The 57,671-nt window shown below is 55.7% G+C and carries 50 protein-coding genes (1 of these 50 running past the window's edge); 24 read left to right on the forward strand and 26 right to left on the reverse strand.

Annotated elements, in window-relative coordinates; all coding sequences use genetic code 11:
• Positions 1-82: 82 nt before the first annotated feature.
• The gene (locus ACR0CE_RS17055) at positions 83-973 is read right to left on the reverse strand and encodes a LysR substrate-binding domain-containing protein (protein ID WP_480833286.1); all 891 of its coding nucleotides are present in this window, start codon (positions 971-973) and stop codon (positions 83-85) included.
• Positions 974-1,093: 120 nt separating this feature from the next.
• Between ACR0CE_RS17055 and ACR0CE_RS17060 the strand changes: the two genes are divergently transcribed.
• From ACR0CE_RS17060 to pbfA, 4 genes are all read left to right on the forward strand, one after another.
• Positions 1,094-2,281, forward strand: coding sequence for a 2-aminoethylphosphonate--pyruvate transaminase (locus ACR0CE_RS17060; RefSeq protein ID WP_480833287.1), 1,188 nt, complete (start codon positions 1,094-1,096; stop codon positions 2,279-2,281).
• An 18-nt stretch (positions 2,282-2,299) separates the two neighbouring features.
• Positions 2,300-3,544 carry a phosphonoacetate hydrolase gene (gene phnA, locus ACR0CE_RS17065; protein WP_480484613.1) on the forward strand — a complete coding sequence of 415 codons (1,245 nt, stop codon included), beginning with the start codon at positions 2,300-2,302 and terminating at the stop codon, positions 3,542-3,544.
• 3 nt (positions 3,545-3,547) lie between these two features.
• Positions 3,548-5,011 (forward strand): phosphonoacetaldehyde dehydrogenase, encoded by a 1,464-nt coding sequence (phnY, locus tag ACR0CE_RS17070; RefSeq protein WP_480477695.1) that lies wholly within the window; start codon positions 3,548-3,550, stop codon positions 5,009-5,011.
• Between the two features lie 106 nt (positions 5,012-5,117).
• On the forward strand, positions 5,118-6,470 hold the full coding sequence (gene pbfA / locus ACR0CE_RS17075) for a (R)-1-hydroxy-2-aminoethylphosphonate ammonia-lyase (RefSeq protein ID WP_480833288.1): 1,353 nt from the start codon (positions 5,118-5,120) through the stop codon (positions 6,468-6,470).
• A gap of 707 nt (positions 6,471-7,177) precedes the next feature.
• Here pbfA and ACR0CE_RS17080 read toward each other — a convergent pair.
• The 11 genes from ACR0CE_RS17080 to ACR0CE_RS17130 all read right to left on the reverse strand — a co-directional run bounded on the left by ACR0CE_RS17080 (position 7,178) and on the right by ACR0CE_RS17130 (position 22,836).
• Positions 7,178-9,157 (reverse strand): bifunctional 2',3'-cyclic-nucleotide 2'-phosphodiesterase/3'-nucleotidase, encoded by a 1,980-nt coding sequence (locus tag ACR0CE_RS17080; RefSeq protein ID WP_480833289.1) that lies wholly within the window; start codon positions 9,155-9,157, stop codon positions 7,178-7,180.
• Positions 9,158-9,433: 276 nt separating this feature from the next.
• Positions 9,434-10,537 carry a M24 family metallopeptidase gene (locus ACR0CE_RS17085; RefSeq protein ID WP_480484616.1) on the reverse strand — a complete coding sequence of 368 codons (1,104 nt, stop codon included), beginning with the start codon at positions 10,535-10,537 and terminating at the stop codon, positions 9,434-9,436.
• 173 nt (positions 10,538-10,710) lie between these two features.
• The gene (locus tag ACR0CE_RS17090) at positions 10,711-12,561 is read right to left on the reverse strand and encodes an aminopeptidase P family protein (protein WP_480833290.1); all 1,851 of its coding nucleotides are present in this window, start codon (positions 12,559-12,561) and stop codon (positions 10,711-10,713) included.
• The gene (locus tag ACR0CE_RS17095; protein WP_480484618.1) at positions 12,500-13,501 is read right to left on the reverse strand and encodes an ABC transporter ATP-binding protein; all 1,002 of its coding nucleotides are present in this window, start codon (positions 13,499-13,501) and stop codon (positions 12,500-12,502) included. Before ACR0CE_RS17095 ends, ACR0CE_RS17090 begins: the two co-directional genes overlap by 62 nt.
• Positions 13,498-14,493 carry an ABC transporter ATP-binding protein gene (locus tag ACR0CE_RS17100; RefSeq protein WP_480833291.1) on the reverse strand — a complete coding sequence of 332 codons (996 nt, stop codon included), beginning with the start codon at positions 14,491-14,493 and terminating at the stop codon, positions 13,498-13,500. The genes ACR0CE_RS17095 and ACR0CE_RS17100 overlap by 4 nt, the downstream gene beginning before the upstream one ends.
• A 10-nt stretch (positions 14,494-14,503) precedes the next feature.
• Positions 14,504-15,241, reverse strand: coding sequence for an ABC transporter permease (locus ACR0CE_RS17105; RefSeq protein WP_480833292.1), 738 nt, complete (start codon positions 15,239-15,241; stop codon positions 14,504-14,506).
• A gap of 125 nt (positions 15,242-15,366) precedes the next feature.
• Positions 15,367-16,308: an ABC transporter permease gene (locus ACR0CE_RS17110; RefSeq protein WP_480484621.1), complete on the reverse strand. Its 942-nt coding sequence runs from the start codon at positions 16,306-16,308 to the stop codon at positions 15,367-15,369.
• Between the two features lie 54 nt (positions 16,309-16,362).
• Positions 16,363-17,949 carry an ABC transporter substrate-binding protein gene (locus tag ACR0CE_RS17115; RefSeq protein ID WP_480484622.1) on the reverse strand — a complete coding sequence of 529 codons (1,587 nt, stop codon included), beginning with the start codon at positions 17,947-17,949 and terminating at the stop codon, positions 16,363-16,365.
• A 221-nt stretch (positions 17,950-18,170) separates the two neighbouring features.
• Positions 18,171-18,740: a helix-turn-helix domain-containing protein gene (locus ACR0CE_RS17120; protein WP_480477671.1), complete on the reverse strand. Its 570-nt coding sequence runs from the start codon at positions 18,738-18,740 to the stop codon at positions 18,171-18,173.
• Between the two features lie 724 nt (positions 18,741-19,464).
• Complete coding sequence (locus tag ACR0CE_RS17125) at positions 19,465-20,397, reverse strand: phosphotransferase (protein ID WP_480488789.1); 933 nt, start codon at positions 20,395-20,397, stop codon at positions 19,465-19,467.
• A gap of 15 nt (positions 20,398-20,412) precedes the next feature.
• Entirely contained in the window at positions 20,413-22,836 is a 2,424-nt protein-coding gene (locus ACR0CE_RS17130; RefSeq protein WP_480833293.1) for a GcvT family protein, read from the reverse strand.
• A 146-nt stretch (positions 22,837-22,982) separates the two neighbouring features.
• Between ACR0CE_RS17130 and ACR0CE_RS17135 the strand changes: the two genes are divergently transcribed.
• On the forward strand, positions 22,983-23,765 hold the full coding sequence (locus tag ACR0CE_RS17135) for a DeoR/GlpR family DNA-binding transcription regulator (protein WP_480488793.1): 783 nt from the start codon (positions 22,983-22,985) through the stop codon (positions 23,763-23,765).
• Positions 23,766-24,218: 453 nt separating this feature from the next.
• Here the strand turns inward: ACR0CE_RS17135 and ACR0CE_RS17140 are convergent, their stop codons facing one another.
• From ACR0CE_RS17140 to pobA, 7 genes are all read right to left on the reverse strand, one after another.
• Positions 24,219-25,280, reverse strand: a complete 1,062-nt coding sequence (locus tag ACR0CE_RS17140; RefSeq protein WP_480547480.1) for a 3-carboxy-cis,cis-muconate cycloisomerase — start codon at positions 25,278-25,280, stop codon at positions 24,219-24,221.
• Positions 25,281-25,346: 66 nt separating this feature from the next.
• Positions 25,347-26,168, reverse strand: coding sequence for a 3-oxoadipate:acetyl-CoA acetyltransferase (locus ACR0CE_RS17145; protein WP_480774349.1), 822 nt, complete (start codon positions 26,166-26,168; stop codon positions 25,347-25,349).
• Positions 26,169-26,216: 48 nt separating this feature from the next.
• A complete protein-coding gene (pcaG, locus tag ACR0CE_RS17150; RefSeq protein WP_480833294.1) occupies positions 26,217-26,834 on the reverse strand; it encodes a protocatechuate 3,4-dioxygenase subunit alpha in 618 nt (205 codons plus the stop codon).
• A 2-nt stretch (positions 26,835-26,836) separates the two neighbouring features.
• Positions 26,837-27,565 carry a protocatechuate 3,4-dioxygenase subunit beta gene (pcaH, locus tag ACR0CE_RS17155; RefSeq protein WP_480508246.1) on the reverse strand — a complete coding sequence of 243 codons (729 nt, stop codon included), beginning with the start codon at positions 27,563-27,565 and terminating at the stop codon, positions 26,837-26,839.
• A gap of 52 nt (positions 27,566-27,617) precedes the next feature.
• Complete coding sequence (gene pcaC / locus ACR0CE_RS17160) at positions 27,618-27,995, reverse strand: 4-carboxymuconolactone decarboxylase (protein WP_480508248.1); 378 nt, start codon at positions 27,993-27,995, stop codon at positions 27,618-27,620.
• A complete protein-coding gene (gene pcaD, locus ACR0CE_RS17165) occupies positions 27,988-28,776 on the reverse strand; it encodes a 3-oxoadipate enol-lactonase (protein WP_480833295.1) in 789 nt (262 codons plus the stop codon). The genes pcaC and pcaD overlap by 8 nt, the downstream gene beginning before the upstream one ends.
• Entirely contained in the window at positions 28,776-29,945 is a 1,170-nt protein-coding gene (gene pobA, locus ACR0CE_RS17170; protein WP_480833296.1) for a 4-hydroxybenzoate 3-monooxygenase, read from the reverse strand. The genes pcaD and pobA overlap by 1 nt, the downstream gene beginning before the upstream one ends.
• Before the next feature lie 97 nt (positions 29,946-30,042).
• Here pobA and pcaQ point away from each other — a divergent pair, with 97 nt between their 5' ends.
• The 9 genes from pcaQ to ACR0CE_RS17215 all read left to right on the forward strand — a co-directional run bounded on the left by pcaQ (position 30,043) and on the right by ACR0CE_RS17215 (position 39,454).
• On the forward strand, positions 30,043-30,984 hold the full coding sequence (gene pcaQ, locus ACR0CE_RS17175) for a pca operon transcription factor PcaQ (protein ID WP_480833297.1): 942 nt from the start codon (positions 30,043-30,045) through the stop codon (positions 30,982-30,984).
• Between the two features lie 43 nt (positions 30,985-31,027).
• A complete protein-coding gene (locus tag ACR0CE_RS17180; protein ID WP_480588719.1) occupies positions 31,028-31,684 on the forward strand; it encodes a class II aldolase/adducin family protein in 657 nt (218 codons plus the stop codon).
• A gap of 247 nt (positions 31,685-31,931) precedes the next feature.
• A complete protein-coding gene (locus ACR0CE_RS17185; protein ID WP_480833298.1) occupies positions 31,932-32,957 on the forward strand; it encodes a LacI family DNA-binding transcriptional regulator in 1,026 nt (341 codons plus the stop codon).
• Between the two features lie 93 nt (positions 32,958-33,050).
• Positions 33,051-34,352, forward strand: a complete 1,302-nt coding sequence (locus ACR0CE_RS17190) for an ABC transporter substrate-binding protein (RefSeq protein WP_480484636.1) — start codon at positions 33,051-33,053, stop codon at positions 34,350-34,352.
• 106 nt (positions 34,353-34,458) lie between these two features.
• Positions 34,459-35,325 carry a carbohydrate ABC transporter permease gene (locus ACR0CE_RS17195; RefSeq protein WP_480488815.1) on the forward strand — a complete coding sequence of 289 codons (867 nt, stop codon included), beginning with the start codon at positions 34,459-34,461 and terminating at the stop codon, positions 35,323-35,325.
• Positions 35,326-35,337: 12 nt separating this feature from the next.
• Complete coding sequence (locus ACR0CE_RS17200; protein WP_209506825.1) at positions 35,338-36,168, forward strand: carbohydrate ABC transporter permease; 831 nt, start codon at positions 35,338-35,340, stop codon at positions 36,166-36,168.
• Positions 36,169-36,180: 12 nt separating this feature from the next.
• Complete coding sequence (locus ACR0CE_RS17205; RefSeq protein WP_480833299.1) at positions 36,181-37,185, forward strand: ABC transporter ATP-binding protein; 1,005 nt, start codon at positions 36,181-36,183, stop codon at positions 37,183-37,185.
• The gene (locus tag ACR0CE_RS17210; RefSeq protein WP_480833300.1) at positions 37,182-37,955 is read left to right on the forward strand and encodes an L-iditol 2-dehydrogenase; all 774 of its coding nucleotides are present in this window, start codon (positions 37,182-37,184) and stop codon (positions 37,953-37,955) included. The genes ACR0CE_RS17205 and ACR0CE_RS17210 overlap by 4 nt, the downstream gene beginning before the upstream one ends.
• On the forward strand, positions 37,955-39,454 hold the full coding sequence (locus tag ACR0CE_RS17215; RefSeq protein ID WP_480833301.1) for a mannitol dehydrogenase family protein: 1,500 nt from the start codon (positions 37,955-37,957) through the stop codon (positions 39,452-39,454). Before ACR0CE_RS17210 ends, ACR0CE_RS17215 begins: the two co-directional genes overlap by 1 nt.
• 90 nt (positions 39,455-39,544) lie before the next feature.
• On the opposite strand, the gene ACR0CE_RS17220 is transcribed toward ACR0CE_RS17215, so the two are convergent.
• The 3 genes from ACR0CE_RS17220 to ACR0CE_RS17230 are packed head-to-tail and all read right to left on the reverse strand — an operon-like array spanning position 39,545 to position 42,772.
• On the reverse strand, positions 39,545-40,423 hold the full coding sequence (locus ACR0CE_RS17220; RefSeq protein ID WP_480833302.1) for a DMT family transporter: 879 nt from the start codon (positions 40,421-40,423) through the stop codon (positions 39,545-39,547).
• Between the two features lie 3 nt (positions 40,424-40,426).
• Entirely contained in the window at positions 40,427-41,584 is a 1,158-nt protein-coding gene (gene argE, locus ACR0CE_RS17225; protein WP_480488823.1) for an acetylornithine deacetylase, read from the reverse strand.
• Positions 41,585-41,587: 3 nt separating this feature from the next.
• The gene (locus ACR0CE_RS17230; protein ID WP_480833303.1) at positions 41,588-42,772 is read right to left on the reverse strand and encodes a M24 family metallopeptidase; all 1,185 of its coding nucleotides are present in this window, start codon (positions 42,770-42,772) and stop codon (positions 41,588-41,590) included.
• Between the two features lie 1,171 nt (positions 42,773-43,943).
• Between ACR0CE_RS17230 and ACR0CE_RS17235 the strand changes: the two genes are divergently transcribed.
• The 6 genes from ACR0CE_RS17235 to ACR0CE_RS17260 all read left to right on the forward strand — a co-directional run bounded on the left by ACR0CE_RS17235 (position 43,944) and on the right by ACR0CE_RS17260 (position 50,533).
• Positions 43,944-45,527 (forward strand): ABC transporter substrate-binding protein, encoded by a 1,584-nt coding sequence (locus tag ACR0CE_RS17235; protein WP_480833304.1) that lies wholly within the window; start codon positions 43,944-43,946, stop codon positions 45,525-45,527.
• 67 nt (positions 45,528-45,594) lie between these two features.
• The gene (locus ACR0CE_RS17240; protein ID WP_480833305.1) at positions 45,595-46,689 is read left to right on the forward strand and encodes a M24 family metallopeptidase; all 1,095 of its coding nucleotides are present in this window, start codon (positions 45,595-45,597) and stop codon (positions 46,687-46,689) included.
• Positions 46,689-47,696 carry an ABC transporter permease subunit gene (locus tag ACR0CE_RS17245; protein ID WP_480477613.1) on the forward strand — a complete coding sequence of 336 codons (1,008 nt, stop codon included), beginning with the start codon at positions 46,689-46,691 and terminating at the stop codon, positions 47,694-47,696. The genes ACR0CE_RS17240 and ACR0CE_RS17245 overlap by 1 nt, the downstream gene beginning before the upstream one ends.
• Positions 47,696-48,598 (forward strand): ABC transporter permease subunit, encoded by a 903-nt coding sequence (locus ACR0CE_RS17250; protein WP_480833306.1) that lies wholly within the window; start codon positions 47,696-47,698, stop codon positions 48,596-48,598. The genes ACR0CE_RS17245 and ACR0CE_RS17250 overlap by 1 nt, the downstream gene beginning before the upstream one ends.
• A 4-nt stretch (positions 48,599-48,602) precedes the next feature.
• Positions 48,603-49,580: an ABC transporter ATP-binding protein gene (locus ACR0CE_RS17255; protein WP_480833307.1), complete on the forward strand. Its 978-nt coding sequence runs from the start codon at positions 48,603-48,605 to the stop codon at positions 49,578-49,580.
• A complete protein-coding gene (locus ACR0CE_RS17260; RefSeq protein ID WP_480833308.1) occupies positions 49,577-50,533 on the forward strand; it encodes a dipeptide ABC transporter ATP-binding protein in 957 nt (318 codons plus the stop codon). The genes ACR0CE_RS17255 and ACR0CE_RS17260 overlap by 4 nt, the downstream gene beginning before the upstream one ends.
• A gap of 73 nt (positions 50,534-50,606) precedes the next feature.
• On the opposite strand, the gene ACR0CE_RS17265 is transcribed toward ACR0CE_RS17260, so the two are convergent.
• On the reverse strand, positions 50,607-51,377 hold the full coding sequence (locus ACR0CE_RS17265) for a transporter substrate-binding domain-containing protein (RefSeq protein WP_480833309.1): 771 nt from the start codon (positions 51,375-51,377) through the stop codon (positions 50,607-50,609).
• A 121-nt stretch (positions 51,378-51,498) separates the two neighbouring features.
• Between ACR0CE_RS17265 and ACR0CE_RS17270 the strand changes: the two genes are divergently transcribed.
• The 3 genes from ACR0CE_RS17270 to ACR0CE_RS17280 are packed head-to-tail and all read left to right on the forward strand — an operon-like array spanning position 51,499 to position 53,351.
• Positions 51,499-52,239 (forward strand): amino acid ABC transporter ATP-binding protein, encoded by a 741-nt coding sequence (locus ACR0CE_RS17270; RefSeq protein ID WP_480833310.1) that lies wholly within the window; start codon positions 51,499-51,501, stop codon positions 52,237-52,239.
• Positions 52,240-52,248: 9 nt separating this feature from the next.
• On the forward strand, positions 52,249-53,004 hold the full coding sequence (locus ACR0CE_RS17275) for an amino acid ABC transporter permease (protein ID WP_480833311.1): 756 nt from the start codon (positions 52,249-52,251) through the stop codon (positions 53,002-53,004).
• 11 nt (positions 53,005-53,015) lie between these two features.
• Positions 53,016-53,351, forward strand: coding sequence for a carboxymuconolactone decarboxylase family protein (locus ACR0CE_RS17280; protein WP_209599036.1), 336 nt, complete (start codon positions 53,016-53,018; stop codon positions 53,349-53,351).
• 31 nt (positions 53,352-53,382) lie between these two features.
• Here ACR0CE_RS17280 and ACR0CE_RS17285 read toward each other — a convergent pair whose 3' ends face one another.
• Positions 53,383-54,315 carry a hydrogen peroxide-inducible genes activator gene (locus ACR0CE_RS17285; RefSeq protein ID WP_480484653.1) on the reverse strand — a complete coding sequence of 311 codons (933 nt, stop codon included), beginning with the start codon at positions 54,313-54,315 and terminating at the stop codon, positions 53,383-53,385.
• A gap of 107 nt (positions 54,316-54,422) precedes the next feature.
• Between ACR0CE_RS17285 and katG the strand changes: the two genes are divergently transcribed.
• Positions 54,423-56,603, forward strand: coding sequence for a catalase/peroxidase HPI (gene katG / locus ACR0CE_RS17290; protein ID WP_480833312.1), 2,181 nt, complete (start codon positions 54,423-54,425; stop codon positions 56,601-56,603).
• Between the two features lie 69 nt (positions 56,604-56,672).
• Here katG and ACR0CE_RS17295 read toward each other — a convergent pair whose 3' ends face one another.
• Both ACR0CE_RS17295 and ACR0CE_RS17300 read right to left on the reverse strand, forming a co-directional pair.
• Positions 56,673-57,515 carry a fumarylacetoacetate hydrolase family protein gene (locus ACR0CE_RS17295; protein ID WP_480833313.1) on the reverse strand — a complete coding sequence of 281 codons (843 nt, stop codon included), beginning with the start codon at positions 57,513-57,515 and terminating at the stop codon, positions 56,673-56,675.
• An 18-nt stretch (positions 57,516-57,533) separates the two neighbouring features.
• Positions 57,534-57,671, reverse strand: partial view of an SDR family oxidoreductase gene (locus tag ACR0CE_RS17300; protein WP_480484656.1) — the final stretch only. 618 nt of this gene lie beyond the right edge of the window; only the last 138 of its 756 coding nucleotides appear in the window; its start codon lies off the right edge, out of view — the gene reads right to left on this strand; it ends in the stop codon at positions 57,534-57,536.

The following is a 57,671-nucleotide window of genomic DNA, read 5'->3' on the forward strand; positions in this document are numbered from 1 at the left end:
GATGGCATCAAAAGGCATCCTGGCCCGCACACAGGCCTGGCGCAGCAGGTAATCCACAAAAAAAACTCAATATCCCCGCAGATCACATATCCGCGGGGGTTTCCTTCTTCTTATGCACCCGCTCAGCAAAGTCCATAAACGCACGTATGATCTTGACGTCACGACGCTGGGAAAGGGAAATCATGCTCTCACCCATTTGCAGATTCACGCCCTTTAATTTGATTTGCCGCAATCGATCATCGTGCCCATATTCCGCCTGAGAAACAAAACCGATACCTGCACCCGAGGCAACAAGTTCGCGAACGGCCTCTCGGCCTTCAGCAACAATCGCCGGGTTTAACCTGATACCTTGTTTCTCGGCGGCTTCTTCCAGTTTCTCGCGTGTTTTTGACCCGTGCTCTCTGAAAATCAGGGGCAACTCGGCAAGCTCCTCCAAGGTCAGGGTGGGTTTGGATGCCAACAGCACGCCCCGGGCAGCAAAGGCCACAATTTCAGTGGATCCCAAATTCAATACGTCCATGTCCTTGCCAGGAGACAGGCTGCCAACAACACCGATTTCCGCATTGTAAGACCGAAGCTCTTCCAGGATTTCTTCGGTGTTGCCGGATCGCACAGTGATCGTGATTTTCGGATATTTCTTTTGGAACGAACCTAGAAAAGACGTCATGTGATGCGCTGAATCGGCAATAATCCTTAATTCACCATCGATCGCGGCTTTGGTTTCAGAGAGGTAATCCTCAATCTGATCTTCGATCTCGAAATATTGTTTTGTGAATCTGTAAAGCTGTTCGCCTTCGGGCGTCAGGTTCACGCGTTTTCGTTCACGCTGGAACAGCAGCAGGTCGTGATCCTGTTCCAGTTTTCGGACCTGCTCGGAAATCGCTGGCTGGGTCAGATACAAAGCCTCTGCCGCACGGGAAAATCCCCCATGTTTGGCCACGTAATGAAAGGCTTTCAACTGGCTGTGTCGCATGGCAGTTCCCTGTAGATGCGTTCATAGGTTGCGCTTATGATTAGATTGATAATTGCAATTTCACATATAGCAAGCGTTGCTGCAATTGTGTTCCTGAAAACGCTGTTCTGGAGCCTGGTAATGACGCCATCCAAACCAAAATTAGAGCAACCGCGCCTTGGTGAACCCTACCTTTTGACGCCCGGTCCTTTGACAACGTCCTACGCGGTCAAAGAGGCAATGTTACGTGACTGGGGTAGCTGGGACGATGATTTCCGCGCCATGACGCGGGAGGTGCGGTCAAGCCTGCTGAACCTGCTTGGCGAGGGCGCTGACGAATTTGATTGTGTGCCGATGCAGGGCAGCGGATCGTTTTCTGTCGAGGCGATGTTGGCATCCTTTATTCCGCGGGACGGAAAGGCGCTGGTGTTGGCCAATGGTGCTTATGGGCAGCGTTCGGCCCAGACGCTGCAGTATCTGGGTCGTGATCATGTCGTATTGGACAAGGGCGATTACCTGCCGCCAAGGGGTGACGAGGTGGCGCGCATTCTCGCGGATGACCCGGTCATCACGCATGTCGTCGCCATTCATTGCGAAACCAGCTCGGGCATCCTGAACCCGGTCGAGGAGATTTCAGAAGTCACATATGCCGCCGGGCGCAAGCTTTTGATCGACTCGATGTCCGCATTTGGAGCGATTGAGCTCAAACCCACTGAAATCCGTTACGAGGCCATGGTGTCTTCAGCGAACAAATGCATCGAAGGCGTTCCGGGTTTCGGGTTCATCGTGGCGCGCAAGACCGAGCTGGAAGCCGCAAAAGGCAACAGTCATTCGCTGTCTCTGGATGTGTATGCGCAGTGGGCGCATATGAACAAAACGGGACAGTGGCGGTTTACCCCGCCGACGCATGTGGTTGCGGCTTTCATCGAGGCACTTCGGGCGCACACTGCCGAAGGCGGTGTTGCAGGTCGCGGTGCCCGCTATACCCGCAACCGGGACGTCATGGTCGCGGGCATGCGGGAACTGGGTTTCGAGACGCTGCTGGATAATCGTTGGTTGAGCCCGATCATCGTCACCTTCTTCTGCCCGGCTGATGAGAATTTCGTTTTCGATCAGTTCTACAACCGGATGAAGGAAAAAGGGTTCATTATCTACCCGGGCAAACTGACTGTCGTCGACAGTTTCCGCGTCGGTTGCATCGGCCAGATGGACGAAGATGTCATGCGTAAAGTTGTGATCGCTGCAAAAGAATCTCTGGAAGAAATGGGCGTGACAAGCGCTGCGCCTCCTCTCCGGGCACTGGAAGAACGCGCCAAGTTGGCCGCATAAAAATCAAGGAAAACACAGATGACCATTCAAACCCCTGTCGAAGCAAATGAGCGCGTCTACCCGACGCCCAAAGTGCCCGCAATTGCCATCTGCCTTGATGGATGTGAACCAGAATACCTCGACGTGGCGATTGCGAAAGGGCTGATGCCCAACCTCAAACGGATGCGGGAGGAAGGTACAGACCGTCTGGCGCATTCTGTTATTCCGTCGTTCACCAACCCCAACAATCTTTCGATTGCCACCGGGCGTCCGCCGATCGTGCATGGAATCTGCGGCAACTACCTTATCGATCCCGACACCGGTGAAGAGGTGATGATGAACGATGTCCGCTTCCTGCGCGCGCCGACCATCTTCTCGCAGTTCTATGATGCAGGTTTCCGAGTGGCGATGGTAACCGCCAAGGACAAACTTCGCGCGCTGCTTGGTGCCGGGCTGAAGTTTGACGAGGGCAGGGCGGTTGCATTCTCTTCTGAGCGTTCGGGTGAAACGACGCTTGAGGAACATGGCATCGACAATGCCAGCAAGTGGCTGGGCATGGATGTGCCCGAGGTATACTCGGCCGAGCTGTCGGAATTCGTTTTTGCTGCTGGCGTCAAGCTGCTGAAAGAGTTCAAGCCCGACGTCATGTATTTGTCGACCACCGACTATATCCAGCACAAGTTTGCACCCGATCAAAAGGGCGCATTGGATTTTTACGCCATGTTTGACCGCTATCTGGGCGAGTTGGACGCATTGGGGGCCGCCATCGTGGTGACGGCTGATCATGGCATGAAGCCTAAGCACTTGGCAGATGGATCCCCTTCGGTCGTCTATGTGCAGGACCTGATGGACGAATGGCTGGGCAAGGATGCGGCACGGGTCATCCTTCCGATCACTGACCCCTATGTCGTGCATCATGGGGCACTGGGTTCGTTCGCGACCGCTTACCTGCCGGATGGCGCGGATCAGAGCGACATCATTGCCAAACTCAAGGCGACCGAAGGGATCACCCATGTGCTGACCAAGGCTCAGGCCATTGAACGGTTCGAATTGCCCGGTGATCGGATTGGCGACATTGTGATGGTTTCTGGCGAAAACATTTGCATCGGAACGTCCGAGCATCGCCACGATCTGGCAGCGCTCAAAGAGCCCCTGCGCAGCCATGGTGGTTTGACGGAACAAGAAGTTCCCTTCATCGTGAACCGTGTCATCGACCTGCCAAACCAACCCGTGCTGCGCAACTTTGATGCCTTTTTCTACGCAACTACAGCGGCGGCACAGTAAGCCATGAAAGACCAGACCATGTCGAAAATCGAAGTACGTAACGAAGGAATGCGGATCGGTGGCGAAATCGTCTTTACCGATGAAACCATTCCTGTTCTTTACCCGTACACCAACGAGGTCGTGGGCCATGTTCCCGCTGGCACCGCAGAACACGCACGCAGGGCATTCGAAATCGCGGCGAATTACAAACCTAAACTGACCCGGTACGAGCGCAGCCAGATTTTGCAGCGCGCAGGCGAGCTGATCGGCGAGAAACGCGATTACCTTGCGAAATGGCTGACGTTGGAGCTGGGCATCTGCCACCAGCATGCGATCTACGAAACCAAACGCGCACAGGATGTTTATCAGTTTGCGGCGGCTGAGGCGCTAAAGGACGATGGCGAGATCTTTTCCTGCGATCTGACCCACAATGGCAAAGCCCGCAAGATTTTCACCACCCGAGAGCCGGTGAAAGCAATCAGTGCGATCACTCCGTTCAATCACCCATTGAATATGGTTAGCCACAAAATCGCGCCATCGATTGCGACTAATAATTGCATGGTTTGCAAACCTACCGAACTGACGCCGCTGACCGCGCTGACATTGGCCGACATACTTTACGAGGCAGGCCTGCCGCACGAGATGTTCCAGGTGGTGACCGGCTGGCCGGCTGACATTGGCGATGAGATGATCACCAATGAACATATCGACATCATCACCTTCACCGGGGGTGTGCCGGTGGGCAAGTTGATCGCTGAAAAAGGCGTCTACAAGCGGCAGGCGCTGGAACTTGGGGGCAATGATCCTCTGATCGTTCTGAATGACCTCAGCGATGCGGATTTGGACAAAGCCGCAACAATCGCAGTGGCGGGGGCTACCGGAAACTCCGGTCAGCGGTGTACGGCTGTCAAGCGCATCCTCGTGCAGGAAAGTGTGGCCGACAAGTTTGTGCCGCTGGTTCTGGAGAAGGCCAAGAAGATCAAATTCGGCGATCCGCAAGACCCCGAAACCGAGCTGGGGTGCGTGATCCACGACAAAGCCGCGGAGATATTCGAGAACCGCGTTCTGCAGGCTGAGAAAGAGGGTGCAGAAATCCTGTATCACCCGGGCCGTCAGGGCGCATTGCTGCCGCCTATCGTCGTCGACAAGGTTCCCCATGACAGCGAGCTGGTGATGGAAGAAACTTTCGGTCCTATCGTGCCGATCGTGCGCGTGCCAGACAACGACGAAGAGGTGATGGCGATCTCGAATTCGACCGAGTTCGGCCTGTCTTCGGGGGTATGCACCAATGACCTGAACAGGGCCATCGCCTTTATCAACGGGTTGAATGTCGGCACCTGCAACATCTGGGAACAGCCGGGTTACCGCATTGAAATGTCACCCTTTGGCGGCATAAAGGACAGCGGAAACGGGGTGAAAGAGGGCGTTATCGAGGCGATGAAGTTCTTCACCAACGTCAAAACCTATTCGCTGCCCTGGCCCAACTAAACCTTGTGTCCTTTCCCCACAGACGGGAAGGACGCTTCAAATCCTCCCTGATACTGGCGGGCCTTTTGGGGCCCGCATCTTTTGATGACAGAAATGAGGAGCGGACATGCCACAGATTGTCCACACGGAAGGGGAATCAAACACATCCGAAGCGCGCAAGGCATGGTTGCGAAAGTCCATGGGGCCGAAGTCGGCACCTCTGCTCAAACGCGATGCGGATGTGTTCCTGCATCAATCTCTGTCATCACCCTGCGTCAGCACTATTGCAAAGGCCGAGGGGATCTGGATCGAGGATATGGAGGGTCGCCGGTACATGGATTTCCATGGCAACTCGGTGCACCACATAGGCTATGGGCACCCGCGTCTGATAGCCGCCATCAAAGCGCAACTTGATGATCTTCCTTTTGCACCCCGCCGCTTTACCAATGACCCGGCAGTGGATTTGGCAGAAAAACTGGCAGATATCGTGCCTGGCGATCTGGGGAAGATGCTCTTTACCACTGGCGGCTCTGACGCCAACGAGGTTGCCCTCAAAATCGCGCGTGCCGCGACCGGTCGGTTCAAAACAATCAGCTTCTGGGATGCCTTCCACGGTGCGGGCTTCGGCGCCGCAAGCGTCGGTGGCGAGGCGACGTTCCGCAGTCATATCGCGGGTCCCCTCTTGTCGGGCACTGAACATGTCGCGCCCTTCGCCTGCTACCGTTGCCCATACAATCACGCGGGACCGGAAACCTGCGGGTTGGCCTGCGCGAAAATGGTCGAATATGTTCTGGAGCGTGAAGGAGATGTGGCCGCAGTCATAGCCGAACCGATGCGCGCGGTGCCCTATGTACCACCGCCGGGGTTTTGGAAATCCGTGCGCGAGGCGTGCAATCGTCACGGCGCGCTTTTGATCATGGATGAAATCCCGACCGGCCTTGGCAAAACCGGCAGGATGTTCGCCTTTGAACATGACGAGATCATTCCCGACATTGTGACGCTTGGAAAAGCGCTTGGCGGTGGTATCCTGCCCATTGCCGCTTGTGTTGCCCGCAAACAATTGGATGTCTGCGGGGATTTTGCCATTGGTCATTACACACACGAAAAGAACCCGGTCACCGCGCAGGCCGCTTTGACAACACTTCAGATCATCGAAGATGAGGGGTTGGTTCATCGGTCGGCCATGCTGGGTGAGCACGCAATTGGTCGTCTGATGGACGAACTTCAGAACGTACCCACCGTCGGAGACATCCGGGGTAGGGGTTTGATGTTCGGGGTCGAAATCGTTGATGATCGCGTTGAAAAGATACCGGGCAATGCGCGTGCCGAACGGATTTACTACGCCTGTCTGGAGGCCGGTTTGAGCTATAAGATCAGTCAGGGATGCGTTCTGACACTGTCGCCGCCGCTGACCATCTCGCAATCGGATCTGGACCACGCAATCGACATTGTGGTTGCTGCGATCAAGGCCGAGAGTTGACGCGTCGGAACAGTCAGTCTCAGCTGTTGTGAAACGGGGCTAGCCGGGACAGCATCGAAGGTTCCAAAGTACGGTTTGCGAATACGAGTTCGATGGTGCTCGGCGTACAACGGATTTTGGGTTTGGCCGATGGCGTTGTAATATCCAAATGCACTCAGGCTTAAAACGCTGACGAAAGTAACGGGAAAGGCAAAATCTTCAATTCGGCCTCTGGTACAAATGAGACTGAACAAACTGACGGGATTACAGGAACTCAAAATCAACAGAGCGGAGTCTTTCATGGTATCGAATGTAGTTCAGAAGCTGAAAGACCTTTTGTTGCTGTGCTCTACAGATCGCAGTCCGTGGTCTTTGCAAAAAACTGAGAAACAAGATGCCGTTCAGCAGGCGACTACTTTTTACCTACCATAGGATATTCAATCTCCCTTTGCCGCGAGATCCTTGAATACAGATTTCACCAACTTGCCCCTGCCTTCACCCATTCAGCTTCTTTGACAGAACTGGGAGCGCAGAAGTTCAGTTGGCGATCAAACGGTTCGCTAAGTTCTATGACCTGCCGCCACGACGCTTGTCGGGAACGCGAATTGAAAATGTAGCATCTGACTCTGCAGGGGCAGTGCCTTCGAGCTGTACGGGTGTTCAGCGCAAACCCGCCACCGAGTTACCAAGGTGGCGGGTCAGGTTATCGTTGCGACATTTCTTTTGGATCAGAGCTTAATGCGGAAGGCTGCGAAACCGTCGGCGCCTTCCCCGGCGTCCTCGATTGCCACACCTTTGACGTCGCCCATATAGTCGCGGGCTTTTGGACCCGTCTCGAACAACACCGTGGTGTCCGCCAGCGGCGAAAACGACCAATTGGCATCCGCTTTGGGATCGATTGTGCCCTGTTCGACAATGTAGCGCACAATGACGTCGCGGTTGGTGTCCGGTGCTTCGAACACGATCGTGTCGCCCATTGCGCCCGGGAACGCGCCACCACCGGATGCACGGTAATTGTTGGTGGCAATGATGAACTCCATGTCATCCGTAACAGGCGCGCCATTGAAGGCAAGGTTCACGATCCGTGCTGCGTCGGGGTTCACCTCTTCGCCCTTTGGTCCAAAGCGCGACGGTTGCGACAGGTCGATCTGATAGGTCACACCGTCCATCACGTCGAAATTGTACGATGGGAACTCGGGGTTCAGAAGGATCGCATCCTTGGACCCAGCTTCGACCTGATTGAACATACCGGCCGAGCGTTCCAGCCAGCCACGCACCTGCGCCCCGTTCACGCGAACAGCGCGGACCGTGTTTGGATAGAGGTACAGATCGGCCACGTTCTTGATGGCAACGTCCCCGACCGGGACATCGGTGTAATACTCCGGACCCCCTCGGCCACCAGCCTTGAACGGTGCTGCCGCAGACAGGATTGGCAGCCCTTCATGCTCGGTGCCTTTCAGCATGTCTTCGACATACCATTTCTGCGCGATTGAGACGATCTGCACAGACGGATCATCCGCGACCAACGCAAAATAGCTGTGCAGCGGGGCCGAGGTCTTGCCGACCGCGCGCCGAACATAGGCCAGCGTTTCGTCATGAGCTTTCGCAACCGATTCCAGAACCTTCTGATCATCTTCGACCAGAGCGGTGATTGATCGATCTTCGTTACGTTTGGAAATCGGTCGCGCCTCGGAAGTTGTGGTAACGACGCGCCATTCATTGCCGTCCCGTTCCAAAAGCAGGTCCAGCAGGCCAAGATGCGACCCCCAGAAACCGCCCATGACGGCAGGTTTGCCCATCAGCGTGCCTTTTTCCACGTCGATCCCGGGGCGGTCAGCAAATGTCGGTGACGGGAAAACCAGGTGATTGTGGCCGGTGACCAGCGCGTCGATCCCGTCGACACCTGCCAGAACCACCGATGCGTTTTCCATGCCGTCTTCATGATCGGCACCCCCGATCCCCGAATGCGACAGGGCGATGATCAGGTCACATCCCTGTTCCTTCATCTCGGGCACATAGGCCTGAGCCGTCTCGACGATATCGCGGGCTTGAACATTACCCTCCAGGTGCCTGCGGTCCCAGTTCACGATTTGTGGCGGGGTAAAGCCGATGACACCGATCCTGATAGGATGTTTGGTGCCGTCGCCCATCTCGATGTCTCGGTCGAGAATGGCATAGGCCTGAACAAGGGTCTTGTCGTCACGCGGGTTTGCACCTTTTTCCTTGGCGACGTTGGCCAGAACAACAGGGAACTCGGCACCGGCCAAAGCCTTGTTCAGGAATTCCAGACCGTAGTTGAACTCGTGATTGCCCAGCGTCGCGGCATCATACCCGACCGTATTGAAGGCCGTGATGATGGGATGACTGTCGCCGTCCTTCATGCCGCGCTCATAAGCGATGTAGTCACCCATCGGGTTGCCTTGCAGGAAATCGCCGTTATCCACCAAAAGCGAGTTTGTCGCCTCTGATCGGATTTCGTTGATGATCGACGCTGTGCGGGACAGGCCCACCGTGTCGCGGGGTTTGTCCGCATAATAATCATAAGGGAACACATGGACATGGATGTCGGTGGTTTCCATGATGCGCAGATGCGCCTGATTATTGGCCGCCGCCACCGAAAACGGGTGCAGGGTAATTGCCGCCGCACCAGCGGTTGTCGTGGCAAGGAAGCGGCGTCGTGAAATTGAAGAACGGCTTGAGAAAGACATGGGTCACCTTTCAGGTTTGTGGTCAACGCGTCTTTTTGCCTGTAATTCGCAACAACCATGTGAAACGGGTTGCCGGCGCTTTAGACGCGTTATGTGTAGGTGCAATGCTAGGTACAATAGCCCAACTTCCTGTACTTGATAAGACATGGCAGAAGGGGAACCCGTGCCCTGCGATTGCCAAGACAATGCCTCACAATCAGTGCTTTGCGACATATCCAACCCGCATCATGTTGGCTGCCATTCACTGACCCCAACCGTTTGGCTGGGACAGCCCGGTTATCGACGTCCCGCCCCCAGGACAATAAGCTCTTTCGGGAAACTGGTCAGTGATAGGCATCCGTCTTCTGTGACCAAGACGTCATCTTCAATACGGACACCGAAATTGCCTAGGTCATACAGACCCGGTTCGTTGGTCCAGACCATGCCTGCGCGCATTACCTGGTTGTTTCCGCGCATGATATATGGAGCCTCGTGCACATCCCGACCCAATCCGTGGCCTGTCTTGGTGCGGATGCGATTGGCGAAAGGGGATGCTTCAAGAACGCCGATGACAGCATCATCGATATCATGGGCCGTCACACCGGGGCGACACACGTTCAGACCCATCTGATTTGCTCGCAATACAGTTTCGTAGACAGCCTTGCCCTCATCTGAGACTTCGCCAACGAAAAAGGTTCGCGTGATATCCGCGACAAATCCATCCTTGCGCGCGCCAAAGTCAAAGAGCAGCGCATCGCCGGTTTGAATCCGATAATCCATACGCGCTTTCCCATGTGGTCGGGCCGAGTTGTCGGCAGCGACCACAATCGGTGTAAAGGCCAGTGAATCGGCGCCTTCGGCAAACATTGCCTGGATCAAATCCTGTTCGATCTGTTTCTCGGTCTGACCTGCGTGTACCGTTCCGATAACCCGCTCAAGCGCACGTTCCGAGATGGTGATCGCAGCTTGCATGGAGGCCACATCCTTGCTGGACTTGATCAGTCGCAGGTTCGAGATTTGGTGTTCCGCATCAGTTATTTGTAACCCAGGCATAGCTTCGGTCAGCGCGTCAGAGACAAAAACACGCATGACCTGCCCTTCAACTGCAAGGGACGCGATGCTCAGGTGGTTCGCCAAAGCGGTGAAAGCCCCTTTGTAACCCGCCTCATCCCGCCAATCGAATACCGCTCCTTCGAACCTTAATTGATCCCACGAGCCAAGTTCCAGATTTGGAACAACGGCAGCGGGTTCTCCTGATGCGGGGATCACAACCACGATGGGGCGTTCGTTGGTCATGAAAGACTTGCCCATGGCTCGGTCGAAATTCGGACCCGGCACCAATGCCACGGCATCGACAGAGATTTCACGGGCCAACCGGCTATATTCTGATAAATCTGGCATCCTTACCAACCCTTATTGTGACCAAAACCACCCGTTTCGGCGATCTCGGCAGATCTTATTATTCTTACGCCACACGCGAACCGTCATTGGTTTGGTATTCTGACAGTTGGAAACGTTGCCATTCGTTTCGCCGCACAGCAGTATACAGCCCGGCCAATAGTTCGTTTCGTGTTTCAGATTGCAGTCGTCACTTTTGTCAGCCACCCCTTTGCAGGCTCACTCAATCGCGGTGAAAGCATCTGTCTGATTTGACGATGATATTGATTTAACCAGTGCCGTTCGGCCTGAGTCAGGTTTTCAACAATCAGCATGTCAGTCTGAATTGGCACAAAAGTCATATTGCGGAAGGCGAGGAAACCGTTGTCTTCTGTGACGACCTCAAAGACATTTTCTATGCGGATGCCGAAGCTGGCGGCTTTGTAAAACCCCGGTTCAATCGACATGACCATGCCCGGTTCCAGATCAATCGGGTTATAGGGTTTTCCTATTCTCTGCGGGTGTTCGTGCACTGACAGTCGATGGCCGATGCCGTGACCGGTCCCATGGTCATAGTCCAGCCCGAGGTCCCACAACGGGCGACGACAGATCCCGTCGATATGGTGTCCTTGGGTACCAGGTGGGAACCGTAAGGTGGCCAAGGCATAGAAGGCCTTGAAGACTGCCGTGTATGCCTCATCATACCCTTCCGGTCGTGATCCAAAAGCGTAGCACCGGGTGGTGTCGGTTGTGCCAGTCTCGTATTGTCCGCCGCTGTCCATAAGATAGGTTTGATCCGGTCGGATAGGATCATTCCGATCCGCGGTTGCGCTATAGTGGCACATCGCCGCGTTCACGCCTGCTGCTGAGATCGCGTGAAAACTGTCATCAAGGAAACCTTGTTGTGCGCAACGCAGCGCCCTCAGTTTTTGCTCTGCTTCACGCTCGGTCAGGGGGTCACTACTTTCGGCGCGAACGGGAACGGTGTTTGCAAGCCAGGCCCCAAATTCTGCCCACGCAATTCCGTCGATGAAATGGCAGGTTCGAAGACCCTCCAGTTCTATCGTGTTTTTCAATGCCTTAGTCAGGGTAATCACACTGCGTTCAGAACCAAGCTTCGCGCCGGCTTCTTCAATGGTTTGCCTTACCGCGACAGGTGAGAAATCCGGATCAGCCAAAACAAACTGACCTGGCTGAAAGCTGGCCTTGAGCGTGGGTAAAAACTCAGCCTGAGGAACTATCTGAAGATTAGAAGGCAGTGCCCCCTCTACGAAATCATCCAGCTTTTTCGGATCGACAAACCAAACCAGCGCCCCATCGCGATGTGCGAGAAGAAAGGAATTAACTACCGGATTATAGTTAACATCCGCCCCGCGGATGTTCAGTAACCAGGCGATATTGTCAGGTTGTGTTTCGACGACAAAGTCGGCCTGTCGCTCAACCAGATAGTTTGCCAGACTAGTGCATTTTTCAGCACAGTTTTTCCCGGCAATTTGCGACGGTAAAACTGTCACACGACCGCAGGGTGGTGCTGGTTGATCTGTCCAAACCGCGTCGACTGGATTGACTTGTTGCGGCACCATCGTTGCGCCCACTTCCTTGCAAGCTGCGTCAAACCGGTCAAACCACGACGGGGGTATGTGCATCGGGTCAAATCCGAGCCGCCAACCAATACGCATTTCTTTTCTCAGCCACTTTTCGGGCGTCTCGCCATGAAGGCGGTGATGAGAGAACAACGCGCCTTTGCACTCTTGCGCAGCCTGCAAGCTGTAACGACCATCGACAAAAAGAGCGACGATCTCGGGTGTTACAAAAGCAAGTCCGGCAGATCCGGTGAACCCGGTCAGATACGCCAGACGTTCGTCATGCGGTGCGACGTATTCGCCTTGATGAGCATCAAATCGCGGTAGTACAAAGGCATCCAGGTCCTGCACAATCAGTTGGTCACGGAACAGCGAAATTCTCTCGCTCGGACATAAGTGAAACCTATCCAGCATTTGCTTTGATCTCTTCCGCGTGGTGGCAGGCGACTTCTCCAAAACCCCCAAATTGTCTGAGTGCGGGAACGTCGCGCTGACACAGGCTTGTGGCAAAGCGACAGCGCACGTGGAACGGGCATCCGGGCGGTACGTTCATAGGTGATGGCAATTCACCTTCCAGTCGAATGACGTTCCCCTTGTCATCCGGATCAAGCGAAGGCGCGGCGCTGAGCAGAGCTTGGGAGTAAGGATGTGAGGGATCGGAGAACAAGGTTTCACTGTCGCCGATCTCCACAATCCGGCCCAGATAAATCACAGCCACCCGGTTCGAGACGTGACGTACAAGTCGCAAGTCGTGTGCGACGAACAGAATTGTGAGGTTCAGTTTGTCCTGCAATTCAAGCAGAAGATTGACCACTTGTGCCTGTACTGAAACGTCCAGCGCGGAAACCAGTTCGTCGGCAATCAAAACTTCCGGCTCGACTGCCAGTGCGCGAGCGATCGCAATTCGTTGCCTCTGACCCCCCGAAAACTCGTGCGGTAATTTGTTTGCGGCGTCCTGTGGCAGGCATACCAGATCCAACAGTTCCATAACACGCGAGGGGATTTCACTCTCGGGGCGCATCTTGTGAACACTAAGAGCCTCGGACAGAATCTGACCAGTCGTCATGCGGGGGTTCAGGGACGAATAAGGATCCTGAAACATCATCTGAACGCGACGATTATAATCGCGCTCGTTACGATATTTCGGGTCAAAGATATCTTTTCCAGTGAAACGGATACTGCCGGTCTGAGGCTGGTGGAGCCTAACTATGCAACGTGCAAGTGTGGACTTACCGCAGCCGGACTCACCGACAACTCCCAGTGTTTCTCCTCGCTTGAGCTCGAGGCTAACACCGTTCAGCGCGTTGACAACCCGCCCGGGTCGCTGGCTGATCAGGTCAAGAACCGACCGTGACAAATGAAATTGAAGACCCACATCATTTATCTCCATGACCGTATCTGTCATGCGACGTCTCCCTGAGCTGCGGGCACATGATTGAAGCACGCCACATGACGGCCTTCGGATATCGCCGACAAAGGCGGACGCGCGTTCAGGCACGCGTCGATGGTGCTCTGACACCTTGGGGCAAAGGCGCATCCGACCGGCAACTTCTCAAGACTCGAAGGCGTGCCCGGCACCGAATAGAGTGGTGTACGCGGCGGCACATTCTGAGGGACAGACCGCATCAGCCCTACGGTATAAGGGTGGCGTGGTGCATTCAAAACCTGACGCACAGCCCCCTGTTCAACCACCCGCCCGGCATACATGACCGCCAAGGTTTCACAGGTCTGAGCGACCACACCTAAATCATGCGTGACAAGAACCACGCCCATTTGAAGCTCATCGGCCAAGGACAGGATCAGATCAAGAATCTGTGCCTGAATTGTTACGTCCAATGCGGTGGTTGGTTCATCGGCAAGCAACAGTTTCGGATTTGCTGCCAGAGCAATCGCGATCATAACGCGCTGCCGCATACCACCAGAAAACTGATGTGGGTATTCGTCCAAACGTGACGCAGCAGATGGAATCCCTACATGATCCAGCATCTCAACCGCCCGATCACGGCGCGCTGCGCGACTGAGGTCGGTATGCGCTTTCAACGTCTCGGTCAGCTGCATGCCAACCGTCAACAACGGGTTAAGCGATGTCATCGGCTCTTGAAAGATCATCGCAATTTCGCCACCGCGAATGCGCCTCAGTTTTCGTTCGGAAAGCGAAACAAGGTTTTGCCCCTGCCAATTCACGACTCCTGTGACTTCACCATAGCGCCGCGACAGTCCCAGAACCGAACGCAAAGTGACACTCTTGCCAGAACCGCTTTCACCGACCAATCCCAGCACTTCGCCACGTCGAACGGAAAAACTTACGTCTCGCACAGCTGGCAGAGGGGTCCCTTCCTTCCAGAAGGTTGTACTCAGGTTTTTGACTTCGAGGATAGGTTGCTGATTGCCTGTCATTGTCAACTCCTTACCCACGTGGCCTGAGCAGGTCTGCTAACCCATCGCCAACAAGGGAAAATCCAAGACCTGTGATAACGATCGCGATGCCGGGCATCAGGCTCAACCACCAGGCCGTTGTGATAAAATTGCGTCCTTCCGCGATCAGGACACCCCATTCCGCCTGCGGTGGCTGTGCGCCAAGACCCAGATAACCCAGCGACGAACCCAGCAGAATTGCCAGTGCCATGTCCGTCATCCAGTAAACGATAACCGGCGTGATCGCGTTCGGCAGAAGGTGGCGAAAGATAATGCGCCTGTCAGAGTATCCCATGACGATGCCAGCAGCAGCATAGTCGTTTCCCATCTGCGCGATGACCTCGGCCCGCATTAACCGGGCATAGTAGACCCAACCAACAACCGTTATCGCAATGTACATATTGACCAAACCCGGCCCAAGCACGGCGACGACCGCGATAACAAGAACCAGAAATGGGAACGTGATGATCGCGTCTACGACACGCCCGAAGATCATATCGGCAATTCCGCGGTAGTAGCCGACAAGCGCGCCAACCACGACGCCAATGATCAGGGCAAAGACTGTGGCAAGGACTGCCATCTGCATGTTTACCGAATAGGCTGAAATAACGCGGCTCAGACTGTCGCGCCCCAGCAGGTCGGTGCCGAAGGGATGGGCCCAGCTTGGTGGCTGGCGAACCGCGTTATAATCAATGAAATTGGGATCATAGGGGGCGAAAGCATTTGGCATGATCGCAAGCAAAGTCGACATTCCAATGATGCAAAGGCCTATTATAAAACCCGGTTTTCGTAGCGCCGCTGGCATGCGCGTCCTTGGCGGCTCACCCGCCCCAACAGGAGAAGTGGCAGTGTTGGTCATGTCAATCGCATCCTCGGGTCCAACGAGCTTTGAAACAGGTCCGTAAGCAGGAATACGACCGAGACCAGAACCGCAAAGGTCAGCGTCAATCCCTGGATAAGCGGGTAGTCGCGCGCGAAAATCGCCTCAAGCATCAAGCGTCCGACACCAGGCACGGCAAAAACTGTTTCGGTAACCAGTGTTCCGCTCATGAGGTTGCCGATGGACAGACCCAAAAGTGTAACGGTCGAAATCAGCGCGTTACGCAGCACATGGCGTCCCAAAATCAGCCTGTCAGGCAAACCCTTGGCTCGGGCAAACTGAACGTATTCAGCATCCAGAACCTCGATGATGGCAGCACGCAGATTTCGCATGATGATCGCCGAGGTATATAACGCCACCGCTACGGCAGGCAGGAACAGGTGATAAAGCCTGTCGCCAAAGGTGTCGCCGTAGCCGCCGACTGGAAACCACCTGAGCTGTGCGGCAAGAAAGGTTAGCAGAATCAGACCGATGTAAAACACAGGCATCGACAGCCCCACCTGGAAAACCGTGCGGATCACTGCGTCAGGCCACCGTCCGCGGTTCAGAGCTGCAACAAATGCCAGTGGTCCTGCAATCAACAAAGACATGAGGACAGCATAGATCGTCAGAAAAGCCGTGGTCGGAAGACGGTTGATGATGACTTCAGTTACCGGTGCGCGCATCAGGATTGACCGGCCCAAATCGCCTTGCAGCGTATTTGTCAGAAACAGCCAGAACTGTACCAAAAGCGGCTCGTTCAGTCCCAACCGTTCGCGGATAGCAGCAAGATCCGCATCCGATGCCCGATCTCCTGCGATGGCGATGGCCGGGTCCCCCGGCAGGAGACGAACCAGAACAAAGATGATGATCATCACGAGGATGAATGTGGGGATCATCAACAGCAAGCGTTTGAACGTGTATTGAAGGGTTGCCATCAAGGCCTCCGTCAAAAGAACCGCCGGCAGGTACTGCCGGCGGCATTTTAGCGATCAGCGGCTGACGGTCGCCTGATCGAAGACGTTGTTTCCCAGTGGTGTCTGAACGTATCCATCCACGCTGGTCGAAACGGCCACCGCAAAGGGCGTCTCATACATGAAAAGCAAGGGGGCAGCATCTGCATATATTTCCTGCATTTCAGCATACTGGGCCGCTCTTTTTTCGGCGTCGATTTCGGTTGCCGAAGCCTCAAACAGAGCGTTGAATTCCGCGTTTTCCCAACCAGTACCGACCGCATTGGCCGTAGGTGTATGACCCAACCAGCCTACGACCTGGCTGGGGTCGTTTACGTCGTTCACCCAACCATAGGTGTGGATGTCAAACTCACCCGAGCGGTTCTTGGCGCCACGTGTCGGTCCATCCACCTGTTCGACTGACAGGTTTATCCCCAACGGAGCCCACATTTGCTGAAGAGCCGCAAATATTGTGCTGTCATCCGCAGAGCCAGCCAAAGTCGTAAAGGTGATTTCGGTTCCTGGCGCTACGCCGGCCTCGGCGATCAGAGCTTTCGCCTTGTCAAGGTCGTAGGCATACAACGGATCAAGATTTGCGGAAAGCTGGGTCGCCGCCGCCATCAAAGGCGACGTCATTGGCTTGCCGGCGCCTTGCAGCACAAGCCCGATCAGTGCCTCTTTGTTGGTGGCATAGTTGAGTGCTTGCCGTACCCGAGCGTCTGACAAAGGGTTAGGCGATCCGTCAGCACGGGTTTCACGCGTGTTGATCGGCGAATATATGATCCGTGTGGACGGATAGAGGTTCATGTTGATCGCTTGGTCTGCTTCAAGCTCCGGCACACGTGAAAAGGGAATGAACTCGGCGGCATCCACCTCACCGGCCTGAAGCTTCAGAATCCGGGTTGCGTCATCGGGTATGATCTCGAAATGCACGCCGTCCAGATAGGGCAGCGCTTTGCCGTCGGATCCTTTGCGCCAATAATTCTTGTTGGCACAGAACTCCATGGAAGTTCCCTGCTCAAATCCACACAGATAGAAGGGACCGGACCCGACACCGGGGCCTTTGGCTGCAAAGATTGCGGCGGACTTTTCCTGGTCTGTGGAACCTTCGGCCGCCTCAAAGACGGCTTTGGAGACAATGCCGGTTGTGAAAGTGGCAAGCATAGAGAGGATTGTCGGGTCAGCCGCTTTCAGGCTGATCGAGATGACGTTTCCTTCCGCGCTTACATTGTCGATGGATCCGAGAAGCCCAGCCCATGGGCTCAGATCGGGATTGCGGGCGCGATCCAGCGAAAAGACAACGTCTTCTCCGGTCAAAGGTGTTCCATCCGAAAACGAGACGCCGCTGCGCAAGGTAAGCGATACAGACTGTCCATCGTCGGAGATACTGTATTCTTCGGCCAGTCCTGGGATGACAGAATTCCCATCTTCACTGGGGCGCAAAAGCGTGTCGAAAAGGCTGCCAACCATCCAGATGTCAGGGTTTCGATCGGCATAAATAGGGTCAATCAGGTTTGATCCGTCATATCTGGCGAAATTCAGAATGCCACCACGCTCTTGTGCAAACAAAGGTAGGGCCATTGCAGTGGCCACGACGGCAGTCGCTGCCATCAAATTACGTTTCATTGATGAGTTCCTCCCAAAGCGATTCTTCATCGCGTGAAGGTGTTATACATTAATTTCATTACTGCTAAAACTTCTTTTAGTAATGCGTAAATTGCATATTGCGCTCACAGGAGCATTGATTGAGAATTTCAGGGCACGCCACGACGTTCGGGGCAGCACTTTCAAGTGCGACCACGCGATAGAATTCGGAGAACTTTCGGTGAGCTTTTCAGCCGGTGCGATTACTTGGACGTATTTTTGATCGGCGTCGTATCCACCCACAATTCAACCGCTTCGGTATCTCCTAGAACGATCGAATAATGCGGCTTGGACGCGTCGTGATGTATCGTGTCACCGCTCGACATGATGTGGACTTCGTCACCCAGATGATATTCCAACTGACCCGAAATCAGATAACAAAAGGTCTCGCCTTCGTGACACATCTTCTCGGACATGTGACCCGCAGGGCGATGTACAATACAAGGATACAAAAGCGCGCCCGAAAACCCCGGACCCAACTTTTCATAGAACCGCCCGTTGACTCCCAAAGCATAGGTTTGACGTCGATCTTTGCGAACGTATTCGGTGTACTCCTCGGGAACGCTGACTAGCTGTTCAATGCTGGTCTTCAAAGATGCAGCAATTGCCATAAGCGAAGACAGGGACGGGGCACTGATGCCGCGTTCAACCTGCGATATGAACCCTGTCGTCAAATCAGCTTCATCCGCAACTTCGACAAGTGTTTTGCCAAGCGCTTTCCGGCGGCGTCGAATTGCTTTCCCCAGTTGAGACGGGTGATTTTTCTGATCCATCATTTCTTCTCTAGTGGTAGAGCTCGACAGCTCTCAGAGGCCTTGTTTCAGCAAATCCTGTACCAGTGTCCGAAGGGGACAGCGATTCGCTTACCTAGGCGAACTTCATAACCGGTACGGTTATCATTGGCTAAGTTTCTACTAAAAGCGTTTTTGACCCTGAAAAGCAAATTTGGTTCGGACCTTCGTGTCGCTACAAGTTTCTGAATGAGAGGCGTTGTCTTGGCGAACACGTGTGAGGAAGGTAACCAAATCAGCCTGCCGCTATGACAGACTCAGATCTGACAAGGGACCTTGTTGCAGTCGACTTACTTCACTGCGCGCACAGAAGGAAATCAGTGATTTTGACGCCTTCATTCAAGAATGGGCGTAGAAACGCCCGAGTACCTGTTGTGTTGATATACGTTTCGCCCAAGCGCCAGGAATTCTGCACTCAGCGTTCCTTCAAATGTGCCCCGTGCGAAGACCAACGGTGAATAATCGCAACCCGTGTGTTGAGGTCGCCAGATCAACTCTCGGACCGCATTCAGCTATGATATCTGTTCGATCACGACAGGAAACTGTGCCTCAGGTAGAACAGCACAGCATTTTAACCGCCGTTTTGGGGACGTTGCGGCCCCTCAAAGAGCCTACCGTGAAACCAGTTCGAATCCCATTTGTCCGAACCATTTTTCATTTCCACATGCCAGTCATTCATCAAGAGATTGCAACTTATCCATCTGCACTATTCGTTCGCAACTGCCTGAACATGGGCTGCGAAAGCAGGATTGAACATCAGTGCCTTGCACCTGTCGAAGCGACCCGTAGCATAGGCCCAGAAATCTTCGGCCGGGTTATCATCGGCATGTTGGATCAAGCCCCAGAGTGTCCACAGAAGATCGCACATCGCCTTGTAGATCACCATTCGCCCGAATTGAGCCGCTGTTGGTGCCGCGCCAAAATAGGACGTCAGCATCTCGATTTCCTGCTTCTCGGTCAGCCCGGCTTCGACTGATAAATCGCCGAGGTCCCAAAGAGCATCATTCATCCCGGAATATTCGAAATCCACGATCCACATACGGTCACCGTTGTCGAGAAAGTTCTCGCAAAGCGGATCGCAATGGCTGGGAACCAGCGCGCCCGGCTTGTCTTGCAGCAGCTGTTTGATCGGCGCCGCTTCGGCGACGATTTCAGTATAGCCTTCGGGCAGGGAAATATCCTTTGTTGCCAGGACTTTCAGATATTCATCGATCATCGAAAAGAGTTCGAACCGGAACTCGAAAGGGCGGGGTGACTCGTGTAGTTGCCGCAGGGCATGGCCGGCACGCGCAGCCGCTCCGGTGCGCGTTGCGAAAAGCTCGGGTGTCATGGTGACGATATCGTCAATGCAGTCACTGATCATCACACCGGTATCTGCATCCGCCCAAAGCACAGCGGGACCGATACCAGCTTCGGCTGCGACCCTGGCATTGTGAATCTCAACGCCACGATCGATATAATCCGCGGTTCCGTCTCCGGGGATGCGAACGATCATGGTGTGTCCGCAGGTTTCCACTCTGTAGACCAGGTTGGTCAACCCACCCAGCCGCTTGATTTCGCTGTTTTGTGCTGAGGTGTCCTCAAAGCCTTTCAGGTTGCGAAGTTCACTCAGGACACGGTCAGTGTTTCCGTCAGTCATTTTCTGCCCTCCCCCTCAGGCTTTTAGCCGTTCATTGGCCGGGTCGAACAGAGGCCCGTCCACCCGGCAGATTTGTTTGCGGTCACCGAACAGTTCGAGTTCGAATTCCGTCTGGTCCGTCATCGCCACCGGAAGATAGCCGTAGATGATCGTTTTCCCGACGTGGTACCCATAACCACCGCTGCTGGCGCGCGAAACGGTTACGCCATTGTGCAGGATGGTTTCTCCCCCGGTCATCGGCAGTTTTTCTTCGGTCACGAAGGTACAGAGTATCTGTGCCGTGCCATTGGATTTCTGGTCCTCCAGCACATCGCGCCCTAGGAAACTTTCCTTCGATTTCAGGTGGACGCGAGAGCCCAGGCCCGCTTCTACAGGTGTATAGTCCGGGGTGATGTCGGTGCTCCAGTAAAGATACCCCTTTTCCAGGCGCAGCGAGTCAATGGCCCGGTAGCCGATATCGCGGATGCCATGGGCGTGCCCGGCCTTCCAAAGCTGATCATAGACATGAAGTGCAAATTCGGTTGGGATGTGCAGTTCCCAGCCCAACTCGCCGGTATAGCCTATGCGCACTGCACGCACTCTTGCTGCTCCGACTGTAATGTCGCGCGCTGTTGCAAAGGGAAACGCAGCGTTTGAGATATCCTCTTCGGTTACCGTCTGCAGGACGTCGCGCGCTTTTGGCCCGCACATGTTGATCACCGCGCGGGAAGAGGTAACCTCGATTAAATGTGCTGATCCGTCTTCCGGCAGATGACGTCGGATCCAGTCGGAATCGTGAACCCCGAATCCAGCGCCGGTCACGATATAGAAATGGTCGCGCCCCAGGCGGGTGATGGTGACATCCGCCTCGACGCCGCCTTTGTCGTTACAAAGTTGGGTATAGATTACGCTGCCATCCGGCTTGTCCATGTTTGAGACCGCCAGGTGTTGCAACACACCCAACGCGCCAGAGCCGATCAGCTCGAACTTGGAAAAGCTCGACTGGTCGATCAGAACGACACTTTCGCGGGCAGCGCGGTGTTCTTCGGCCGCGAAGACATGCCAACCGGGATTGAGGAAATCGAGCTGATCCACTGGGGCGACCCCAGCTGGGGCAAACCACAAAGGCCGTTCCCACCCGTTCTTCGATCCATAAACCGCCCCGTGTTCTTTCAATCGGTTATATAGTGGAGACAAGCGCAAATTACGTGCGGTCTCGGCCTCCTGGCCCGGATAGCGCATCTTGTAGTGATGTGCGTAATGTTCGACGGCTCGGGGATACATAAAGGCCTTGGTCGCATGATGTGGGCTAAACCGCCGCACGTCCAATGGCCAAAGATCCAGGCTTGGGCGCCCGTTCAGAATCCATTCCGCGATCATTTCCCCCGCGCCCCCGCCAGCCGCAATGCCGTAGAGGAACCCGGTCGAAAGCATCAAGTTCTTGATCTCAGGGGCCCAGCCCATGACAAAATCACCATCGGCGGAATAGGGGATCGGTCCATTGATGATTTGCCGGATTCCGACCTGGTTCACGACAGGGGTGACGACACCGGCAAGTTCAGCCAGCGGCGCGAAACGGTCAAGATTGTCAGGCAGCAACTGGCGCACAAACTCTCCGGGAATGCCCCGTTCTCCAAATGGTAATGTGTCGTCTTCGTAACCTCCGATGACCAGACGCCCGCCAGCATCGGGCTTGTAATAGACCAGACACTCGGGGTCGCGCAGTGTGGGCAGGCCCTTGACCAATTCCGGCTCTGGTAACGGTTCTGTTACGACATATTGGTGCTCGACAGCGCAGGCTGGCACCACGACGCCCAGTTTTGCCGCCAGTTCACGGCTCCACATGCCCGAGGCCAGCACAACGGTTTCCGCCTCATAGTCGCCGTTGGTTGTCATCACTTTGGTTATGCGACCATTGCGGATTTCGAAATCCTCAACCTTCACCCCCTGCCTGATCTGTGCGCCGTGGTTACGCGCACCGGCTGCAATCGCCAGACACAGGCCAGCGGGGTCAACGTGGCCGTCCGACGGAATAAAGGCGGCCCCCTCTAACCCGTCGGCATCGATATAGGGAAACAGGGCTTTCGCTTCGGCTGGTGAGATGATTTCCATCTCCAGGTCAAAACTGCGTGCCATCGTTGCCAAGCGTTTTGCCTCCAGCAACCGTTCCTTGGTTGCCGCCAGCCGCAAGCTGCCGACTTTCTTCCAGTCGAATTCCATACCAGTCTCGTCGGCCAGCCGGTCATAGAGCGCGACCGAACGTTTCAGCATCCGGGTTGTATTGCGGGAAGATCGCAATTGCCCAACCAGCCCGGCAGCGTGCCATGTTGCCCCCTCTGTCAGAGATGCCTTTTCCAGAAGGACGACATCCGTCTCACCTGCCTGGGCCAGATGATAAGCGATTGAGCATCCGATGATGCCGCCGCCAATAATAAGGTGTTTTGCAGAATGGGTTGTCATGGCCTCGCCCCTGTCGACAAATTGGGTGCCAGATCACCGTATCGGCCAATATAAATCAACAAAAATTAAACAAGAGTGTTGAAATCTGTTGATTTAAGGGGGTAACTACAATTTATCCTGTTAAAGTCCAACATCCGAGTGACTGAATGTCAAAATACGAGAAGGACATCCTGAGCGCGGTTAACATGCATGGCCGAATCTCGGTCATGGACCTGGCGCAGAGGCTTAACGTTTCCGATCAGACAATCCGTCGAATTGTAAAGCCGTTGGTGGATGCGGGGCAAATCGACAAGGTTCACGGCGCGTTGATCAGCACCCAAAAGGTTCTGGATCCCCCTTTCATCGCGCGTATGACAACCAACCGCGCAGCGAAAGTCGCCATTGCCAAGTCAATATTGAACCTTGTACCAGATAACGCGTCCATTGCTATCGATACGGGATCTACGTCGGGTTTTGTGGCCCAAGCCCTCAAGGCGCGCAGAGATCTTACCGTGGTGACGAATTCAGCGTTCATCGCAACAACTTTGGCCATGGGGAACGGCAACCGGGTCTTTATGGCGGGCACACAGCTTCGAAATCATGACGGGGCAGCGTTCGACCGCGCGGCCTTTGACGTTATTGCAAATATGTCGGTGGAGTACTCAATCCTGTCGGCGTCACGTGTGGATCCGAAACAGGGTTTTTTGGTGTTCGAACAATGCGAAGTCGATATTGCGGTCGCAATGAAGGCGATCAGCGAACGATGTTTCATGGCAGTGGACTCGACCAAGTTTCAGGCATCCGAACCCAAACCGGCCTTGCGTCTTCCGGCTCTTTCGGCAAGTGACTTCCTGATAACCGAGCGGAAGCCTGCGCCAAAATTTGAAGGCGTCATAGGTCGGGCAAAGACAGTAATCGCCGCAGATCAGTTTCAAGCTTTTGATGAGTGATTGGCCTTTGGGAACGGACGTTTTTTCCTATTATTTACCACAAAGCTGTGTGGAGTGGCGGGATTGCGTCGCTTGCATAACGCGTGGGCCGCATCAATATTGTCGGCGACATCTGACATACTCTGGCACTCCAAAATGGCAGCTGTCCTGATATCCGCGTCAACGAAATTCCGATATGTTCCGTCCAACGTAGGCTGACTTCCTTGGCCGTGAAATAGGCCAGCGACAGATCGTCAGGGCGATCCTCGGCCATCACCTTGATCAGGAACGCCGCCTGTTCTCGGTTCTTCGGCGACTTTAGGTTGCCCGCACCGTCACTGATCCTTCGCTACTGAAGTGGCCCGTCGTTGGGATTGGGAAAACGGAGGAAACACGATGGGAAACAAGTGACACAACCTGCGACGCCAAGTCAGTGTCGCGCCTGAATAACGTCGGGCTCAGAGGCCAGTGCAGTCACTCCACCATGCCTATCCGTTCGATCTGTTGCACTAACGTACCACAGCTGATCAGAGCCTGCCCCGTTGCCAGGATCATCTGGGGCAGGATCATCCATTCCAGCGTCCAGGCAACGCCGGAACGTTCCTGCTCGTGCACCAGCGCCTGATGCATGCCCGAAAGTTGGGTTGCGTTGAAACGAGCAAGTGCGACCAGCAGTTCCGCGCGGACCGGGTTGCGCTTGTGAGGCATCGCCGAAGATCCGCCGCCACCTGCCAGCGAAACCTCGTCCACCCCCTGCTGGGCCATGAGCGACACGTCCTGACCGATCTTTCCCAGCGATCCGGTTATCAATGAAAGCCATGAGGCAAACTCTGCAAGATTGTCCCGGCGGGTATGCCAGTTTGCATCACAGCTGGCCAGGCCAAGCCCACGGGCCACATGATCTGCGATTACCTGTCCGGACCCGTGCATCCCGGCGCGGTCGCCAACGGCGCCGCCAAGTTGCAGCACAAGCAATCTGGGTTGCAATTCGGTCAGGCGTTTCTGGTGATCGGCCAATGGCAACCGCCAGTTTCGCAGGCGCGTGGCAACAGAAATCTGCAATGCCGCCTGCATTCGGGTTCGCCCCATCATCACGTGTTCGCCATATGCCTGTTCCAACGCCACAAGCGCATCCATCAGGTCAGAAAGACGGGCCGAAAACACCTCCAGAATGTCCTTGATTGACAAAACCAGAGCGGTGTCGACAACATCCTGCGACGTCATCCCCTTATGCAGCGCGACGTGGCAATGTTCAGGCAATGCCGCTTTGAGCGACCGCACCAGCGCGGGCACCACAACGCCATCCAATGCCGTCCCGTCGCGCAGCGCCTGCATGTCGGGACGGTGTTGTCGGATAAGTTTTGCCGCGGTTTCCGCCACCTCTGGTGGTACGGTGCCGACCGCCGCCAAAGCCTCTGAATATGCGGCCTCGACGGCCAGCATGTGTCTCAGCTGAGCCTCTGCACCCAGCAACTCTGAGGTCTGTGGGTCCTCAAACAGCCCGCTGAGCCAGGGATGAGTGGAAAGCTGTTCCATCTTATGTGTGGCCTTTGAAATGAAGCGAGCGGATATCAATCGTCATGGCATCATTCCTCCCTGCGCTCAAAGAGCCAAAATCTCGCGGGCCTGTTGCCAGGTGGCGACCGGACGTTCGTGCTTTGCGCATAGCTCGGTCACGCGATTGACCAGCGCAGCGTTCGAAGGCGCTAGTGTATTCCGATCCAGCCGGACATTGTCTTCCAAACCTGTCCGCGTGTGTCCGCCCGCAGCAATGGCCCAATCATTTACCACAATCTGGTTTGGACCGATCCCGGCGGCACACCATTCGGCATCCGGTACGCGATCCTGCATGGACTTCACGTAAAAGTCGAATACGGCCCTGTCGACCGGCATCGCGTTTTTGACACCCATGACAAACTGAACATACAGCTTGCCATAAAGCTTGCCTTCCTTGTGCAATCTGATCGCTTGCAGGATGTGGGACAGGTCAAACGCCTCGATCTCGGGTGTGACTTCGTATTTTCGCATCTCGGCTGACAGCCAGTCCACCAGATCGGGTGGATTTTCATAAACCCGGGTGGGAAAGTTGTTCGATCCAACCGACAGCGACGCCATGTCAGGTGACAGGGGCAGCATTCCGCCCCTTGCCTGACCGGCGCCTGACCGCCCACCGGTAGAGAACTGGATAATCATTCCGGGGCAGTGTTTTTGCAAACCCTCTTTGAGGAGGGCGAATTTCTCGGGGTCGCTGCTGGGCGTCTGATCATCGTTGCGAACATGGGCGTGGACGATGCTGGCCCCGGCCTCGAACGCCTCTTGCGTGCTTTCGACCTGTTCCGCAACCGAGATCGGCACCGCGGGGTTGTTCTTTTTGGTGGGCAGGGAACCGGTGATAGCCACGCAGATAATGCAGGGTTTGGTCATGGTGACTTCCTGAAATGAGTGCCGCCTTGGCAAGGCAGCACCAAGTAATCAGATATCAAAAAAGACGGTCTCATCTTCGCCTTGTATCTTGATATCGAAGCGATAGACAACTTGACCGTCCCGATTGGTGCGTTTGGCCAGCAGCGTTGCGCGGCGGCGTTCCCATTCGATGAGATTAAGGACCGGGTCCTTGCTATTGGCCTCTTCCTCGTCCTCGAAATAGATACGCGTATTCAGGCCGACATTGATGCCCCGGGCAACAATCCAAAGGTTGATATGAGGGGCCTGCTGGCCCACGTTTCGTCCCGGTGTCGGACCGGGTTTGACTGTGTCGAACGCCCATTCGCCGGTTTCAAAGTTGGTGATGACGCGTCCCCAGCCGCGAAAGCCGTCTTCGACATCGCCGCCGCCCTCAGGATGGGCATAGACGCCCTTGGCATTTGCTTGCCAAGCCTCAAGCAGAACATCCTTGATGGGAGATCCTGCCCCGTCCACGACCAGTCCTTCGACCCTAATACGCTCACCCTCGGCATTTGGTCCGGCTATGTCCCAGCCCAATTCCTGCCTGTAGATTTCGAATCCGGCGGCCCCGGGTGCCAGGCCGATATGGACGTAAGGCCCAGCTGTTTGCGAGGGGGTTTCCTTCAGATAATTAAGCTGTTGCATCTTCAGTTCCCCTCCAGACGGTTTTCAAACAGGGTCGAGCGCCGACCGCGCAAAACCACGTCGAATTTATAGGCGATGGTATCCAGTGGGATCGTTGAATTCATGTCGAGCCGCGAAATCAGGCGGCTGATCGCATCGGCGTCAGGAATAGTTTTCACGATCGGACACCTGTCGATCAGCGGGTCGCCTTCGAAATAGCATTGTGTGATCAGGCGTTGCGCAAAACCTGTTCCGAATATCGACATGTGGATATGGGCGGGACGCCAGCTGTTCACCCAATTGCGCCAGGGGTAGGCCCCGGGTTTTACGGTGCGGAAGAAATAATACCCGTTTTCATCTGTCAGGGTGCGGCCGCAACCACCGAAATTGGGATCGATCGGTGCCAGATAGGTATCTTTCTTGTGACGATAGCGCCCACCTGCATTCGCCTGCCAGATCTCCACCAACGTGTTTGGCACCGCGCGTCCGTTTTCATCCAGCACCCTGCCGTGTAGAATGATACGCTCGCCAATCGGGCTTTTTCCGGGTTGCGCATAGTTCGAGATCAGGTCGTTATCCAGAGGGTCAACATCGTTGTCGCCAAAAACCGGGCCGGTGACCTCACTGATTGAGTTTTGCAGCGAGATCAGCGAATATTGCGGTGAACGGGTCACGCTGGTCTTGTAGTCGGGTGTCAGCGCAGGTGGGTGCCACTCGCGGTCACGCTGGTAGAAATCACCTTGTTTCAACATTGTCGGATCACACTTCCTTTTTGTCTGACTCGGGTTTCTGCGCGTTTCCCATTCAGTCCTGTTCCATTTGATCATAGGTCAGTTTTGCCAGTTTGAGGGCCTGATTGGCGCGTGGCACGCCCGCGTAAATTGCGACGTGCTGAAACGCTTCAAGTACATCCTGCTTGCTGGCGCCGGTACGGACTGTGGCGCGGATATGCATCGGGATTTCTTCGAAATTGCCCAACGCAGCCAGCAAAGCCAGCGTCAGCATGGATCTCTCACGGTCGCTGATCCCGTCCGAGGCCCAGACGGTGCCCCACGCGCCTTCGGTGATCAGCGTCTGAAATGGACCGTCCAAATCAGACTTGGCGTCTTCGGCGCGATCCACATGGGCATCGCCCAAAATTCTGCGCCGCACTCGCATACCGGACTCGTATTTGTCACTCATTGCGGTTCTCCATCAGGAAGGCGGACAAGTGTTCAGCATAGATGGCGGGGGCTTCCACACATGGCAGGTGCCCGGTGTTGGGTATTTCGGCATAGCGCGCCCCGGGGATCATAGCACAGGTCTGCCGGACCAGTTCGGGCGGGCAGGCGCGGTCATCTGATCCGGCAACGGCCAGAACCGGCAATCGCAGCGCCCGGGTCATGGGTTCAAGTTCAGCATCTGCAATCGCGTTGCAGCATCCCAGGTACCCAGAAACAGGTGTACGTACCAGCATGTTGCGCCAAAGCAGCACGTTATCGGTTGCCCTGAAACCCGCCGCAAACCAACGGTCCAGAATTGCGTCTGCCACAGGCTCGATGCCGGACGACCGGATCGCGCCCATCCGGTCACGCCACATATGCGCCGTCCCCATTTTCGTGGCGGTGTTGGACAGAACAAGGGCGCGGATCTGGTCCGGTCTGCGCGAAGCCAGCGCCTGACCGATCATCCCGCCAATCGACAGGCCGACAAACACCGTGTCGCGAACCCCGATATGGTCAAGCAAAGCCTCGGCGTCATCCGCCAGCTCAGCCATGCTGTAAAGCGCCTGAGGGCATTCCGACAGGCCGTGACCACGCAGATCGAACCGGATCAGGCGCAGCCCCTTGGGCAGTAAGGGCAAAACTTTGTCCCAAAGGCGCAGGTCAGTTCCCAGCGAGTTGGCAAATACCACAGGCATGCCATCTGGATCGCCATCTTCACGCCAATGCAGGTGAATGTTATCCAGCGCCGCAATCTGCATCAGTAGGGCAGCCCGACATAGTTTTGTGCAAACACCGATTGCGCCTCTTTGTTTTCGCGCAGGAAATCAATGTCAGCCTTCTGCATTTTCAGGTCAAAGCCGTTCTGTTCCGGAAAACGGTGCAACAGATTGGTCGTGGACCAACTGAACCGCTCGGCCTTCCAGATCCGGGCCAGCGCTTTTTCGGAATAGCGGTCGATGCCGTCGCTGTCGTGGTCTTCATAGAATTGCAGCAGTGCGTTGTGCAGATAGTGGATGTCGCTTGCCGCTGTGTTAAGCCCCTTGGCCCCGGTGGGGGGCACGATATGCGCGGCATCCCCACACAGGAACAAACGGCCCCAGCGCATTGGTTCGGTCACGAAAGACCGCAGCGCCGCAATTGATTTTTCGACCGATGGCCCGGTATTCAGTGTCTCAGCATATTGCGCGGGGATCCTGCGTTTCAGTTCCTGCCAGAAGGCTTGATCAGTCCAGTCATCGGCACTGTCAGACAGCGAGCATTGAATGTAGTACCGGCTGAGGTTCTCATTGCGCATGGAACAAAGCGCAAAACCGCGTTCCGATCCGGCATATATTAGTTCGTTATGGACCGGGGGTGTTTCGGACAAAACGCCCAGCCAGCCAAACGGATAGACCTTTTCATATTCCCGGCGCACGGTCAGCGGGATGGTTTGACGCGACACCCCATGAAACCCGTCGCACCCGGCGACAAAATCGCAATCAATCCGGTGTCCGGTCCCATCCGCTTGATACGTCACATAGGGTGCATCACTGTCAGCCCCGTGAATCTGAACATCATCGGCGTTGAAAACGATCTTACCGCCCATTGCCTCGCGCGCATCATACAGATCACGGGTTACTTCCGTTTGTCCGTAAACAACCACATGACTGCCTGTCAGCTTCTTAAAGTTGATGCCGAATTCGATATCACCATACGAGATCACCGTGCCGTCATGGACAAAACATTCCTTGTCCATCCGCTCTGCTACACCGGCCTCGCGCATCAGTTCCACAAAACCGGTTTCCAGAATGCCGGCGCGAATGCGGCCCAGAACATATTCTCTGGTTTTGCGCTCTAACACGATGGTGTCTATGCCTTTGCGGTGCAACAACTGGCTGAGCAAAAGACCTGAAGGTCCACCGCCGATGATCGCGACCTGAACGCGCATGTTGGCTCTCCTGATTTCGCGTATCTAATAATTGAACGCCATTTCTCGATATGTAAAATGAGTTCTGCTTGGACTTAGTTGCCGGAATTGGAAAGTAATGATAGATCGCCGCATCAAAGTTAGGCATATTCAATGTTTTATTGAGATATGTCGCGAGAAAAGCCTGAAAGTTGCGGCAGAGAAGCTGTTTCTCACGCAACCGGCGATATCCAAGACACTTAAGGAGCTTGAGGATATTCTGGGCACTGTGCTGTTGTCCCGTAACCGGTCCGGTGTTTCTCTGACGCGGCAGGGTGAAGTGTTTCTGCATTTCGCCGAAATGTCGCTGGCCGCTTTGCAGCAAGGTTTTTCTGGTGTGGAACAGATCGAGGCGCGGGGCAGGGCCAGCCTTCGGGTCGGGGTGCTGCCTTCGGTTGCGGCCCGTTTGATGCCAGCCGTTGCCGCCGAGTTTTCCGAACTTGCGGGCAATGCCCGACTGAGCGTTTTCGACGGCCCACATGGCCATTTGATGGAGCGTCTTCGTCTGGGCGACCTGGAGCTTGTTATCGGGCGTTTGGGTCGCACTGAAACTATGCAGGGCATTTCCTTTACCCAGCTTTACGAGGAGAAGGTCGTCTTTGTCGTGCGCGCGGATCACCCGCTGCTGAAAGCCCCCGATCTCAGGCGGATTACCGAGTGGCAAGTGCTTTACCCGCCTGAAGGATCGGCAATTCGGCCCTTGGTGGATCGCCTCATGATCGCGCACGGGATTGGTGAAATCGAAGATCGTCTGGAAACTGTCTCGGGTGCTTTCGGGCGGGTGTATACCCGGCAGACCGATGCGATCTGGATCATCTCGGCGGGGGTGGTCGCCAATGAAATCAGCGATGGCCACCTTGTGGCGCTGCCGTTTGATACGTCGATCACACGCGGGCCCGTTGGCCTGATGCGTCGGCCTGACCAGGTCCTGTCACCTCAGGCGCAGGTTTTCGGGTTGGCTTTGGACAATGCAATTGCAAGGTTGGGCTTGTCGCCTGATGGTGCGACCTCTGAAAACTAAGGCTGGTCCATTCTGCCGGGTGGCGCTAGGACAGGAGCACAAGATGGATGACAAGGAACGCAGAATCCGTGAGGCGATTATCGAGAAATGCCTTTTTCTGAATTCCAGTGGTCTTAGCCAGGGAACATCCGGCAATATCTCGGCCCGATACGAGAACCGGATGCTGATCACACCTTCGGCGACGCCATATGACAAGCTGACCCCCGAGATGATCGTCTCAATGCCATTTGATGGAGAGTATGGGACCTGGGATGGCCCGCTCAAACCTTCGACCGAATGGCGGTTTCACTTCGACATTCTAAAGACCCGCCCCGATATGGGCGCGGTGGTCCATGCACATCCGACCTATTGCACGGCGCTGGCGATTGCACACAAAGAAATCCCGGCAGCGCATTACATGGTCGCGGCCTTCGGCGGTCCCAATGTTCGCTGCGCACCCTATGCACGCTTTGGCACGCCCGAGCTGTCGGAGCTGGCGATCGAAGCGCTGCAAGAGCGAACCGCCTGTCTGCTTGGAAATCATGGGTCCATTGCCATGGGAGAGGACCTGGACAAGGCCATATGGCGCGCAGTCGAGCTGGAAACCATTGCCCGTCAATATTACCTTTCCCTGGCCCTCGGTCCGGTGATCCTGACCGATGAACAGATTTCCGAAACGCTATCCGGTTTCGCTTCTTATGGTGTTCAGGGCGACTACTAGTACGTCGCAGCAGGTACTGCTAAGAAGCAAAATGAGCCTGAACAGACCTGACTGCCAAGATGGCTGCGCTGAGGGGCGGTATATTGGGCTCAAGTCCAAAACGTCGCGACGTGATCAGGAGGTTTTCGCCTGTCGGCGTTGGTGTCACGCATCTGGCCATTCGCGCGGATACCGCTGCCTATTGATTTATTGCCGCGCGTAAAGAAGATGTAAGGTCAAAGCAAAAGAGTTCCGCAAGCGGGTAGGTATGGTAAAAATAAGAAATATGGAGGAGTTCGCGGCCCTGAGCGGGATTTCTCGGCCAACGGTTTCCAAATATTTCCACGACCCGGAAAGCGTTCGTTCCTCTACGCGGGCGCGTATCGAAGAAGCATTGGAAAAGTTCGATTACCGTCCAAATATCTATGCGGTGAACCAGAACCGAAAGCTGACCAAGAATATCGGTATCGTTGTTCCCTATCTTGCCGATCCATTTTTTGCCGAGATGGCCAGATACCTTGAGCAGAGCTGTATTGTCGCCGGGTATCGTCCATCTCTTTTCAGCTCGCACGGTGAGCAGGAACTCGAGAACGAAATACTCGACAGCCTGCGGTCGCTCAAGCCGGCCGGAGTACTGTTTGCTCCTTTGGGGCGCGGGTCGGACCGAGCTCACATCGAGAAATTTTGCGCCGAGGTGCCAACAGTTCTGTTTGACAGCAACCTCGAAGGTTTGGGTGCCGCCTTTATAGGGTCGGACAATTTCAGTTTTGTTTCCCAAACCGTGGAATACATGACCCGGACGGGTGAACCTCCGTCTTTCTTTGAAATGCGCACGCCAGCAAACCCAAACGCCAACAAGCGACGCAAGGCATATATCGAGGTAATGGAGCGTCTGGGGTTCGAGCCCCATGTCATTAAAATCGATGGTGAAGGCTGGGCGTTTGAAGAGATCGGGCATCAAGGTGCTTTGAGGGTGTTGGAGAAAGGCGCTCTCAGGACGAATTCGGTTTTGTGCAGCAATGACCGCCTTGCGATCGGATTTCTGGCAGCCTGTTATGAGCAGGGGATTCGGGTTGGGCGAAAGGAAGATTGCTCACTCCGTGTCGCATCAAATGACGACCACCCCTTTGCAAAATTTACGTGCCCATCGCTGACAACAGCTGCGCATGATTATGACAACGTGGCAGGATGCAGTGTGGACACCTTGTTTGAACTCATTGAAAGCGGGGGAAAATTTGATGATCGGACGGAAACTCTGTTTCCGGCACGGCTTGTCTTAAGAGAATCTGCGTGAATTAAAACTTAACGCGCGTAAAGTTTTTATTGACGCCGCGACAATTTATAAACTAGGGTCTCTGTACAGCATCCAAGCTCAGGGAGGACAGGGATGTATTTGAAGAACGCACTTCGTGCGGCGACTGCGTTGACTTTCGTCGCTACGGCAGCAGCCCAAGCGGAAACCATCACGATCGCGACCGTCAACAATGGCGACATGATCCGGATGCAGGGCTACACAGACGATTTCTCTAAAGCGACCGGCATCGATGTCGAGTGGGTGACGCTTGAAGAAAACGTACTGCGTCAGCGCGTGACCACCGACATCACGACCAAGGGCGGTCAGTTCGATATCATGACCATCGGCATGTACGAAACTCCGATCTGGGGCGCGAACGGCTGGCTGGTACCGCTGGACGGTTTGTCCGATGAATATGATGTTGGTGATCTGCTGCCTGCGATGGCAGGCGGGTTGAGCCATGATGGCACGCTTTACGCTGCGCCGTTTTATGGCGAAAGCTCGATGATCATGTACCGCACCGACCTGATGGAAAAGGCCGGTCTGGAAATGCCCGAAGCACCTACATGGCAATTCATCCGTGAAGCTGCGGCTGCCATGACCGATCGTGACAACGACATCAACGGCATCTGCCTGCGTGGTAAGGCAGGTTGGGGTGAAGGTGGTGCGTTCATTACGGCCATGTCCAACTCGTTTGGTGCACGTTGGTTTGACGAAGACTGGAAGCCGCAATTCGACCAGCCCGAATGGGCTGAAACGCTGAATTTCTACGTTGGAATGATGTCGGAATCCGGACCGGCCGGATATGCCACCAACGGCTTCAATGAAAACCTGTCGCTGTTCCAGCAGGGCAAGTGCGGCATGTGGATCGATGCGACAGTTGCAGCCTCTTTCGTGACCAACCCCAACGACTCGACAGTGGCGGATCACGTTGGCTTTGCTCTTGCGCCAGACACCGGTTTGGGCAAGCGGTCCAACTGGCTCTGGGCCTGGGCGCTGGCCATTCCAGCGGGCACACAAAAACAGGATGCAGCCAAACAATTCATCGAGTGGGCCACGTCCAAGGACTATATTGAACTGGTTGCCGCAGCCGAAGGTTGGGCGAACGTGCCGCCGGGTGCGCGCAAATCTCTGTACGAAAACCCTAACTATCAGGAAGTTCCATTCGCTCAGATGACGTTGAACTCGATCCTGTCTGCCGATCCAAGCAACCCGACAGTGAAGCCGGTGCCTTATGTTGGCGTTCAGTTTGCGGCAATTCCGGAATTTGCAGGTATCGCCACGCAAGTCAGCCAGGAGTTCTCGGCCGTCTATGCCGGACAGCAAACGGTGGATGAGGCGCTTGCCAAAGCGCAGGCCTTCACAGCAGAAGAGATGGAAGCCGCAGGGTACTGAGGCAACCTTCCCAGCGGGGGGCAGACCTTCTGTCCCCTGCTCCCACTTCCACAATTCGTGTTTTTCTCGCAGGCTGCCTTACGCCTGAACAGAGAGGTCTTGCACAATGGCAACTCAACATTCCAGATCAGTTGCACGCCTGATGATGGCACCCGCAGTGGTGCTGCTGCTTGGCTGGATGCTCGTGCCGCTGACGATGACCCTGTATTTTTCCTTCAAGAAATACCTTCCCTTGCGGGGCGGAGATCTCGGATGGGTGGGTTTCGACAACTATATCCGATTTGTTTCGTCCAGTTCGTTTTGGCCTGCGGTACAGGCAACGCTTGTCATTGTTATCGGCGTGTTAGCGATTACGGTCCTACTGGGCATCCTGCTCGCCATGCTTCTGGATCAACCGATGTGGGGCCAGGGGGTGGTGCGCATCCTCGTTATTGCACCATTCTTTGTTATGCCGACTGTGTCAGCTCTGGTCTGGAAAAACATGTTTATGGACCCGGTCAACGGGTTGCTGGCCCATCTGTGGCGCTTTTTCGGGGCTGAACCGGTCTCGTGGTTGTCCGAAGCTTCAATGACTTCGATTATCATGATCGTGTCGTGGCAATGGTTGCCATTTGCGACACTGATCCTTTTGACCGCAATCCAGTCGCTGGATAGTGAGCAACTGGAAGCCGCTGAAATGGATGGCGCACCGCCGCTCAAGCGGTTCTACCACATCATTCTGCCGCACCTGAGCCGTGCAATCACAATCGTAATCCTGATCCAGACAATCTTTCTGCTTTCGATCTTTGCCGAGATTTTCGTCACCACCGGTGGCGCGTTCGGCACCCGTACACTCACCTACCTGATCTTCCAGCGCGTTTTGGAAAGCCAGAATGTCGGTCTCGGATCAGCCGGAGGTGTCTATGCGATCATTCTCGCCAATATCGTTGCGGTCTTCCTGATGCGCATCGTCGGCAAGAACCTGGACGCGTGAAGAGGTAAAACCATGGCCCGCACCGTTACAATCCAACGCAAGTCGCTGAACACTGCCCTGGCCTGGGCCGTCGGTCTGCTGATCTTTTTCCCGATCCTCTGGACCATCCTGACCAGCTTCAAAACCGAAGCACAGGCCATCGCAAGCCCGCCACTGTTCCTGAACTTCGACTGGACGCTCGAGAACTATGCTGTCGTGCAGGAACGCTCGAACTACATGCGTTTCCTTTGGAACTCAGTCATCATCGCAGGCGGGTCAACCCTGTTGGGTGTGATCATTGCCGTACCGGCAGCATGGGCAATGGCGTTTGTTCCTTCAAAACGTACAAAGGACATTCTGCTTTGGATGCTCTCTACCAAGATGTTGCCGGCAGTCGGGGTCCTTTACCCGATCTACCTGCTGTTCATCCGTCTGGGGCTGCTTGATACACGAGGTGGACTGGTTGTCGTGTTGATGCTGATCAACTTGCCGATCATCGTCTGGATGCTCTACACCTACTTTCGCGAAATTCCCGGTGAAATCCTTGAAGCCGCGCGGATGGACGGGGCAACGCTGAAAGAGGAAATCCTGCACATCCTGACACCCATGGCTGTACCGGGCATCGCTTCGACTGTTTTGCTGAACTTCATTCTTGCCTGGAACGAGGCATTCTGGACCCTCAACCTGACAGCCGTTGACGCGGCCCCGCTGACCGCATTTATCGCCAGCTATTCCAGCCCCGAGGGCCTGTTCTTTGCCAAGCTCAGCGCGGCTTCGACAATGGCCATTGCACCGATCCTGATCCTTGGCTGGTTTAGCCAGAAACAACTTGTCCGCGGCCTGACTTTTGGCGCTGTGAAATAAGGAAAACTTCTCATGGGACGTATTCAACTCAAGTCCGTGACCAAAAGCTTTGGCGACGTGCAGGTTATCCCGCCATTGGATCTGACCATCGAAGACGGAGAGTTCACGGTGTTCGTCGGGCCATCGGGTTGCGGTAAGTCCACTTTGCTGCGCCTGATTGCGGGGTTGGAGGACATCACCTCTGGCTCCATCGGCATTGATGGGGCCGATGCAACAAACGTACCACCTGCAAAACGCGGTCTGGCGATGGTTTTCCAGTCTTATGCCTTATATCCGCACATGTCCGTTCGCAAGAACATCGCCTTTCCCTTGCGCATGGCAAAACTGGATCAGGCCGAAATCGACAAACGTGTGGAAGGGGCCGCGCAGGTTCTGAACCTGACCGACTATTTGGATCGCCGCCCCGGCCAACTGTCTGGTGGCCAGCGCCAGCGTGTGGCCATCGGGCGTGCCATTGTCCGCGAACCCGCAGCGTTTCTGTTCGATGAGCCGCTGTCCAACCTGGACGCCGCGCTGCGCGTTGGCATGCGTTTGGAGATCAGCGAGTTGCACGAGCGGTTGGCGACAACCATGATCTATGTGACCCATGATCAGGTCGAAGCGATGACGATGGCCGACAAGATCGTCGTGCTTCAGGCTGGTGTGATCGAGCAGGTCGGAAGCCCGCTGGACCTATATCGAACGCCGCGAAACCTTTTTGTCGCCGGGTTCATCGGTTCGCCCAAGATGAACTTTATCGAAGGCGAAGAGGCAGCAAAACAAGGCGCACAAACAATCGGTATTCGCCCCGAACATATTGCAGTGTCCGAGAGCGAAGGAACCTGGAGCGGTGTCGTGGGCGTGTCCGAGCATCTTGGATCAGATACGTTTTTCCACATACATGAAACCGGTCTGGCGGAAACAATCACGGTGCGTGCGGACGGAGAGGTTGGATTTCGGCATGGCGACCGTATCTACCTGACGCCACGTGACGACGTGCTTCATCGTTTTGACGCCCAAGGGCTGCGGATCGAATGAAGCGACTTGACGGAAAAACCGCGCTCATCACTGGGGCTGCGCGCGGAATCGGGCTGGCCTTTGCAAAAGCTTACGTCGCCGAAGGCGCGCGTGTGGCCCTTGCCGATATTGATATCGCGCGGGCGCGATACGCAGCCTCAGAAATTGGTGACGCTGCAATGGCGATCGAAATGAATGTCGCTGATCAGGACAGCATCGACAATGCTGTTGCATGCACCGTGGATCAATTCGGTCAGATTGATATTCTGATCAACAATGCCGCCGTTTTCTCAGCGGCGCCCATCACCGAAATCGATCGCGCCGATTACCAGCATGTCTTCGATATCAATGTCTCTGGCACCCTGTTTACACTGCAGGCCGTTGCGCGACACATGATCGACGCCAATGTCAAAGGCCGGATCATCAATCTGGCCTCACAGGCCGGTCGGCGTGGCGAACCTCTGGTCGCCGTTTACTGCGCCAGCAAGGCCGCCGTAATCTCTTTGACGCAGTCAGCGGGACTCAATCTGATCGCTCACGGAATAAATGTGAATGCGATCGCACCTGGTGTTGTGGATGGAGAACATTGGGATGGCGTCGATGCCTTCTTTGCGAAGTATGAAAACAAAAAACCCGGACAGAAGAAGCGCGAAGTTGCATCAGCGGTACCGTTCGGCCGTATGGGACAGGCCGAGGATTTGACCGGGATGGCTGTGTTTCTGGCGTCTGATGAAGCGGAATACATCGTAGCCCAGACTTACAATGTCGACGGCGGAAACTGGATGAGCTGATGACCCCTTTGGCGGACATAACACCGGTAGAGCTGCGCCTCGACCACCTTGGGGCGCTTCCGGCAGATATCAAGAAACCCGGATACCGGCGTGAAGACCTGACCCCTGGAATTGTTCATATCGGACTTGGGAATTTTCACCGTGCGCATCAGGCATGGTACATACACAGGCTGATGCAAAAAGGGTTGGCCCTCGACTGGGCGATCATCGGGGCGGGCGTTCGGGCCTATGACGCGGACATGCGCGAAAAGCTGATTGGGCAAGACTGTCTGACAACTTTGATCGAGCTTGACCCGTCCGGTGTTTCTGCCGAAGTCATCGGCCCGTTGATCGACTATCTGCCCATTGAACCCCGAAATGCACCTCTGATCAGGAAAATGTCCGATCCCGTCATTGGGATCGTGTCCCTTACCGTTACTGAAGGCGGCTATTTTCTGGATGCCAAGTCGGGTGCTTTCGACACGGATCACGATGATATTCGACACGACGTGCAAAACCCGCAACGGCCTCGCACGGTTTTTGGTGCCATTGTGGCGGCACTTGGCAATCGCCGTGCCGCCGGGCATCTGCCCTTTACGGCATTAAGTTGTGACAACCTTCAGGGCAACGGAACCATCCTGCGCAATTGCGTTGTTGAACTGGCACGCCTTACGGACCCTGATCTTGCGGATTGGATCGATCAGAACGGGGCGTTCCCGAATTCGATGGTGGATTGCATTGTTCCCGCAACCACTGATCATGTCCGAACCCAGACCCGCGCCCTGGGAATTGAAGACAGCGTTCCGGTGTCCCACGAGAATTTCCGCCAATGGGTGATTGAAGATGATTTCTGCGCCGGGCGGCCGATGTTGGAGAAAGTCGGCGTTACGATCACCAAAGACGTACACGCATATGAAACCCTGAAACTGCGTATTCTGAACGGCGGGCACCAGATTCTGGCGAATGTGGGCGAGGTTCTGAACATCCCCACAATCGCGGACTGCATGAACGACCGGGAAATTTCGGCATTCTTCCTGAAAGTACAGACCGAAGAAATTCTTCCTCATGCCATTGCAGTTCCCGGGATGACACCGGAACAGTATCTGGATCTGGTCAAACGCAGGTTTTCGAACACGGCTATTCACGACACCACGCGGCGCGTGGCCTTTGATGGGTCTGCACGCCACCCCGGATTCTTGCTCCCGTCCCTTCGCGATGCACTGACCTCGGGTACATCTGTCACCGGTCTGGCGCTGGTTGAAGCTTTCTGGTGCCGGATGTGCGCCGGTCTGCGTGAGGATGGATCAGAGATTGCGCCCAATGATCCCATCTGGTGCGATTTGCAGAGTGCGGCCCTTGCCGCCAGGGAACAGCCCGAAAAGTGGCTTGAGGCAGCAAACCTGTACGGAAGTACTGGCCGTGAAGCCCAGTTCGCAGAAGCCTTCACACGCTGGTTGCCACGGATTTGGCAGCACGGATGCCGGACGACGATCAAAAGCTATCTGAATGCGCTTTCCTGACGGATGTGATCTCGGTTCAGGTGGTTTCCATTATAGAACTGGTCGCAGGCTTTGAATTTCCGGTTGTCCGATCGAAAACTGCCATAGGCGTCAATCTTTGGATTTCCGCACGATATATACGCCTGCGAGGCAGAGAGCGAAGCCAAGGGCGATGCGCCAGGTGACCGGCTCGCCCAGGATCATCCAGGCCAGTGCAATTGCCAAAGGTGTGACAAGGTAAAGCAATGTGGACACGCGGGTCGCGTCGCCGCGCTGAACAAGTGCGACATAGAGGCTGATCGAGATCAGGGAATTGGCGATGACCAGATACGCAAGGGAAAGGATCAGGTTTGGATGCCAGGTGACTTCCATCGTTTCGGTCGCCATTGCGATGGGAAGCAGCACGGCAAATCCGATCACATATTGAACAGCACCACCCAACACTGGGTCGCTGCGCCGCCCGTGACGTTTTTCCAGCAAAGTGGCGGCGGTCAGGCCGACCAATGCACTAACCGCAAGCAGCCCGGCGGAAAGAGGCACTGCGCTGGTCTTGTCAAAGACGCTGATTGCAACCCCCGCAAAACCCAGCGCCAGGCCGACCCACATCACGGGCCGTCCACGCGCTTCTCCGACCAACGGAGAGAAGGCGGCGACAAGTGCGGGTTGCAAGGCCATCACGATGGCAGTGGTGCCGGCACCCAACCCCTGTTTCATCGCCTGGTAGGCCAGACCGAAGTAAACACACTGAATAAGAAACCCACTTGCCGCCATCGCGGCCCAGTGCGCCGGATCACGCGGCAGGGCAGGGCGGAACACCGCCAGCAGCGGCAGAAGACACAGAACAGCCAGACCATAACGGATCGCAAGCATGGTCATCGGTTCCACATAGGGCAGCCCCAGCTTGGCAAAGCTGTAGCCACCCGCCCAGAACAGCACGAACAGAACCGGTGCACCCAACCAGAATATCGATACCGCGCGGGCCGAGGTCATCATCTATTCCAGCTTCGAAGATAATCGCCCAAGCATATCAAGGCATTGGGCCATCTGGTCGACCGAGACGTATTCATCAGGTTTATGCGCCTGATCGATTGATCCGGGGCCGCAGACAACGACGCTCATCCCCAACTGCTGGAATATCCCGGCCTCGGTGCCGAAAGGTACAACGTCGGCGCCATTTGCCCCTGTCAGTTCCATCACAAGGTCACGCGCCTCGTTCTCGTCCATTGGCTCCAGCCCGTCGACCTCACCGATTACTTCGGTCTTGATACCGGCACCGGGATGAACAGTCTGCATTGCCGGGATCAGGGTTTGCGCGCAAAACCGGTGCAGTTCGTCTTTGACGTAATCCGCATCCGCCTTTTGCACTGGTCGCATCTCCCAATCGACCCGCGCCTTACCGGGGATCACATTATGGGCCACCCCGCCCACCAACGTACCGGTATTGATTGTTGTCCATGGCGGGTCGAACGGGCTGTTTGCCGGTGCTCGCCCTTGCAAATCAGCCTTCAGCGCCAGCAGTTTCGACACGTATTGCACCGCGTATTCGACTGCGTTAACGCCGCGCTCGGGGGCCGAGCCATGGCCTTCGAACCCGGTAAAATGCGCTGTATATTCATAGCAACCCTTATGGCCTTCGATGATGCGCATCGAGGTGGGCTCGCCGATGATGACCACAGCGGGTTTGATCGCTTTCTCCCGCAGGGTCTTGGCCAAAGCCTGCGCGCCAAAACAGCCGATTTCTTCATCATAGGTAAAGGCAAAATGCACCGGGCGCTGAAGGTCCAGCTTTGCGTAATACGGGGCCATGACGACTGCCGCCGCTATAAACCCTTTCATATCGCAGGTTCCGCGCCCAAACCACTTGCCGTCCCGCTCCTCCATCACGAACGGGTCCGAGGACCAGTCCTGATCGGCGACAGGCACTACATCGGAATGGCCTGACAGAACGATACCACCGTCGCGCTTTGGGCCCAATGTGGCAAAAAGATTGGCTTTGGTGCCGGTTTCATCATGCCATATTTCAACCTCTGCACCGCAATCGCTCAACCGGTCCGCGAGGTGTTTGATCATGTCCAGGTTGCTGTCTGACGAAACCGTGGGGAAGCTGATCAGTTCGCCCAGCAGGGTCTTGGCGTCTTCGAGGGTGCTCAAGGCTTAGTCTTTCACAAAGAGCTTTCGCTCGATATTGCACAGGGCTTCGGCGGGGCCGTTTTCAGTGATAAGAATGGTTTCCGTGGTCTCAAGCCCCCAGCTGTCCATCCATAGCGCAGGCATGAAATGGAAAACCATGCCCGGTTGCAGAATGGTCTCGTCTTCGGCGCGGATCGACGCTGTCCGTTCGCCCCAATCTGGCGGATAGCTCAGGCCGATAGGGTATCCCATGCGCCCCTCCCGTTCGAGTCCGTGACGGGCAAGAACCTTAAGAAAAGCGGTTGCAATGTCGCTTGTCCGATTGCCAGCCCGTGCAGCCTCTAAACCCGCCGCTATCCCTTCGATCTGCGCGCGTTCCGCGTCCCGCATTTCTGGCGGCGGAGTGCCAAGAAATACCGTGCGGCAAAGCGGAGCGTGGTACCGCCGATAGCAGCCTGATAGTTCGAAAAATGTTGCCTCACCTTCTTTCATCGGCGCGCCGTTCCATGTCAGGTGCGCGGCAGTGGCATCCAGCCCTGAGGGTGTCAAAGGGACAATGGCCGGGTAATCCCCCCAATCATCCTCAACCCCGGTAATCCCGGCATGAAGGATATCTGCGACAAGGTCGTTCTTGCGCACGCCCACCGCGGCGCGATCAATGGCCGTTTGGATTACTTTTTCGGAAATCCGGGCCGCCTTTCTAATAAAGACAATTTCTTCTTCCGACTTGATCAGACGCTGCCAGTTCACAAGTGCCGTCGCATCCACCAGCGTCGCTTCGGGCAATTCCTTGCCCAAAACCTCGTGTGCCTTTGCGGAATAGTAATAGTTCTCCATCTCAACGCCGAAGCGGGCGGTGCTCAGCCCAAGCGCGCGAATGTGGCCAGCCAGATCCTGCATGGGATGGCGTATGGTTGATTGAACGTAGTGGTCTGCATAGCCGCGAATGTTGTCCCTGGACATCCAGCATGTGCGCAACCCACCCAATGCATCCATCTGGCGTCCCCACCAAATCGGCTCACCTTCCATGCCGAGCAATACGCCCTGATGCACGTAAAAGGACCAACCATCATAGCCAGTCAGCCAAGCCTGGTTCGAAGGGTCGGTGACAAACAGTAGCTCTAACCCCGCTTTTTCCATAGCGCTTCGGGTCTTGGCGATCCTGCGGTCATATTCCGCTTGGCTGAAGGGGGCGTGTTCAATCGGCATGGCATCCTCGGAGGCTGGATATGACACGTACTTGAGCGCAATCTTACCAATTTGTACACAAATGAACTTGTAAGCGATACCTGAACCGAAACCCCTATTAGAAGTTATTGGGTTATCTAACGAGGAGATCATGGTACGCGTACAGGGTATTCGCCCTCAGCATCGAAGGACGCAGTAGAATAGAGCGCTGGAAGCATGCGAAGTCCCTGTTCGGTGGTTAGTGCGCTTCCGAAACCGCGCCAAAAGTCATGAGCCACCGAGGGTCATGAGAAAGTTCTTCAGACCTCATCTGATCGCGGTTTTCGCGGGCCAATCGACTATTTGTGCGGTTTTATGCTGCGCCTGAGCGAGGATCGGCATTTCTCCGCTGGATATGATTGCAAGACGGCAACGGTGGCACCTGATCTCGCGCGCGGCATGGTGCAGAGGGTCGGTGTCTTGGGGCACAGTGAAGGCTCGCTGCCAAACCCCAGATGTCCAAGGACTCAATCAATGCTACACACTGCGCCCACCTGTCGAGAGGCGGCCCCTTGTTTCGATGCATGTCGATCCAGCGCGCTCGACACCAACGGCATTCTCAATTCAACGCGTGCCGCGTCCCCTGTGGTGAACGAGGCAGAGTGTCAAAGCCTGCGCAACTCGGCCGGTCAGAGGAAAGCGCGCAATCTTTGGGGAATGGTTGCGTGGGGTTTGTTGGTGATAGTCCAAATCGCTGCGTACGCCGCCATGTTCTATGGCGTGTTGGTTATGCATATCTCGCTGCTTCCCTACGTATTTCTGGTAGCACTGACAGTCTTATTCTGGCTGGGCTACGATTGCATTCGCGATATGCGCAAGGATGCTTCATCAGCTAACAGTCAAAGTTAGATATCCTTTCTTACCTGAATGACTTCGGGTCAATGACAGTCAATATCTGTGGCCAAACTGCCGGGCCCAGTGGAATGTAAGTGTTGCCCTTCGTGATTTCCTTGGGGCAGGGCGCATTCAGGTTCAAGACACACCCTGGCAACAGGCATCTTTCACGAAAGTCAGTGACAGAGCCGGTTGACAACAGGTTTTGTATTTTGGATACATTTGTCAGGGATATCGCAACGACCTGTATTGTCACTGAACGCTCTGACGACAAAGAGCCCTGCGATTGTCTTGCCAAGTCCATTTCTGGGAGAAAATCATGAAACTCAATCTTCTGGCCGCAACCACGGCAATAGCCCTGTCGGGTGCCGTGGCACAGGCAAATACCCTGGTGTATTGTTCCGAAGGTTCACCCGAGGGGTTTGACCCTGCACTGTTTACCGCAGGAACTACCTTTGATGCCTCGTCGCATCCTATTTACAACCGGTTGCTTGAATTCGAAACCGGTACAACCAATGTGATCCCCGGTCTGGCTGAAAGTGTCGAGGCCAGTGATGATGGCCTGGAATACACGTTCAAGCTGCGCCAGGGTGTCAAATTCCATTCGAATGACGAATTCACCCCGACCCGCGACTTCAACGCTGATGACGTAATCTTTTCCTTCATGCGCCAAAAGGATGAGAACCACCCCTATAACCAAGTGTCTGGCGGCACGTGGGAATACTTCCAGGGTATGGGGATGCCGGATCTGGTCTCTTCTATCGAAAAGATTGATGACTACACGGTGAAGTTCACCCTGTCCAAGCCAGAGGCACCCTTTGTTGCGAACATGGCGATGGATTTTGCATCGATCATGTCAGCCGAATATGGCGATGCTATGATGGCTGCCGGAACGCCTGAAAAACTGAATACTGCACCCATCGGGACCGGGCCTTTCTCGTTCGTGGCCTACCAGAAAGACGCGGTGATCCGCTATGCGGCCAATGGCGATTATTGGAAAGAACCGGCGCAGGTCAAAAACCTGATCTTTGCCATTACGCCGGACGCGTCTGTTCGTTACCAGAAGCTGAAAGCTGGCGAATGCCATGTGATGCCTTACCCGAACCCGGCTGACATTCAGGCGATGAAGGATGATGCAGACATCAACATGATGGAGCAGGAAGGGCTGAACGTCGGGTATCTGGCTTACAACACCACGATGGCGCCGTTCGACAACCCCAAGGTTCGCAAAGCGTTGAACATGGCGATCGACAAGCAGGCGATCATCGACGTGGTTTTCCAGGGCTCGGGCCAGGCTGCCAAGAACCCGATCCCGCCAACCATGTGGGGCTATAACGACGCTATTGTGGACGATGCCTATGATCCCGAAGCGGCCAAGGCCATGCTTGATGCCGAAGGTGTCTCGGACTTGTCGATGAAGATCTGGGCGATGCCTGTTCAGCGCCCCTATAACCCCAATGCCCGCCGCATGGCCGAGCTGATCCAGGCGGATTTTGCCAAGGTTGGTGTGGGCGTCGAAATCGTCTCGTACGAATGGGGCGAATACCTGTCACGCTCGAAAGAACTGAACCGCGATGGTGCTGTTTTGCTGGGCTGGACCGGTGATAACGGCGATCCGGACAACTTCCTGGCCGTTCTGCTGGGCTGTGACGGGGTCGAGGCATCGAACCGTGCGCAATGGTGCCACCAGCCGTTCGAGGATCTGATCCTGAAAGCCAAGCAAAGCACCGATCAGGCAGAGCGGACCAAGCTGTATGAAGAAGCGCAGGTCGTGTTCAAAGAGCAGGCCCCATGGGCAACCATTGCTCACTCGGTTGTATTCATGCCGATGAGCAACAAGGTGCAAGGTTACAAAGTGCACCCGCTGGGCGGCCACATCTTCTATGGTGTGAGCGTCGAGTAAGCCACCACTCACTCACCGGAGCTGCCTGTTTGGCGGCTCCGGCTTTTTATTGAGGAGGTCGGCCTGAATGCCGGATCTGTTCGAATATCGTCAACTGGCACGGGACATGTCGGTCGACGCTGTAGCTCTTGTACCTGGCCCGAATTTCACACGCGCTTTGGGAAAATCTTTCATGAGCCACGAACGGCCCTTCGTGGTCGTTGTCCCGGCTGAGGGACAGGCCGCGGCGATTGTGCCCAATCTGGAACTGGCCTCATGGGATCTTGTCGGGTTCGAGGGCGCTGTTTTCGATTGGCGCGATCAGACCGGTTATGACGATGCGTTTACCGCATTGGCCGCGCATATGCCGATCTGCTCGCTGGCGGTGGAAGGTCAGGTGATGCGGGTTTTTGTCTCTGCCGCGTTTACCCGTGCTTTGCCGGATTTGAGGATCGTCGACGGTGAACGCGAAATCTCGGGCCTGCGCAGCATCAAGACCGATGAAGACATTGCTGCGTTGCAGGCGGCCATCGATATCTCGGAACGCGCGTTGGAGCGTGTGATTGCAGATGTGCGTGTCGGCCAGACCGAAAAACAGGTCGAACAGGCCTTGATACAGGCGCTTTTTGTAGAAGGGGCCGAGTCTCTGGCGTTTTCGCCCATCGTGGCGGCTGGCGACAATTCGGCACGGCCGCATGGGAAAGCGCGCAACGACTACCAGATCAGGGCAGGCGACGCGTTACTGTTCGATTTCGGTGCCCGCATAGATGGTTTCGCCGCCGACATTACGCGAACCTTCTTTGTTCAGGACGTGTCGGACGAGGGCAGGGAAGTCTACGACACCGTTCTGCGCGCCAACAAAGCCGGGTTCGAAGCCTGCCGCCCGGGTGTAACGGCCCATGACATCGACGATGCGGTCATAAGCGTGCTCGAGGCCTCGCCATTTGCGGATCGTATTCGCACCAAAACGGGTCACGGGTTGGGTCGGGATGTGCATGAGGCACCTTATATCATGCGTGGGAATCATCAGAAAATCCTGCCGGGTATGGTCTGGACGAATGAACCAGGTCTGTATGCGCTCGAAAGTTTTGGCGTTCGCATCGAAGATGATGTGCTTGTCACTGAGGATGGCTGCCGGTCGCTGACCCATTTCCCCAAAGAGCTTACAATCATAGGTCGCTGATGTTTGGTTACTTACTCACCCGCATTGGCCTGTTCGTCCCGACCTTTCTGGGCGTGACGTTGATTTCATTCATGTTTATCCGGGTGCTGCCGGGTGATCCGATCATCGTCATGGCCGGCGAGCGCGGCATGACTGAAGAACGCTACCAGGAAATGGTGGAAAAGCTGGGTTTCGACAAACCGGTGTTGCAGCAATACTGGGAATACCTTGCCGGAGTTTTGCAGGGCGATCTCGGCGAAAGCTTTGTCACAAAAAAACCGGTCTGGGAGGAGTTCTTTTCGCTGTTCCCCGCGACAATGGAACTTTCGCTCTGCGCCATGATCTTCGCCATCGCATTGGGTCTGCCTGCCGGTGTGATTGCGGCGGTGAACCGGGGGAAGTTTTTTGACAGGGCACTGATGTCTTCGGCATTGGTCGGGTATTCGATGCCCATCTTCTGGTGGGCGCTGCTGCTGATCATCGTGTTTTCGGGCAATCTTGGCTGGACACCGGTGTCCGGTCGGATCGACCTGCTTTATTACTTCCCAAGTGTCACTGGCTTTATGCTGATCGACAGTCTTTTGTCCGGGCAGGAAGGCGCATTCGGGTCGGCCGTTCGTCATCTGATCCTTCCGACGATTGTGCTGGGTACTATTCCGCTGGCAGTGATCGCGCGTCAGACCCGGTCGGCGATGCTGGAGGTTCTGGGCGAGGATTACATCCGCACTGCACGTGCAAAAGGGTTGTCGCCGACCCGGGTAAACGGGCTGCATGCGCTACGTAACGCGCTGATACCGGTTGTCACGGTGATCGGGTTGTCGGTTGGTACGTTGCTGGCGGGGGCAATTCTTACTGAAACCATCTTCAGCTGGCCGGGCATCGGCAAGTGGATGGTCGATAGTATTTTCCGCAGGGATTACCCGGTGGTGCAAGGGGGTTTGCTGATGATCGCGGTGATCGTGATGCTGGTGAACCTGCTGGTCGATGTTTTGTACGGCATCATCAACCCCAAAATCCGGAGACGATGATGACCGAGCTTTCGTCGACCCAGCCAATAGCCGAAAACCGTCCCAGCGCACTGCGCGAGTTCTGGTATTACTTCAGCGAAAACCGCGGTGCCGTGATCGGGTTGTGGGTCTTTGCAGGATTTGTGTTCTGTGCGGCCTTTGCCCCTTTGCTGGCCCCCTATGATCCGACCGAACAGTTCCGCGACCATATCCTGCAACCCCCTGCCTGGCAGGAAGGTGGAAGTTGGGCCTTCCCCTTGGGTACCGATCCTTTGGGCAGGGATATGCTGTCGCGGCTGATCATGGGGTCACGCTATTCCTTCTTTGTGGGGATCGTTGTGGTCTGTGTTGCCGTGACGGGCGGCGTAATGGTCGGCCTTGTGTCGGGTTTTGCGCCCAAATGGGTTGATACATTGATCATGCGGGTGATGGACATCGTCCTGGCTTTCCCGTCTCTGCTGCTTGCCCTTGTTCTGGTCGCTATTCTGGGCCCATCACTGACCAACGCGATGATCGCCATCGCCATCGTGTTTCAGCCGCATTACGTGCGCCTGACCCGCGCGTCGGTTCTGGCGGAACGGCAGAAAGACTATGTGACCTCGGCCCGTGTGGCCGGTGCGGGCAAGTCGCGGCTGATGTTCATCACGGTATTGCCCAATTGCCTGGCTCCGATCATCGTGCAGGCGGCCCTGTCTTTTTCGACTGCTATTCTGGACGCGGCGGCCCTTGGGTTTCTGGGCATGGGCGCGCAGCCTCCCACGCCGGAATGGGGCACCATGCTGGCTGAAGCGCGCGAGTTCATCCTGCGCGCATGGTGGGTTGTCACCTTCCCCGGTCTCGCAATCCTGGTCACCGTACTTGCCATCAACCTGATGGGTGACGGGTTGCGCGATGCGCTGGACCCGAAACTGAAGCGGAGCTGATCGCATGAGCCTTTTGCAGATCCGTAATCTGACTGTCGAGTTCGCCACATCTTCGGGCAGTTTTCGCGCCGTGGACGGTGTCGATCTGTCGGTCGACAAAGGCGAGTTGCTGGCCATCGTTGGCGAAAGCGGTTCGGGCAAGTCCGTGTCGATGCTGGCACTGATGGGCCTGCTGCCCTGGACCGCCACGATCACCGCCGATGAGATGAGCTTTGAGGGCCGTGACCTGTCCGGTATCTCGGCCCGCGAACGGCGCAAGATCATTGGCAAGGACATGGCGATGATCTTTCAGGAACCGATGTCCTCGTTGAACCCCTGTTTTACTGTCGGGTTCCAGATCAAAGAGGCGCTGCGCATCCACCTTGGCCTGAACCGAAAGGAACGTCATGAGCGTGCGGTCGAATTGTTCGATCAGGTTGGCATTCCCGCGCCTGAAAGCCGCCTAAATACCTTTCCGCATCAAATGTCGGGGGGCATGAACCAACGGGTTGTGATCGCGATGGCCATTGCCTGCAAGCCCAAGCTGCTGATCGCGGATGAACCGACCACTGCGCTGGACGTGACCATTCAGGCGCAGATTCTGGATCTGTTGATCCAGTTGCGTGATGAGCATGACATGGGCCTTGTTCTGATCACCCATGACATGGGCGTCGTTGCGGAAACCGCCGAGCGGGTTCAGGTGCAATATGCCGGGCAAAAGGTTGAAGAACAGCCTGTCAGGGATTTGTTCCGAACCCCCCGCCATCCCTATACCACGGCCCTGCTAAGTGCTTTGCCGGAGCGGGCGACGTCCAAGATTCTGCCGACGATTTCAGGTGTTGTCCCGGGGCAATTCGACCGTCCAAAAGGATGCCTTTTCAGCCCACGGTGCCGCTTTGCCGATGCGACCTGCGCCCAAACCCCGCCGACCCCTCATGCCGAGGCATTTGGCAAGGCGCGCTGTCACCATGTTGAAAAGATTGCCGCCGGAGAGCTGGTATGACCACACCTATCGTTCAGGCCAAAGACCTGGCCCGGTTTTATACGGTCAAAGGTGGGGTGCTGTCCAAACCCGCAACCGTAAAGGCACTGTCGGGGGTGGATTTCGACCTGCTGCCAGGAAAAACACTGGCCATTGTCGGAGAGTCAGGCTGTGGCAAGTCTACGCTGGCCAGACTGATCACAATGATCGAAGAACCAACCTCGGGCAGCCTGACGATCAACGGGGTCGATATTACCCCTTCGCAATGGAGCAAGATGAGAGAGACGGTACAGATCGTCTTTCAAGACCCCTATAGCTCGTTGAATCCGCGTCAGCGCATCGGCCAGATCCTGCAAGAACCGTTGATCATCAACCGGCCACAGATGACGGCCGCCGACCGTGAAATGCAGGCACGCAAGATGATCGAGATGGTAGGCCTGCGCCCGGAACATTATGACCGCTATCCGCATATGTTCTCGGGTGGGCAGCGCCAGCGGATCGCCATTGCGCGGGCGCTTATGCTGGACCCCAAGGTGCTGGTTCTGGATGAACCTGTCTCGGCACTGGATGTGTCGATTCAATCGCAGATCCTGAACTTGCTGGTCGATCTTCAGGAACGGCTGAACTTGGCCTACCTGTTCATTTCACATGACTTGTCGGTTGTCCGGCATTTCGCTGACGACGTGATTGTCATGTATCTGGGGCGCGCGGTTGAAAAAGGCCCGAAAGAGCAGCTGTTCGCGGCACCCCGACATCCGTACTCCAAGGCGTTGCTCTCCACGACGCCCCGTGCCGACCCGGATGCCCGGAAAGAGCGGATCAAGCTGGAAGGCGAATTGCCGTCACCGATGAATATCCCGAAAGGGTGCGCTTTTGCGCAACGATGCTGGCTTGCGACCGATCAGTGCAGGCAAACATTGCCTGAACTGGATGATGAAACCCATCAGGTCGCGTGTCTGCATCCTCTTTTCTGAAGAACCAGATGGCAGACGAAAACGCCCGGGCCATAGGACCGGGCGTCAGGAAGTCCGCACGTCCTTGAAGGCGTCAGAGCCCCCATTTCTCGCGGTTTGCTTCAAAGAAGCCTTCCGCTTTTTTCACTTCGATCCAGTTGTTCACATAGTTGATCCAGATCTGATCGCCTTGTGGCAGGATCATCGCAATCGGCGAAGGTGATCGGGGGCCGGCGTTTTTCACGCGGATAACAGGAAACTTCTCCTCTAGGGTCGAGCCCTCGATGTTCGACGTTATGAATACATCAGCACGACCGGCGATTACTTCCTGATACCCGCGGGCCGGGGCCTCAACCACCTTGATCTCGGCGTTCGGGAACCACTCGCGGACCCGTTTTTCGAATGTGGTGCCCAAAGTCGTCGCGACTTTCACACCGGTCTGGTTGATCGAGTCATACCCGTCGAATTTGTCAGCCTTGTCCTTGGTGGTGTAGGGAAAAAGTTCGACCGAAATATAGCTGTCCGAAAAACCCGCAACTTTCATGCGCGGTGGCGAAATCGATGCCGACCCGGTCAGGTGGTACTTGCCCGCGACCACACCATTCACCAGTGTTTTCCAGTCGGTGGGGACAAATTCGACCTCAACTCCAAGATCGGCGGCCAATGCATTCATGATGTCGATGTCGTATCCTTTGTAGCCGTTGGTCGCCGGGTCGCGCAGTGTCATCGGGTTCCAGTCACCTGTGGTACCAACCTTGAGAACGCCGGAATCCAGCACCTCGTTCAGCGCAGATTGCGCCTGTGCGGAACCGGACAATACAAGCCCCAACACGGCAACCGCCGCGGCTTTCCAAAAAACGCTCATAGGTATCTCCCGTTGGTGGCGTTACGACCTTGTGATTGCAATCCTCATTGATTTCAGTCCAAAGGGAAAGATAACCTCAAGAAAATATTACTATGGGGCAAAAACGGGGGCAGTTCAGCTTATGGCAGGCGCCGCAATCGAGCTTGTGGGCGTGAATAAGTGGTATGACACATTTCACGTTCTCAAGGACATCAACCTGACGGTCAGCAGCGGCGAAAAGGTGGTGATTTGCGGGCCTTCGGGGTCAGGCAAATCCACGGTCGTTCGATGTATCAACCGGTTGGAAAAACACCAGAAAGGTATCATTCGGATAGATGGGGTTGAGCTGTCGGATGACGCCAAGTCTACGGCAACCATACGGTCCGATGTCGGAATGGTGTTCCAGCAATTCAATCTGTTTCCGCATTTGACCGTTTTGGAAAACCTGACTTTGGGTCCGATCAAAGCGCGCGGCCTGAGCCGGAAGGACGCGGAGGAAAAAGCGCGCCATTATCTGGATCGGGTACATATCCCCGATCAGGCGGACAAAAAGCCCATGCAGTTGTCTGGTGGCCAGCAGCAACGCGTAGCGATTGCACGATCCTTGTGCATGGAACCGCGCGCGCTGTTGTTCGATGAACCCACGTCGGCTCTGGACCCCGAGATGATCTCGGAAGTGTTGGAAGTTATGGTTGAACTGGCAAATGAGGGCATGACCATGGTGGTTGTGACCCACGAAATGGGATTTGCCCGCAAAGTTGCCGACAAGATGGTCTTCATGGATGCCGGTGAGATTGTCGAAGAAGGCAAGCCGGAGCATTTCTTTACCAACCCTCAGTCAGACCGCTGTCGCAAATTCCTGTCTCAGATTCTGCAGCACTGAGAGGGGCAGATGAAAAAACTTCTACTAGTCGTACCTTTGCTGCTGGCAGGCTGTTCTTCATCCCAGACCTGGGGCTGGTATGTGATCGACCCGACTACAGCATCGGGGTGGATCAATGTGAAATTCCTGATCTCGGGGATGGGTTCAACGATTCAGATTTCACTGATCGCCGCCGTGCTGTCGATCGTCATCGGATTGCTGGTGGCCCTGCCGGGATTGTCCGAAAAACGTGGCTGGCGGCTGGTCAACCGTGTTTACGTTGAATTCATTCGGGCCATTCCCTTGCTGCCGATGCTGTTTTGGGTCTTTTACGGCTTGCCCATCGTGTTCAAGTCGATGGGCATGAACGTACCAATTGACCCGTTCTGGGGTGCAATCATCACCCTGGCGATTTCCGACAGCGCCTTCACTGCGGAAATTTACCGCGCAGGCATTCAATCCATTGCGCGCGGTCAAAGCGAAGCGGCGCAGACCATCGGGCTGAACTATGTGCAGACCATGCGCTACGTGATCCTGCCGCAGGCAATCCGGCGCATTCTGCCGCCCTTGGCAAACCAGTTCATCTACATCGTCAAGATGAGTGCATTCGCCAGCGTCATCGGGATGCAGGAACTGACCCGCCGCGCGAATGAGCTGGTGGTTACCGAATACCGCCCGTTGGAAATCTATACCCTGTTGATCTTTGAATACCTGATCCTGGTTCTGATCATCAGTACGGGTGTGCGCTGGCTGGAGCGTCGCATGGGCGCGGACGAGCGCGGATAAGGAGAATGGATATGGACTGGAAAGCTTTCATGGCCGAGACCGAGGCCAATATCGGAACTTTTTCAAAGGAAGTGCCCGAAACCGTGCGCGGCTTTGGCATCATGGGCAAGGCCGCCAAGACCAATGGCGCACTAAGTGAGAAAACCAAGGAATTCATGGCCCTTGGCATCGCCATTGCGACCCGCTGCGACAGTTGCATAGGGTTTCACGTGCGTTCCCTTGTCCGGCTGGGTGCAACCCGAGACGAGATGTGCGAGGCCTTGGCGATGGCGACCTATATGGGCGGCGGGCCGTCTTATGCTTACAGCGCCAAAGCGCTGAAGGCTTATGATGTGTTTTCCGGGTAATTGCCGCGCATAGCATTAATGCGGGTTATGATCAGGCGTTTGGTTCCGGTTTCATTTGCCCCATGCCTCCCGCGTTTTCTTCTGCGGTTTTGCGAATAATTGCACCGATTTTCAGAAGGTTTTCGCCCAGCGGGTTGGTCTTTCGCCAGATCAGGCCGATGGTTCGGGTTGGTGGGGTGTCCTGAAAGCGGGCGATGGACACGTCGGCAGACCGGGTTTCCAGCCCCACGGCCATTTCCGGTATCAGCGTCACACCGATGCCCGCCCCGACCATCTGTACCAGTGTGGACAGAGAACTGCCCTCCATAATGTGCTGCGGTTCGATATTGCGGATCGAACAGAAGGAAAGCGCCTGATCTCTGAAACAATGCCCTTCTTCCAGCAACAACAGCCGCATCGTTCTGAGCTGTGACGAACTTGGCATTGGCAACCCGGCGTCCCGCGCCGGGCGAACCAGCAGAAAGTCTTCGTTAAACAACGAAAATTCCCGAAGGCTGGGCTCCGATACTGGCAAAGCGACAACGGCAAAATCCAGTCTTGAGTCCAAAATTTCGCCGATCAGGGTTTGGGTGATGGTCTCTTTGGGCTCGATCGTCAGCTGTGGGAATCGTTGCGACAGTGCCTTGATGATTGATGGCAGCAAGTAAGGCGCGACCGTGGGGATGACCCCGATTCTGATGCGACCCGACAAGGGACCAGCGGAAGATTGCACAAGATTCCCCAAATCTTCGACCCGCGTCAGGATTTCGCGGCCATGTTTTAGGACATCTTCGCCAAGCGCGGTCAGGCGCGTCTCGCGCGCTGCGCGTTCGACCAAGGGGCCACCCATGATGGCCTCCAGCTCTTTGATTTGTATGGAAAGCGCGGGTTGCGAAATCGCGCTGGCCGCCGCGGCTTTGCCAAAATGGCGGTAGGTGGCAAGCGCTTCAAAGTAGCGCAGGTGTTTAAGCGTGAGTGACTTCATAGAAAAAACTAATCACAATGATAGTAATTACAAATTTCCAATTATCGAAACTGTGGGATACGAGTCAAGACATCTGAACCCCTCAGTAAATACTCAGGAGATTTACAATGGACGGCAATCCCCACAATCATCAATCCGGCGGCTGCCCAGTCTTGCATGGCGGGAACACGGGCACAGGCAACTCTGTCACCAAATGGTGGCCGGATGCGCTGAACCTGGACATTCTGAGCCAGCACGACACCCGCACCAACCCGATGGACGCGGATTACAACCACCGCGAAGCGGTCAAAGGGCTGGATTTCAATGCTGTTCGTGCTGACGTCGAAGCGTTGCTGACCGACAGTCAGGACTGGTGGCCAGCCGATTGGGGCCACTATGGCGGCCTGATGATCCGACTGGCGTGGCACTCTGCCGGGTCGTACCGCCTGGGGGATGGTCGCGGCGGCGCAGGTTCGGGCAACATCCGTTTTGCACCGCTGAACTCGTGGCCGGACAATGCCAGCCTTGATAAAGCGCGCCGTCTGCTCTGGCCGGTGAAAAAGAAATACGGCAACGCGCTGTCCTGGGCAGACCTGATTGTTTTGTCGGGAACGGTTGCCTACGAATCCATGGGTCTGAAGACCTTTGGCTTTGGCTTTGGCCGCGAAGATATCTGGGGCCCGGAAAAAGACGTCTATTGGGGGTCGGAAAACCAGTGGCTGGCCCCGTCCGAGAACCGCTATGGCGATCTGGAAACTCCCGGAACGCTGGAAAACCCGCTGGGTGCGGTGCATATGGGCCTGATCTATGTGAACCCAGAAGGTGTGAACGGCAACCCGGATCCAGCAAGAACTGCGCTGCACATCCGTGAAACCTTTGCCCGCATGGCGATGAATGACGAAGAGACCGCCGCTCTGACCTGTGGTGGTCACACGGTCGGCAAAGCGCATGGCGCGATGGCGGGCGATCATATCGGCGCCGAACCCGAAGCCTGCCCGGTCTCCGCTCAGGGTCTGGGATGGGACAACCCCGATCAAAACGGCAAGGCAACCAACGCGTTCACTTCTGGTATCGAGGGTGCGTGGACGAAAAACCCGACCAAATTCGACATGGGCTTTTTCGATTACCTGTTCGGCTATGAGTGGGAATTGGGTAAATCGCCCGCGGGTGCACAACAGTGGCAGCCTATCGACATGCCGGAAGATGAAAAGCCGGTCGACCCGACCGACCCTTCGGTTCGGCGTATGCCGGTCATGACCGATGCGGACATGGCAATGAAGATCGATCCGATTTACAATGCGATCTGTCAGAAGTTCATGGCTGACCCGGATTACTTTGCTGACACTTTTGCCCGCGCGTGGTTCAAGCTGACCCACCGCGATATGGGGCCACGTGTCAACTACTATGGCCCTGACGTCCCGTCAGAAGAGCTGATCTGGCAGGACCCGATTCCTGCCGGTTCGACCGGGTATGATGTCGATGCCGTCAAAGCAAAGATCGCCGACAGTGGTCTAACCGCGGTCGAGATGATCACCACCGCGTGGGACAGTGCCCGTACCTTCCGTGGCTCGGACAAACGCGGCGGAGCAAATGGTGCGCGTATCCGTCTGGCACCGCAGAAAGACTGGGCAGGGAACGAGCCCGAGCGTCTGGCAAAAGTGCTGGGCGTGCTGGAGCCGATTGCTGCGGAAACCGGAGCCTCGATCGCCGACGTGATCGTTCTGGCGGGTAACGTCGGTCTGGAACAGTCGATCAAAGCCGCAGGTTTTGACATGACGGTTCCGTTCTCGGCTGGTCGCGGCGACGCAACAGATGAGCAGACCGATGCGGACAGCTTCTCGGTGCTGGAGCCGCTGGCGGACGGGTTCAGAAACTGGCAGCTGAAGGAATACGCGGTATCACCCGAGGCGATGATGTTGGACCGCGCGCAACTGCTGGGTCTGACCGCAGCCGAAATGACGGTTCTGGTGGGTGGCCTGCGTGTGCTGGGCGCCAATCACGGCGGCTCGGCGCATGGGGTCTTCACGGATCGCGCGGGTCAGTTGACCACCGACTTCTTCGTCAACCTGACGGATATGTCGCTCAGCTGGCACCCGGTTGACGGCGGCACATATGAGCTGCGTGACCGTGCCTCGGGTGAGGTCAGGTTCACCGCAACCAGCGCGGATCTGGTCTTCGGCTCGAACTCGATCCTGCGTGGCTACGCCGAGGTCTATGCCCAGGACGATAATGCCCAGAAGTTCGTGCGCGACTTCGTGGCGGCCTGGACCAAGATTATGAACAACGACCGGTTCGATCTGGTAGCCTAAGTCAAAAATCGTCAGGCGAGGGAAACCTCGCCTGATATTGTGTTCGGGCAGACATCTGATAGTGCCCGATTATCCCGCGATCACATTCTGTTTTTGAACACCCAGGCCTTCGATGCCCAATTCCATCGTGTCGCCGGGTTTCAGATAGACTTGCGGGTTTTGCCCCATGCCCACACCTGGCGGAGTTCCGGTCGAGATCACATCACCCGGTTGCAGGGACATGAATTGCGACAGGTGTGAGATCACAGTTGCCACCCTGAAATGCATCGTCCGGGTCGAGCCGTCCTGATAACGGTGGCCGTTGACCTCAAGATACATCGGCAGATTCTGAGGGTCTGCAACCTCGTCCCGCGTTACCAGCCATGGACCGATGGGGCCGAATGTGTCTGCCGATTTGCCCTTGACCCACTGCCCCGAGCGGTGAAGCTGAAAATCACGTTCCGACAGGTCATTGACCACACAATAGCCCGCGACGTGATCCATCGCTTCGGCCTCGGAGATGTATTTCGCTTCCTTGCCGATCACCACGCCCAATTCGACCTCCCAGTCGGTCTTGACGGACCCGCGCGGGATTTCCACCGTATCGTTTGGCCCGATAATGGCCGATGTCGCCTTGAAAAAGATCACAGGTTCCTGCGGCAACTCCATACCGCTTTCTGCCGCGTGGTCGGCATAGTTCAGGCCGATGCAAATGAACTTGCCCACTTGGCCGACACACGCCCCTAAACGGGTGTTGCCTTCAACCATCGGCAAATCCTGTGGATCCAGCGCGCGCAGCCGCGCCAAACCTTCGTCGCTGAGTACATCGCCCGAAATATCGTCGATGACGCCTGACAGGTCGCGAATTGTGCCATCGTCGTGCAGCAACCCGGGCTTTTCTGCACCCAAGGCGCCAAACCGCAGTAGTTTCATATTGTGATCCCTTTCAGATTAAATCGCCCATCCGCCATCAATGGCAAAGGGCTGACCTGTGGTAAATGCGCTGCTGTCACTCGCAAGGTAGAGCGCCAGTTCGGCAATCTCGTCGGCAGTCCCAATGCGCCCCATCGGCTGGCGGGCGATGAAATC

The sequence above is a fragment of the Ruegeria sp. L11 genome, assembly GCF_056531755.1.

Excerpts from the sequence above, each read along its gene's own strand:
- ACR0CE_RS17055 (WP_480833286.1), bottom strand. The coding sequence starts at position 973 with ATGCGACACAGCCAGTTGAAAGCCTTTCATTACGTGGCCAAACATGGG.
- ACR0CE_RS17060 (WP_480833287.1), top strand. The coding sequence starts at position 1,094 with ATGACGCCATCCAAACCAAAATTAGAGCAACCGCGCCTTGGTGAACCC.
- phnA (WP_480484613.1), top strand. The coding sequence starts at position 2,300 with ATGACCATTCAAACCCCTGTCGAAGCAAATGAGCGCGTCTACCCGACG.
- phnY (WP_480477695.1), top strand. The coding sequence starts at position 3,548 with ATGAAAGACCAGACCATGTCGAAAATCGAAGTACGTAACGAAGGAATG.
- pbfA (WP_480833288.1), top strand. The coding sequence starts at position 5,118 with ATGCCACAGATTGTCCACACGGAAGGGGAATCAAACACATCCGAAGCG.
- ACR0CE_RS17080 (WP_480833289.1), bottom strand. The coding sequence starts at position 9,157 with ATGTCTTTCTCAAGCCGTTCTTCAATTTCACGACGCCGCTTCCTTGCC.
- ACR0CE_RS17085 (WP_480484616.1), bottom strand. The coding sequence starts at position 10,537 with ATGCCAGATTTATCAGAATATAGCCGGTTGGCCCGTGAAATCTCTGTC.
- ACR0CE_RS17095 (WP_480484618.1), bottom strand. The coding sequence starts at position 13,501 with ATGACAGATACGGTCATGGAGATAAATGATGTGGGTCTTCAATTTCAT.
- ACR0CE_RS17100 (WP_480833291.1), bottom strand. The coding sequence starts at position 14,493 with ATGACAGGCAATCAGCAACCTATCCTCGAAGTCAAAAACCTGAGTACA.
- ACR0CE_RS17105 (WP_480833292.1), bottom strand. The coding sequence starts at position 15,241 with ATGCCAAATGCTTTCGCCCCCTATGATCCCAATTTCATTGATTATAAC.
- ACR0CE_RS17110 (WP_480484621.1), bottom strand. The coding sequence starts at position 16,308 with ATGGCAACCCTTCAATACACGTTCAAACGCTTGCTGTTGATGATCCCC.
- ACR0CE_RS17115 (WP_480484622.1), bottom strand. The coding sequence starts at position 17,949 with ATGAAACGTAATTTGATGGCAGCGACTGCCGTCGTGGCCACTGCAATG.
- ACR0CE_RS17120 (WP_480477671.1), bottom strand. The coding sequence starts at position 18,740 with ATGGATCAGAAAAATCACCCGTCTCAACTGGGGAAAGCAATTCGACGC.
- ACR0CE_RS17125 (WP_480488789.1), bottom strand. The coding sequence starts at position 20,397 with ATGACTGACGGAAACACTGACCGTGTCCTGAGTGAACTTCGCAACCTG.
- ACR0CE_RS17130 (WP_480833293.1), bottom strand. The coding sequence starts at position 22,836 with ATGACAACCCATTCTGCAAAACACCTTATTATTGGCGGCGGCATCATC.
- ACR0CE_RS17135 (WP_480488793.1), top strand. The coding sequence starts at position 22,983 with ATGTCAAAATACGAGAAGGACATCCTGAGCGCGGTTAACATGCATGGC.
- ACR0CE_RS17140 (WP_480547480.1), bottom strand. The coding sequence starts at position 25,280 with ATGGAACAGCTTTCCACTCATCCCTGGCTCAGCGGGCTGTTTGAGGAC.
- ACR0CE_RS17145 (WP_480774349.1), bottom strand. The coding sequence starts at position 26,168 with ATGACCAAACCCTGCATTATCTGCGTGGCTATCACCGGTTCCCTGCCC.
- pcaG (WP_480833294.1), bottom strand. The coding sequence starts at position 26,834 with ATGCAACAGCTTAATTATCTGAAGGAAACCCCCTCGCAAACAGCTGGG.
- pcaH (WP_480508246.1), bottom strand. The coding sequence starts at position 27,565 with ATGTTGAAACAAGGTGATTTCTACCAGCGTGACCGCGAGTGGCACCCA.
- pcaC (WP_480508248.1), bottom strand. The coding sequence starts at position 27,995 with ATGAGTGACAAATACGAGTCCGGTATGCGAGTGCGGCGCAGAATTTTG.
- pcaD (WP_480833295.1), bottom strand. The coding sequence starts at position 28,776 with ATGCAGATTGCGGCGCTGGATAACATTCACCTGCATTGGCGTGAAGAT.
- pobA (WP_480833296.1), bottom strand. The coding sequence starts at position 29,945 with ATGCGCGTTCAGGTCGCGATCATCGGCGGTGGACCTTCAGGTCTTTTG.
- pcaQ (WP_480833297.1), top strand. The coding sequence starts at position 30,043 with ATGATAGATCGCCGCATCAAAGTTAGGCATATTCAATGTTTTATTGAG.
- ACR0CE_RS17180 (WP_480588719.1), top strand. The coding sequence starts at position 31,028 with ATGGATGACAAGGAACGCAGAATCCGTGAGGCGATTATCGAGAAATGC.
- ACR0CE_RS17185 (WP_480833298.1), top strand. The coding sequence starts at position 31,932 with ATGGTAAAAATAAGAAATATGGAGGAGTTCGCGGCCCTGAGCGGGATT.
- ACR0CE_RS17190 (WP_480484636.1), top strand. The coding sequence starts at position 33,051 with ATGTATTTGAAGAACGCACTTCGTGCGGCGACTGCGTTGACTTTCGTC.
- ACR0CE_RS17195 (WP_480488815.1), top strand. The coding sequence starts at position 34,459 with ATGGCAACTCAACATTCCAGATCAGTTGCACGCCTGATGATGGCACCC.
- ACR0CE_RS17200 (WP_209506825.1), top strand. The coding sequence starts at position 35,338 with ATGGCCCGCACCGTTACAATCCAACGCAAGTCGCTGAACACTGCCCTG.
- ACR0CE_RS17205 (WP_480833299.1), top strand. The coding sequence starts at position 36,181 with ATGGGACGTATTCAACTCAAGTCCGTGACCAAAAGCTTTGGCGACGTG.
- ACR0CE_RS17210 (WP_480833300.1), top strand. The coding sequence starts at position 37,182 with ATGAAGCGACTTGACGGAAAAACCGCGCTCATCACTGGGGCTGCGCGC.
- ACR0CE_RS17215 (WP_480833301.1), top strand. The coding sequence starts at position 37,955 with ATGACCCCTTTGGCGGACATAACACCGGTAGAGCTGCGCCTCGACCAC.
- ACR0CE_RS17220 (WP_480833302.1), bottom strand. The coding sequence starts at position 40,423 with ATGACCTCGGCCCGCGCGGTATCGATATTCTGGTTGGGTGCACCGGTT.
- ACR0CE_RS17230 (WP_480833303.1), bottom strand. The coding sequence starts at position 42,772 with ATGCCGATTGAACACGCCCCCTTCAGCCAAGCGGAATATGACCGCAGG.
- ACR0CE_RS17235 (WP_480833304.1), top strand. The coding sequence starts at position 43,944 with ATGAAACTCAATCTTCTGGCCGCAACCACGGCAATAGCCCTGTCGGGT.
- ACR0CE_RS17240 (WP_480833305.1), top strand. The coding sequence starts at position 45,595 with ATGCCGGATCTGTTCGAATATCGTCAACTGGCACGGGACATGTCGGTC.
- ACR0CE_RS17245 (WP_480477613.1), top strand. The coding sequence starts at position 46,689 with ATGTTTGGTTACTTACTCACCCGCATTGGCCTGTTCGTCCCGACCTTT.
- ACR0CE_RS17250 (WP_480833306.1), top strand. The coding sequence starts at position 47,696 with ATGACCGAGCTTTCGTCGACCCAGCCAATAGCCGAAAACCGTCCCAGC.
- ACR0CE_RS17255 (WP_480833307.1), top strand. The coding sequence starts at position 48,603 with ATGAGCCTTTTGCAGATCCGTAATCTGACTGTCGAGTTCGCCACATCT.
- ACR0CE_RS17260 (WP_480833308.1), top strand. The coding sequence starts at position 49,577 with ATGACCACACCTATCGTTCAGGCCAAAGACCTGGCCCGGTTTTATACG.
- ACR0CE_RS17265 (WP_480833309.1), bottom strand. The coding sequence starts at position 51,377 with ATGAGCGTTTTTTGGAAAGCCGCGGCGGTTGCCGTGTTGGGGCTTGTA.
- ACR0CE_RS17270 (WP_480833310.1), top strand. The coding sequence starts at position 51,499 with ATGGCAGGCGCCGCAATCGAGCTTGTGGGCGTGAATAAGTGGTATGAC.
- ACR0CE_RS17275 (WP_480833311.1), top strand. The coding sequence starts at position 52,249 with ATGAAAAAACTTCTACTAGTCGTACCTTTGCTGCTGGCAGGCTGTTCT.
- ACR0CE_RS17280 (WP_209599036.1), top strand. The coding sequence starts at position 53,016 with ATGGACTGGAAAGCTTTCATGGCCGAGACCGAGGCCAATATCGGAACT.
- ACR0CE_RS17285 (WP_480484653.1), bottom strand. The coding sequence starts at position 54,315 with ATGAAGTCACTCACGCTTAAACACCTGCGCTACTTTGAAGCGCTTGCC.
- katG (WP_480833312.1), top strand. The coding sequence starts at position 54,423 with ATGGACGGCAATCCCCACAATCATCAATCCGGCGGCTGCCCAGTCTTG.
- ACR0CE_RS17295 (WP_480833313.1), bottom strand. The coding sequence starts at position 57,515 with ATGAAACTACTGCGGTTTGGCGCCTTGGGTGCAGAAAAGCCCGGGTTG.